50 protein-coding genes and 2 pseudogenes (1 of these 52 running past the window's edge) are annotated in these 56,096 nt (G+C 64.0%); 28 read left to right on the forward strand and 24 right to left on the reverse strand.

Features of this window, described 5'->3' with window-relative positions:
- Positions 1–213, reverse strand: the 5' portion of a protein-coding gene (locus I6F20_RS19660) for a methyltransferase domain-containing protein (RefSeq protein WP_225127476.1). The gene continues 558 nt to the left of window position 1, outside the view; 213 of the gene's 771 nt are visible here — the first part of the coding sequence; its start codon is at positions 211–213; its stop codon lies off the left edge, out of view.
- 162 nt (positions 214–375) lie between these two features.
- Here I6F20_RS19660 and I6F20_RS19665 point away from each other — a divergent pair.
- A pseudogene (locus I6F20_RS19665) lies at positions 376–534 on the forward strand (SDR family NAD(P)-dependent oxidoreductase); the annotation flags it as partial.
- A 274-nt stretch (positions 535–808) separates the two neighbouring features.
- Here the strand turns inward: I6F20_RS19665 and I6F20_RS19670 are convergent.
- The 4 genes from I6F20_RS19670 to I6F20_RS19685 all read right to left on the reverse strand — a co-directional run bounded on the left by I6F20_RS19670 (position 809) and on the right by I6F20_RS19685 (position 4,802).
- On the reverse strand, positions 809–1,426 hold the full coding sequence (locus I6F20_RS19670) for a DsrE family protein (RefSeq protein WP_225127477.1): 618 nt from the start codon (positions 1,424–1,426) through the stop codon (positions 809–811).
- 24 nt (positions 1,427–1,450) lie between these two features.
- Positions 1,451–2,080, reverse strand: coding sequence for a hypothetical protein (locus I6F20_RS19675; RefSeq protein ID WP_074447514.1), 630 nt, complete (start codon positions 2,078–2,080; stop codon positions 1,451–1,453).
- On the reverse strand, positions 2,077–3,120 hold the full coding sequence (locus I6F20_RS19680) for a TAXI family TRAP transporter solute-binding subunit (RefSeq protein ID WP_157783996.1): 1,044 nt from the start codon (positions 3,118–3,120) through the stop codon (positions 2,077–2,079). Before I6F20_RS19680 ends, I6F20_RS19675 begins: the two co-directional genes overlap by 4 nt.
- A 62-nt stretch (positions 3,121–3,182) precedes the next feature.
- Positions 3,183–4,802, reverse strand: coding sequence for a coiled-coil domain-containing protein (locus I6F20_RS19685; protein WP_225127478.1), 1,620 nt, complete (start codon positions 4,800–4,802; stop codon positions 3,183–3,185).
- A gap of 1,127 nt (positions 4,803–5,929) precedes the next feature.
- Between I6F20_RS19685 and I6F20_RS19690 the strand changes: the two genes are divergently transcribed.
- The 4 genes from I6F20_RS19690 (at position 5,930) to I6F20_RS19705 (ending at position 9,640) form a co-directional block, all read left to right on the forward strand.
- A complete protein-coding gene (locus I6F20_RS19690) occupies positions 5,930–6,547 on the forward strand; it encodes a hypothetical protein (protein ID WP_225127479.1) in 618 nt (205 codons plus the stop codon).
- 440 nt (positions 6,548–6,987) lie between these two features.
- Complete coding sequence (locus I6F20_RS19695) at positions 6,988–8,727, forward strand: SulP family inorganic anion transporter (RefSeq protein WP_225127480.1); 1,740 nt, start codon at positions 6,988–6,990, stop codon at positions 8,725–8,727.
- A gap of 191 nt (positions 8,728–8,918) precedes the next feature.
- A complete protein-coding gene (locus I6F20_RS19700) occupies positions 8,919–9,350 on the forward strand; it encodes a pyridoxamine 5'-phosphate oxidase family protein (RefSeq protein WP_109144574.1) in 432 nt (143 codons plus the stop codon).
- A gap of 14 nt (positions 9,351–9,364) precedes the next feature.
- Entirely contained in the window at positions 9,365–9,640 is a 276-nt protein-coding gene (locus tag I6F20_RS19705) for a hypothetical protein (RefSeq protein ID WP_225127481.1), read from the forward strand.
- A gap of 157 nt (positions 9,641–9,797) precedes the next feature.
- On the opposite strand, the gene cax is transcribed toward I6F20_RS19705, so the two are convergent.
- On the reverse strand, positions 9,798–10,901 hold the full coding sequence (gene cax, locus I6F20_RS19710; RefSeq protein ID WP_225127482.1) for a calcium/proton exchanger: 1,104 nt from the start codon (positions 10,899–10,901) through the stop codon (positions 9,798–9,800).
- Between the two features lie 423 nt (positions 10,902–11,324).
- Here cax and I6F20_RS19715 point away from each other — a divergent pair, with 423 nt between their 5' ends.
- Entirely contained in the window at positions 11,325–12,713 is a 1,389-nt protein-coding gene (locus tag I6F20_RS19715; RefSeq protein ID WP_036004335.1) for an MFS transporter, read from the forward strand.
- Positions 12,714–12,717: 4 nt separating this feature from the next.
- Here I6F20_RS19715 and I6F20_RS19720 read toward each other — a convergent pair whose 3' ends face one another.
- Positions 12,718–14,322, reverse strand: coding sequence for a B12-binding domain-containing radical SAM protein (locus I6F20_RS19720; RefSeq protein ID WP_225127483.1), 1,605 nt, complete (start codon positions 14,320–14,322; stop codon positions 12,718–12,720).
- 356 nt (positions 14,323–14,678) lie between these two features.
- Here I6F20_RS19720 and I6F20_RS19725 point away from each other — a divergent pair, with 356 nt between their 5' ends.
- Genes I6F20_RS19725 through soxA form a run of 7 tightly spaced genes read left to right on the forward strand, consistent with a single transcriptional unit; the run spans position 14,679 to position 20,661 of the window.
- Positions 14,679–15,128, forward strand: a complete 450-nt coding sequence (locus I6F20_RS19725) for a (2Fe-2S)-binding protein (protein WP_036004329.1) — start codon at positions 14,679–14,681, stop codon at positions 15,126–15,128.
- Positions 15,129–15,140: 12 nt separating this feature from the next.
- Positions 15,141–17,327 carry a xanthine dehydrogenase family protein molybdopterin-binding subunit gene (locus tag I6F20_RS19730; protein ID WP_225127484.1) on the forward strand — a complete coding sequence of 729 codons (2,187 nt, stop codon included), beginning with the start codon at positions 15,141–15,143 and terminating at the stop codon, positions 17,325–17,327.
- Positions 17,328–17,381: 54 nt separating this feature from the next.
- Positions 17,382–18,653, forward strand: a complete 1,272-nt coding sequence (locus I6F20_RS19735; RefSeq protein ID WP_225127485.1) for an NAD(P)/FAD-dependent oxidoreductase — start codon at positions 17,382–17,384, stop codon at positions 18,651–18,653.
- A complete protein-coding gene (gene soxX / locus I6F20_RS19740) occupies positions 18,646–19,092 on the forward strand; it encodes a sulfur oxidation c-type cytochrome SoxX (protein WP_036004323.1) in 447 nt (148 codons plus the stop codon). The genes I6F20_RS19735 and soxX overlap by 8 nt, the downstream gene beginning before the upstream one ends.
- A gap of 5 nt (positions 19,093–19,097) precedes the next feature.
- Entirely contained in the window at positions 19,098–19,565 is a 468-nt protein-coding gene (locus I6F20_RS19745) for a SoxY-related AACIE arm protein (protein WP_225127487.1), read from the forward strand.
- A complete protein-coding gene (gene soxZ / locus I6F20_RS19750; protein ID WP_036004317.1) occupies positions 19,565–19,882 on the forward strand; it encodes a thiosulfate oxidation carrier complex protein SoxZ in 318 nt (105 codons plus the stop codon). The genes I6F20_RS19745 and soxZ overlap by 1 nt, the downstream gene beginning before the upstream one ends.
- Positions 19,879–20,661 (forward strand): sulfur oxidation c-type cytochrome SoxA, encoded by a 783-nt coding sequence (gene soxA / locus I6F20_RS19755; RefSeq protein WP_036004313.1) that lies wholly within the window; start codon positions 19,879–19,881, stop codon positions 20,659–20,661. The genes soxZ and soxA overlap by 4 nt, the downstream gene beginning before the upstream one ends.
- Positions 20,662–20,714: 53 nt before the next feature.
- Here the strand turns inward: soxA and I6F20_RS19760 are convergent, their stop codons facing one another.
- The 3 genes from I6F20_RS19760 to I6F20_RS19770 all read right to left on the reverse strand — a co-directional run bounded on the left by I6F20_RS19760 (position 20,715) and on the right by I6F20_RS19770 (position 24,370).
- Positions 20,715–22,382, reverse strand: a complete 1,668-nt coding sequence (locus tag I6F20_RS19760; RefSeq protein WP_225127489.1) for a regulator — start codon at positions 22,380–22,382, stop codon at positions 20,715–20,717.
- A 9-nt stretch (positions 22,383–22,391) separates the two neighbouring features.
- Complete coding sequence (locus tag I6F20_RS19765; RefSeq protein ID WP_225127490.1) at positions 22,392–23,090, reverse strand: cysteine hydrolase family protein; 699 nt, start codon at positions 23,088–23,090, stop codon at positions 22,392–22,394.
- A gap of 326 nt (positions 23,091–23,416) precedes the next feature.
- Positions 23,417–24,370, reverse strand: coding sequence for a hypothetical protein (locus tag I6F20_RS19770; RefSeq protein WP_057026814.1), 954 nt, complete (start codon positions 24,368–24,370; stop codon positions 23,417–23,419).
- A 163-nt stretch (positions 24,371–24,533) separates the two neighbouring features.
- On the opposite strand from I6F20_RS19770, the gene I6F20_RS19775 reads away from it, so the two are divergent.
- Positions 24,534–28,010: an indolepyruvate ferredoxin oxidoreductase family protein gene (locus I6F20_RS19775; RefSeq protein ID WP_225127493.1), complete on the forward strand. Its 3,477-nt coding sequence runs from the start codon at positions 24,534–24,536 to the stop codon at positions 28,008–28,010.
- A gap of 56 nt (positions 28,011–28,066) precedes the next feature.
- Here the strand turns inward: I6F20_RS19775 and I6F20_RS19780 are convergent, their stop codons facing one another.
- The 3 genes from I6F20_RS19780 to I6F20_RS19790 all read right to left on the reverse strand — a co-directional run bounded on the left by I6F20_RS19780 (position 28,067) and on the right by I6F20_RS19790 (position 31,233).
- Entirely contained in the window at positions 28,067–29,086 is a 1,020-nt protein-coding gene (locus I6F20_RS19780; protein ID WP_036037885.1) for a S1C family serine protease, read from the reverse strand.
- Positions 29,087–29,177: 91 nt separating this feature from the next.
- Positions 29,178–29,627, reverse strand: coding sequence for a gluconate 2-dehydrogenase subunit 3 family protein (locus I6F20_RS19785; RefSeq protein ID WP_036037887.1), 450 nt, complete (start codon positions 29,625–29,627; stop codon positions 29,178–29,180).
- Positions 29,628–29,634: 7 nt separating this feature from the next.
- A complete protein-coding gene (locus I6F20_RS19790) occupies positions 29,635–31,233 on the reverse strand; it encodes a GMC family oxidoreductase (protein WP_036037888.1) in 1,599 nt (532 codons plus the stop codon).
- 201 nt (positions 31,234–31,434) lie between these two features.
- Here I6F20_RS19790 and I6F20_RS19795 point away from each other — a divergent pair, with 201 nt between their 5' ends.
- A complete protein-coding gene (locus I6F20_RS19795; protein ID WP_109144585.1) occupies positions 31,435–32,223 on the forward strand; it encodes a thermonuclease family protein in 789 nt (262 codons plus the stop codon).
- Between the two features lie 221 nt (positions 32,224–32,444).
- On the opposite strand, the gene cyoD is transcribed toward I6F20_RS19795, so the two are convergent.
- Genes cyoD through I6F20_RS19815 form a run of 4 tightly spaced genes read right to left on the reverse strand, consistent with a single transcriptional unit; the run spans position 32,445 to position 36,292 of the window.
- On the reverse strand, positions 32,445–32,831 hold the full coding sequence (gene cyoD, locus I6F20_RS19800; RefSeq protein ID WP_036026014.1) for a cytochrome o ubiquinol oxidase subunit IV: 387 nt from the start codon (positions 32,829–32,831) through the stop codon (positions 32,445–32,447).
- Positions 32,828–33,469, reverse strand: coding sequence for a cytochrome (ubi)quinol oxidase subunit III (locus tag I6F20_RS19805; protein WP_036026017.1), 642 nt, complete (start codon positions 33,467–33,469; stop codon positions 32,828–32,830). Before I6F20_RS19805 ends, cyoD begins: the two co-directional genes overlap by 4 nt.
- Positions 33,469–35,469, reverse strand: coding sequence for a cytochrome o ubiquinol oxidase subunit I (gene cyoB, locus I6F20_RS19810; protein WP_225127606.1), 2,001 nt, complete (start codon positions 35,467–35,469; stop codon positions 33,469–33,471). Before cyoB ends, I6F20_RS19805 begins: the two co-directional genes overlap by 1 nt.
- Entirely contained in the window at positions 35,459–36,292 is an 834-nt protein-coding gene (locus I6F20_RS19815; protein WP_225127494.1) for a cytochrome ubiquinol oxidase subunit II family protein, read from the reverse strand. The genes cyoB and I6F20_RS19815 overlap by 11 nt, the downstream gene beginning before the upstream one ends.
- A gap of 243 nt (positions 36,293–36,535) precedes the next feature.
- Between I6F20_RS19815 and I6F20_RS19820 the strand changes: the two genes are divergently transcribed.
- Positions 36,536–37,336, forward strand: coding sequence for an SDR family NAD(P)-dependent oxidoreductase (locus I6F20_RS19820; protein WP_036037896.1), 801 nt, complete (start codon positions 36,536–36,538; stop codon positions 37,334–37,336).
- A gap of 157 nt (positions 37,337–37,493) precedes the next feature.
- Here I6F20_RS19820 and I6F20_RS19825 read toward each other — a convergent pair whose 3' ends face one another.
- Positions 37,494–38,807 (reverse strand): PQQ-dependent sugar dehydrogenase, encoded by a 1,314-nt coding sequence (locus I6F20_RS19825; protein WP_518513062.1) that lies wholly within the window; start codon positions 38,805–38,807, stop codon positions 37,494–37,496.
- Positions 38,808–39,070: 263 nt separating this feature from the next.
- On the opposite strand from I6F20_RS19825, the gene I6F20_RS19830 reads away from it, so the two are divergent.
- The 3 genes from I6F20_RS19830 (at position 39,071) to I6F20_RS19840 (ending at position 41,614) form a co-directional block, all read left to right on the forward strand.
- Positions 39,071–40,261: a urate hydroxylase PuuD gene (locus I6F20_RS19830; RefSeq protein WP_036004266.1), complete on the forward strand. Its 1,191-nt coding sequence runs from the start codon at positions 39,071–39,073 to the stop codon at positions 40,259–40,261.
- A 143-nt stretch (positions 40,262–40,404) separates the two neighbouring features.
- Positions 40,405–41,262 (forward strand): VOC family protein, encoded by an 858-nt coding sequence (locus I6F20_RS19835; protein WP_225127495.1) that lies wholly within the window; start codon positions 40,405–40,407, stop codon positions 41,260–41,262.
- 76 nt (positions 41,263–41,338) lie between these two features.
- A complete protein-coding gene (locus tag I6F20_RS19840; protein WP_036004252.1) occupies positions 41,339–41,614 on the forward strand; it encodes a hypothetical protein in 276 nt (91 codons plus the stop codon).
- Here I6F20_RS19840 and I6F20_RS19845 read toward each other — a convergent pair.
- Positions 41,611–42,648: a L,D-transpeptidase family protein gene (locus tag I6F20_RS19845; protein WP_225127496.1), complete on the reverse strand. Its 1,038-nt coding sequence runs from the start codon at positions 42,646–42,648 to the stop codon at positions 41,611–41,613. The two genes, I6F20_RS19840 and I6F20_RS19845, sit on opposite strands and share 4 nt — an antisense overlap.
- A gap of 177 nt (positions 42,649–42,825) precedes the next feature.
- Between I6F20_RS19845 and I6F20_RS19850 the strand changes: the two genes are divergently transcribed.
- Positions 42,826–43,788 carry a lytic transglycosylase domain-containing protein gene (locus tag I6F20_RS19850; RefSeq protein ID WP_074447519.1) on the forward strand — a complete coding sequence of 321 codons (963 nt, stop codon included), beginning with the start codon at positions 42,826–42,828 and terminating at the stop codon, positions 43,786–43,788.
- Positions 43,789–43,831: 43 nt separating this feature from the next.
- On the opposite strand, the gene I6F20_RS19855 is transcribed toward I6F20_RS19850, so the two are convergent.
- Positions 43,832–44,896 (reverse strand): DUF1236 domain-containing protein, encoded by a 1,065-nt coding sequence (locus tag I6F20_RS19855; RefSeq protein ID WP_225127497.1) that lies wholly within the window; start codon positions 44,894–44,896, stop codon positions 43,832–43,834.
- A 108-nt stretch (positions 44,897–45,004) separates the two neighbouring features.
- Here I6F20_RS19855 and I6F20_RS19860 point away from each other — a divergent pair, with 108 nt between their 5' ends.
- Positions 45,005–45,463, forward strand: a complete 459-nt coding sequence (locus tag I6F20_RS19860; protein WP_225127498.1) for an NUDIX hydrolase — start codon at positions 45,005–45,007, stop codon at positions 45,461–45,463.
- A gap of 11 nt (positions 45,464–45,474) precedes the next feature.
- Here the strand turns inward: I6F20_RS19860 and I6F20_RS19865 are convergent, their stop codons facing one another.
- Positions 45,475–46,458, reverse strand: a complete 984-nt coding sequence (locus I6F20_RS19865) for a Bug family tripartite tricarboxylate transporter substrate binding protein (protein WP_225127499.1) — start codon at positions 46,456–46,458, stop codon at positions 45,475–45,477.
- A 429-nt stretch (positions 46,459–46,887) separates the two neighbouring features.
- Here I6F20_RS19865 and I6F20_RS19870 point away from each other — a divergent pair, with 429 nt between their 5' ends.
- Both I6F20_RS19870 and I6F20_RS37965 read left to right on the forward strand, forming a co-directional pair.
- A complete protein-coding gene (locus I6F20_RS19870) occupies positions 46,888–47,532 on the forward strand; it encodes a hypothetical protein (protein WP_225112709.1) in 645 nt (214 codons plus the stop codon).
- A 29-nt stretch (positions 47,533–47,561) separates the two neighbouring features.
- The gene (locus I6F20_RS37965) at positions 47,562–47,798 is read left to right on the forward strand and encodes an HGGxSTG domain-containing protein (RefSeq protein ID WP_275945393.1); all 237 of its coding nucleotides are present in this window, start codon (positions 47,562–47,564) and stop codon (positions 47,796–47,798) included.
- Between the two features lie 113 nt (positions 47,799–47,911).
- Here the strand turns inward: I6F20_RS37965 and I6F20_RS19875 are convergent, their stop codons facing one another.
- The 3 genes from I6F20_RS19875 to I6F20_RS19885 form a co-directional block, all read right to left on the reverse strand.
- On the reverse strand, positions 47,912–48,094 hold the full coding sequence (locus tag I6F20_RS19875) for a hypothetical protein (RefSeq protein ID WP_225127500.1): 183 nt from the start codon (positions 48,092–48,094) through the stop codon (positions 47,912–47,914).
- Positions 48,095–48,265: 171 nt separating this feature from the next.
- A complete protein-coding gene (locus I6F20_RS19880; protein WP_225112710.1) occupies positions 48,266–48,490 on the reverse strand; it encodes a hypothetical protein in 225 nt (74 codons plus the stop codon).
- A 142-nt stretch (positions 48,491–48,632) separates the two neighbouring features.
- Positions 48,633–50,063, reverse strand: a complete 1,431-nt coding sequence (locus I6F20_RS19885; protein WP_225127501.1) for an ABC transporter substrate-binding protein — start codon at positions 50,061–50,063, stop codon at positions 48,633–48,635.
- 287 nt (positions 50,064–50,350) lie between these two features.
- On the opposite strand from I6F20_RS19885, the gene I6F20_RS19890 reads away from it, so the two are divergent.
- From I6F20_RS19890 to I6F20_RS19905, 5 genes and pseudogenes are all read left to right on the forward strand, one after another.
- The gene (locus I6F20_RS19890; protein WP_225127503.1) at positions 50,351–50,509 is read left to right on the forward strand and encodes a hypothetical protein; all 159 of its coding nucleotides are present in this window, start codon (positions 50,351–50,353) and stop codon (positions 50,507–50,509) included.
- A 141-nt stretch (positions 50,510–50,650) separates the two neighbouring features.
- Positions 50,651–51,910: a tyrosine--tRNA ligase gene (gene tyrS / locus I6F20_RS19895; protein WP_225127504.1), complete on the forward strand. Its 1,260-nt coding sequence runs from the start codon at positions 50,651–50,653 to the stop codon at positions 51,908–51,910.
- Positions 51,911–52,222: 312 nt separating this feature from the next.
- Complete coding sequence (locus I6F20_RS19900) at positions 52,223–53,401, forward strand: calcium-binding protein (protein ID WP_225112714.1); 1,179 nt, start codon at positions 52,223–52,225, stop codon at positions 53,399–53,401.
- A gap of 1,146 nt (positions 53,402–54,547) precedes the next feature.
- A pseudogene (locus I6F20_RS38380) lies at positions 54,548–54,758 on the forward strand (hypothetical protein); the annotation flags it as partial.
- An 88-nt stretch (positions 54,759–54,846) separates the two neighbouring features.
- Positions 54,847–56,085 carry an MFS transporter gene (locus I6F20_RS19905; protein ID WP_225127506.1) on the forward strand — a complete coding sequence of 413 codons (1,239 nt, stop codon included), beginning with the start codon at positions 54,847–54,849 and terminating at the stop codon, positions 56,083–56,085.
- Positions 56,086–56,096: the final 11 nt, after the last annotated feature.

A 56,096-nucleotide genomic window follows, 5' to 3' on the forward strand; every position in this document is an offset into this window, starting at 1 on the left:
GCGTCCTGCCGCGACCATCTCCGCCGAGCCCTCGACCCCGGTCACGCGTGCCTCCGGCCAGCGCTCCGTGATCAATTTGGTGACGTTGCCGGCGCCGGCGCCGAGATCGGCGATCGCGCGTGGGGCAAAATCGGGAATCCGCATCAACAGGTCGACGGCGGGCCGGAGCCGATGGCCGGAGAACTTCAGATATTGCTGCGGATCCCAGACCATCCTTCGACGCCTTTGTTCTTCGTATTTCCCTCGCCAAGGCTCTTGTCCTTCGGCAAGCCTCTTGGTTACCACTGCTCGTCCCGGTCGGGCAATTCGCAAGCCCGCGGGACAGAGCGGCAAACGAACAACAAAAAGCAGGCAGGACCAAGGGAGCGTGCGACCATGGACCTCGGGCTCAAATCGAAAACCGCTGTCATCACCGGCGCGAGCATCGGCATCGGCCGCGCCATCGCCAGGGGCCTCGCCGCCGAAGGCGTGCGCGTCATCGGCGTGGCGCGCCGTACCGATCTCCTCGCCGAGCTGGTGAAGGAGATTGCTACAAGGCAAGTGCACTCCCTCTCCCGCTTGTGAGAGAGGGCTGGGGAATGTTTCCGCAATGGGATAGCCCCGAGAGGAGAAAGCCCTGACCCGCGCCGGAGCCTGTCGTCGGGCGCGCCGTGGGCGCGAGCCGGTGGCGTGACCTCTCCCGCATCCGCCTTCGCCAAGGCTTCGGCTGACAAGAGCGGGAGAGGTTGCACCGAGCCCGTGGCAATCGATTCAACCTAAAGCCATTCCGCTCTAACTGCGCATCCGACAGCCTCATTGTCGCCGGACCTCACGGTTTGACGTAGCTCCAGCCCTGTTCCTGCAGCTCCATGACGCGGACGACACCCGATTTGACCACCGTCGCCTGCGGAATCAGATTGATGTCCTTGTTCTCCGCCTTCCGCATATTTTCCTGGGTGTTGCCGCAGGCTTTGAAGGAGATTTCGGGATTGCTCATCGCGAGCACCTCGATGCGTGGCTTTACCGGCGAGGTATCATCGCGCAGCATATGAAGACCGGGACCAAAGGTGACAATCTCGATTGAGACTGGTTCACCGAGATCGCGGTAATATTGCGCGACATTGGTGGCATTGTTGAGCGTGAGGCTCATCATCGCAGGTTCGTTGGAATTGACCTGCAATATCAGCTGGTGCGGCTTTTTGACGATCTCGGGTTTTGTCGCCTGAGCCATCGCCGCCCGTGTCGCAGCGGTTTGCTTGCTCGTGTGAGTCTGCCCCGGCTTGCTCACGTGCATCCGTCTAGTCGGTTGCTTCGGATCGCGTGCTTGATTCTTCTCGCTCATCTGCGGGATCAACTGGTTGTCCTGTTGCGCCTGCGCGCTTGGTTCGACCAGAAGCACCATCGCCAGGCCGCCGATGATTGCTATCGTCAACTTCGGATTGATCATCTCGTGTCTCCCGTTCCTTGACCATCACCTTCCCGGTCTGGCGACGCTATGTGGCCATTTGCATGCAGCCGCCATTCTCTTGCGCACGTTCTCGAATCCGCTGAGCAGGAACTGTCCGTCTTGCACCTGACCAGTGCGGGCGAAAAGGCGCACGACGATGTGACCCTCGTCGGGTAGCGCGTTCAGCAACTTTACGACGTCGCCCCCGAAAGCGACGCCGGAGCCGAATGACGGCGACGCCGCCGCGAGTTGCATCGGCGTGTCCGCATTCAGCCGAAAGGAGATGACGTATTCGTTGGCGCTCCGTGACAGCGCCGGTCCGGCGACCGTGACTTCCGTTCGGCCTTTGCGGCAGTGGATTGCGAGTTGCATCGTGGCTCCATCCGAGCCGCCAACCGAAAAGGTGGTGGCGGTGACGACGGGTGAATAGTCGACCGGCGAGGTGGTCTCGCTGATCAGCCAGCCGCCGTCTGACGCCCGCCGCCCGGGCGGCGGAATCTTACGTGACAGTTCTTGCAGGCATTCCAGCCGGCCCCGCCCTTCCATCGCCGAACAAGCCCGAAGTGATTCGACGGCATCGCCCGTGTCTTGCGCGTAAGCGATTCCGCAGGCTACGTTCAAGGCGACGGCGAACGGAGGAACGGCACTCTTCATGGCCTCGCCTGTACGCTGCGTGCCTTGCGATCCAGCCATTCCTGCGCAGCCGGGAAGCGGGTGAGCCCGGGGACGGACGCCGCGAGATTGATGGACTGCCATTTCGGATCGAAGCCTGGTGCCTGCAGGCGGTCAATCCGCGAGAACAGGTACTCGACGAGGCGCGCCACGCGTTGATAGCGGTTTGAGCGTGGCGGCCAGTTGAATGCAACGAGAGCCGTCGGCACGGCAAGAGTCGCAACCCGCTCACCCTGTTTGATCAGATTGGGATACTCGTTGGCGTTCAAGGTCGCCGGCAGATAATAGTCCTCGAACTTCCTGTCGTAATGGACCGGCAGGAACTTGAATCCAGCTTCCCAGCGGCCTCGCACGAAGGCGTCCACGGGCTTCGACGTGATGAACACGACGGCCGACATCTCCCCCTTGCGCATCTGTTCCAGGGCAAGCTGATGCGGAATGAACGTCTTGTCGACGTCGATGCCGAGGCGGCTGAAGATCAGCGGACCGGAATAGGCGGCTGCGGTGCCCTGAGTATTGAAGTTCACCTTCTTGCCGGCAAGGTCCTGCAGGCTCGTGATCTCCGGCCGCACGAAGATGTGCAACTCGGACGGAAACAGATTGAGCAGATAAGTGATGCGGCTTTGGATCTGCGGAACCTGAAGCTTGTACTCCTCGAGCGCGTCGGAATTGATGATCGCGGTATCGACACCACGCAGATAGAGCAGCGCATTCAGATTGTCGGTGGCGCCCCGGGTGACGATCGGCAGGAGATGCAGCTCTGCTCCGTCGTCGACGACACGGGCCATTTCTGCCGCGAGGCGGATCGGCGCGCCCTCGAGCAGGCCGCCGGCGAGCCCGACGGTCCAGGCGTTCATCCGGCCCTTTTCGCTCTCCTGAGGGAGCGGCCGTCGGAGCATTTGTGCATCGGCCTTGGCGGATCTTGCGGTTTGTGCTTCCAGGCAAGTCGTTTGAAGCAGCACGGCAATCGGCACCAGCGCGGCGAGCACGAGCGACGAGAGCGACCTTGGCAGCTTGTTCATGTCGTTCCTTTCCGGATTGCCCACCCTCACCACTCTTCCCGGCATGAATGCAAAGCCCACTCTCAGTGATGCAATGCATCCAGTCGTTCCTTGGCTCCGCGAATGCCGCTCCTCTGTGCCTTCGCGTAGAGCTCGCGCGCCTTGGCCGCCTCGCCGCGCGTTCCATAGGCACCCCAAGCCGACAGAACCGCCGGATCATATGTCTCCGCGAGCATGAAGGTCGCCTGCGCACTGTTCTTCTCAGCCGCAAGCTCGAGCACAATCCGCGCTGCACCGATATTGCCCTGATCGAGCAACGCTCTGGCACGCGGGATCAATCGGGCCTCCACCTCGTCCTGGCCTGGATTCGTCGGCGGCTCCGTTGCGGTCACGTTCGGCGCCGTCGACAAGGTCGGGCCGCCGTTTCTTTGCGCCGCCGGGGCGTGCTGATCGATAAGGCGCGATACCGAGGCGATCTCGCTCTCCCTGGCTTCAGTCCTGCTCCGCTCCCGCTCCAGCGACTGTCGCAGTTCGGCGATCTCCCGGTTCGCTGCCTGTCTCTGCTGCGAGGCTGCATCGTTCGCCTCGCGCAGATGCCCGTTCAGCGATTCGATGACGCCGCGCGTTTGCGCAAGCTTGCTCTCCAGCGCGGCAGCATGAGCCTGGGCCTCTTCGAGGGCACGGCGTTGTTGCTCGGCGTTCGCCGTTGCCGACCGCACGGCGTCCTCTTGTTGCGCGAGGGCTGCGTTCCTTTCGCGCTCCTGCTGCAAGGACTGCCGCAATTCCGCGATCTCCCCGCCCACCGCCTCGCTTTGCTCCGCCGTCGCACCGTCGGCCGTAGCCGATCCGCCAGTCATGCCGGCAAGCTCGCTCGCGAGGGCGGCGGCGCGTGACTGCGCCTCGTAGCGTTCTTGCTCAGCGCTTGCCGCTATCGCCTGCGCGGCGCTCACTCGCTTCGCCAGGACGGCGCTCTTTTCCCGCTCCTGCTGCAGGGACTGCCGCAGTTCAGCGATCTCCCACGCCGCCGCATCCCTCTGCTGTGCGGCCACCTCGTCCGCCTCGCGCGCCTGCGCGATACGAGCCTCTACTTCGCGGCGGGTTCCGGCAAGTTCGTCCGCGAAGGCGGCGCTGCGGGCTCGCTCAATTTGAAGAGACTGCCGCAGCTCCTCCGTGGCAGTTTCCGCTGCATGCGTGCGCTGGACCGCCTCTTCGAGCTCCCTGCGCGCGCCGGCCAGTTCACCGGAGAGCGCGTCACTGCGCCCGTCGGCGTCGAGCCGTGGTGGCGGGCCCGCCGCGCTTGCGGAGACCGCCTGAATCGGGGCCTCGGACATTTCGCTCTGAAGGAGTGCTGGCGATCCGGTCGCGAAGTGAGGCCGCTGGTCGAGGCCGGCGGCGCTCCCGCCGTCGATTCGAGTTGTTTCGGCAGTCGGTTGTGCGTTGAACGGGTCGAAAGCACCGAGCAGGGTCACCCCAGCGAAGATAAGGGCGACCAGAACGACAGCTGCAATGAGCGAACTACCCGTCTCCTCCGGATCGATATCCTCGGTCTCACCCCACCAATGGGTCCGTGAAGAGCGGAGCGCTGAGCCGTCCTTTGCGCCCCATCTGCCCGTCTCGGGCGACCCGTGACCGAGCTCCTCCGCCGCATCTTCTATTCGGGTGCTTTCTCGGTCCCTGGGTGCAGTATCGATTGATTGGCGCATGCATCACGCCTCTCTCAAGAGCAACTCCAATGGAGCGATCGCCCAGCCTGTTCGCATGGTTTCGGCACCCGATCAGAACACGCGTAGATAATGTGTTGCGGCGCGGCGACACGCCCAAATTAAATATAGCAATTAACTCAAATACATATAATTTTGACCATATTCAAAAGTCAAATTAAATATGCTCGTCGGATGCCGTTAAACACCTCATACATCGCATGGAATATAGGGCTGGCGCCCCGAATCTGCGTATCTGACCATGTTCTCGTCGCGTCTAGGCATGGAGGAATGACCATGCGCATTGCATTGCCGTATTTGGGAATTGGCGTCTGTTTGTCTGTTGCCAGCTGGTTGGTGCTCGGGCTTGTGCTCTAGCAGCGGTTTTCCGTAAGAACTCGGAATCGAACTGGGGTGGTCGCGCAAAATCACCGATCCAACGGCGCTTTGATCTTTGGCATGTTCCGATCGCGGTCGGCGATGTCCCTGCCGCGCGTGTCAATCAAATTTCATGAACCTTTGCTATGGTCATCAACACCCATAGGTTTAAGTCCATTCTGTTTCTTGGCCCAGCTGTTCATTTCCTGACAGTCATAGTTTAGGGCGCGTCATGAGTACTCGTGGTCAGTGCGACCGTATTGCGATTCTGCGTCAACGTGTTTTGTCGCTCAGCTCTCAACTGACGGAGCTTCAGAACCTTCGTACCCGCCTGGAAAAGGCTGAGGAACGACGAATGCGCAAACGTTCAAAAGTTACTGGTAGCTTGGCGATGCGACGCCGATCTTGGCAGTAGGCGAGTCGACAGCCCAAGCCCGCGTTGGGAGCGCCTCAAATTTCGAGGATCGTAACTCCCGGATGCGGGTCCTTCACTTGCCTCATCGCGCCCATGCCCGTTACACACCCAGGCGTGTCCCTTCAGTTGTTCTCGTGCCACCACAGCTGGCTCGAGATCGCCGAAACGGCCCGGCTTGACCGCATGAGTGCGTGCGCTCGTAGTGTTTTGGGCCTCGCGGGTGCGATACATCACGGGAGCGGTGATCCCGGTGGATGGGGGGCTTGCGGCGGTATCAGTTCTAGGAATTCATGCGATGCGTTCGACATTGAAGAGCGTGAGGGTTGGGGTCGGCCTCTTGATGCTCGTTGCCGCAGTTCACTTGACCTCCGCCGCGTTTGGCGAGGACAAGCAGAGCGCCGGCAGTCGAGATGACGCCGCTGCGTTCGATCCCATTCGGTTTGGAGGCAGAACGGATTTCCAGGTCTCAGCCCTCGCCGAAGTCCCGCGGCAGGTGGCGCGCGCGGCACAACGCGAAAACTGCGACGTCGAAAAAGGCATGAAACAGATTCCGCTTCGCTTCTTGGTCGAGAGAGAGCGCCGTCTCGTCCTCGTTTATTGTCAGTGGATCTTGGGAAGTCATCTCGTCTTCGACCTCAGGGACGCGCGCCACCCGAAGCTCGTCGTGTTTCCATTCCTCGCACAGAACACCGGGTTCGGCACCACGCCGCGGCCGGGCCTCATCACCTGGCGAAAGGAGGCCGGTGAGTTCGAGGCTGAGACCGGAACAGACATGTGTCCGAGCTCTCGCCTTCGTCACGTCTACCGCCTTGGAAGGACCGAAGGCTTTACCAGTGGCACCAGCAGCTTCGTGCTCGTCCGCGTGGATGTCACGGCGCGCGGCTGTGGGGGTGACCAGCCGTGGTCGACGGTGTGGCAAGCACCGAACTGGCCGGAGTCGATGATCGTGCGGTGAGGACGAACGTGAGGGATGGCCAGGTTATCGCACATGACTTGGCCGGTGCGCACGCCTCGTCCTTCGAGACGGCGCTTACGCGCCTCCTCAGGATGAGGCTAATCGGCGTCAGTGTCTTCCGAGACTGCAGCCACACACGCCCTGCTCAGGAGCCCGCCTGAGCGGGCGTCGCGAAGGATGGCACAGAAAAGGCTCTCGGCCCTTCGGTGGATGGCGGGTTGCGGTATCAGGTCTAGGAGCGAAGGCTCTCGTCTCAAGGATTGCTGCGCCGCGGAATAGTCGGGGTTACGGCAACGTTGATTTGCGTCAAGCGAGTGGTCGAGTCGTTGCGAGATCGTCGCGCGCTATCGGCGAGCCGACACGTGACTGCAGATATCCGTGTTGATCGTCTGTTGACCGGCGATCGCTTTGCATGGCGACCGGCCTTTGGAGTGCGCGCGGTGAACGTTTGGACGCGTTGGGTGCCCGGGATCGATACGCTTCGGTACTACGAAGCGGCCTGGCTTCGGCATGATGTCTTCGCAGGTCTCGTGCTGGCGACCATGCTTGTCCCGGTCGGAATTGCCTATGCCGTGGCGTCCGGTCTGCCGGGCATCCACGGCCTCTACGCGACCATCGTCCCGCTTCTGGCCTACGCGATGTTCGGTCCGAGCCGCATCATCGTGCTCGGACCGGACTCGGCGCTGGCAGCTGTCATCCTCGGCGTCATCGTCCCCCTGTCCGGCGGCGATCCGGTCCGCGCCGCAATGCTTGCCGCCATGATGGCGCTCGTTTCGGGAACGGTGCTCATTGTGGCCGGCATCGCACGGTTAGGGTTCGTGACGGAGCTGCTGTCCAAGCCGATACGGTACGGCTACATGAACGGGATCGCGCTGACCGTTTTGATCAGCCAGTTGCCAAAGCTGCTCGGCTTCTCGATCGAAAGCGAAGGACCGCTGAGAGACCTATGGGCGATCGCCGTTGGGATCGGTGATGGCAAGATCAATTGGGCCGCATTCGCAGTCGGATTTGGTACGTTGATCGTCATACTGCTGCTCAAGGACAGCAAGCGACTGCCGGGAATCCTGATTGCCGTCGTCGGAGCGACCCTTGTCGTCTCACTCCTTGATCTGGGAACTGGTTATGGTGTGAAAGTCTTGGGGCCACTTCCACAAGGTCTGCCGGCCTTCTCCATTCCCAGGATCGGCTATGGCGATCTGATCCCCGTGCTGGCCGGCGGCTGCGCCATCGCTCTGGTCTCGTTCGCCGATACCAGCGTGTTGTCGCGAACCTATGCTGCTCGTCTGGGCGACAAGGTCGATCCGAACCAAGAGATGGTGGGCCTCGGCGCGGCCAATTTGGCGACCGGCTTTTTCCAAGGCTTCCCGATCAGCAGCAGTTCCTCGCGCACGCCCGTTGCCGAAGCCGCCGGCGCCCGCACCCAGCTCACATGTGTCGTCGGCGCGTTTGCGATCGCGTTCCTTCTGTTGGCTGCGCCAAACCTGTTGCAGCACCTGCCGAATGCCGCATTGGCCGCCGTGGTGATCGCAGCCGCAATCGGCCTGATCGAGATCAGTGATCTCAAACGAATCTACCGGATCCAGCGCTGGGAATTCTGGTTGACCGTGCTGTGCTTCGTGGGCGTAGCCGTGCTCGGCGCAATTCCCGGAATCGGCCTCGCCATCGCGGTCGCCATTGCCGAGTTTCTGTGGGACGGCTGGCGTCCGCACTCCGCAATTCTCGGGCGGGCGCAGGGCGTCAAGGGCTATCACGACATCACGAGATATCCCGATGCCCGCCTGATACCCGGACTGGTGCTGTTCCGCTGGGACGCGCCGCTGTTCTTCGCCAATGCCGAGTTCTTCAAGGAACGTATTCTGGCCGCGGTCGAGCAATCGCCGACACCCGTGCGCTGGCTGGTCGTCGCCGCCGAACCGGTCACGAGCGTCGACGTCACCGCCTGCGACACAATTGCCGAACTGGACGAGGCGCTCCACGTCAGGAGCATCGAACTTTGCTTTGCCGAGCTGAAGGATCCCGTGAAGGACAAGCTGAAGCGGTTCGGGTTGTATGCGCAGGTCGGCGAAGCCCAGTTCTTTCCGACCATCGGCTCGGCCGTCTCGAGCTACCTCCACATCAACAATGTCGAATGGGAGGACTGGGAGGATCAGGTCGAGGTCGGTCGTCACGTCGGGTCTTGACGAGCCGGCCAGCGCGACAACCAGCGCAGGGCCGCACCTGCGGCCATTTTCGGCGAGCATGGCGGCCAACCGCCAGACCGACGCCGGCAATAAGCGAGTCATTGCTGAACCGCGGGCGCGCACTTCGTGCCCGGCTTCGGGGAACATGGGCCCAATCCAATCGTTGCCTCCGCTCCACTGGAGGAAAGTTCATGCCCAAGAAATCGCTCGCCGAAATCTCAAAGGAAATGGCCGGCATCGACATCGCCATTCTCTCGACGCACACCGAGAACGGCGAGATTGCCAACCGTCCGATGAGCAACAACGGCGACGTCGCCTACGACGGCACCTCGTACTACTTCACCTACGAACAGGCGCGAACGGTGTCGGACATCCAACGAAATCCCAAGGTAGCGCTCGGATTCTCATCGGAGGCGGGCCTATTCTCGAAGGGAATCTACCTCGCGGTCGAAGGGACTGCCGAGCTGATCCGCGACAAGGCCGCCTTCCAACAGCATTGGACCAGCGACCTCGACAAGTGGTTCGAAAACGGAATCGATACGCCGGGCATCGTCCTGATCAAGGTCAAAGCCAAGCGCATCACTTATTGGACGGGCCGCGAAGAGGGTGAGGTCGTGATCTGACTGAGGCGGTGATCGTGCGCCGATTCCTCGATTGGTTCTTCAGGAGCCGCGAAACCGGTGCCATCACCATCGCGCAATGGCCCAACCTCATTCTATGGATCGTGATCGTCGCGGGCCTTCTGCTTTGGATCTGGCCTTCCGCGGGAAGAGCCAGCGTCGCCCTGACAATCGTCTTTAAAAGCGGACTAGTGATTTGGGGCGCCGATGAGATTATCCGCGGCGTGAATCCCTGGCGGCGCTGCCTCGGCGCTGCGGTCGTCGTCTACGAGCTCAGCACGTTTGTGCCGTAAGGTGGGTTCGACGAAGCACGCCTAACCTTCGCGGTTTGCTGATCCCTGCGCATCGCGCCGCCATGCACCCGAGCTGACGCCGACGATCGCGGCCTGGAGCCGACATTTTCTCGTACGACCAATAGCCTGCCGGAGCGAGATCGAGGGGCACCGAACTTCACCCCTGCCCCGCCGGCGGGACCACGTACAGCGTCAGCGCGAACACGGAATAGATGAAGATCAGCAGGGCGCCGACGAACCAGGCCGAGCGCCCGCTGGCCGTGATGAAGGCCGACGTCACCGTCGCGATCATCATCATGGTGACCGCGCCCGGCCAGAACTGCAGGTCCATCGGCTTCGGCCCCACGACATAGCTGAGCAGCACCAAAGCGGGTGCGACGAACAACGCGATCTGCGAGGCGCTGCCGAGCGCAATGCTGACGGCCATGTCGAGCCGGTCCTTGCGTGCCGCGGCGAAGGCCACCGCGAATTCCGCGGCGGCGCCGACCAGCGAGACGACGATGAAGCCGACGAAGGCCGGGCTCATTCCGAAGGTTTCCGCCGCCTTCTGCACCGATTCCACGAAGATCTCGCTGACCAGCGCGACCAGCACGGTGACGACCAGCAGCGTGCCGACGGCCGTTCCGATCGGCCAGTGCGCCTCCTTGTCGTCGTCGCCGTGACCGGCGCTTGCGAACAATTCCTTGTGCGTTCGAAGCGAGAACAACAGGCCGAGCCCGTAAGCTGTGATGAGCAGGACCGAAATGCCGAGGCTGAGCTTGTTGAGGATGCCCCCGCCCTGCGGCAGGTGGTCGAGATCGGCGACCGCCGAAGGCGCAAGCAGCGCGACGGTCGCCATCAGCAACAGGCCGGACGAGAGCCGCGCACCGGCGCGGTTATATTCCTGCACATGATAGCGCAGGCCGCCCAGCAACAGGCAGGCGCCCAGCATGAACACCGCGTTGGTGACGATCGCGCCCGCGATCGAGGCCTTCACCAGCATGTACTGGCCGGCGCGCAGCGCCGTGATGGCGATGATCAGCTCGGTCAGATTGCCGAGCGTTGCATTGAGCAATCCGCCCACGGCATCGCCAGTCTTGGCGGCGACCGCCTCGGTGGCGTGGCTGAGCAGCGCCGCCAGCGGAACGATGGCCAGCACCGCGAGCACGAACAGCAGCGTGTGGGAATGCGGCGCCACCGCCTCGGCCACCAGCACGATGGGCACGAAGGCCAGCATCCAGAGCAAAGGGGTATTCCGGATTTCCCTGAGCAGAATCTGCATGTAGCCGCCCTTCCATCGATGCGCTGATGGAAAGTTCGGGCGGCCGCGCAGGTCGAGTGTTGATCTGTCTCAACGTCGGCGTGGTGGAGGCGGCGCGCGCAGGACGCGCATGCGGCCTGCTCCCGGCCGATCGCCGGCACGCTGGCATCCTGCCAGTGTTTTGCCCGACGGGTCAACTTGATTGCGGCTGCGACCGCCGTTTTCGACACGGCAGGAAAATGCCTTGTCGATCAAAGGGCCTCCTACTGTGCATGGGGTTGTTTTTCGACTCTTTTCATTTGGCCCTGCGCTCGCAGCGCAGCCGCATCGCCTGACCTTCGCGCATACACAGCATGCAAGCTTGCGCCTGTGGAAGCCGGCGCCTCCGTAGTACATGCCGAACGTCCCCCATGGCTACGCCGCCGGAGCAGCGCGCCAACAAAAATGACGATCACGTTACCTGCCGCCGCGCGCGAGCCCGACAATCCCACCGCCGACGGTCTTCCGTCGACGCAGCGGCGCTGGGCGGTTGCCGCGATCTTCACTGCGCTCGCGATGGCCTCGCTCGACACTGCCATTGCCAACATCGCCCTGCCCGCCATCGCCGCCGACCTGCACGTCACGCCGGAGCAGTCGGTCTGGGTCGTCAACGTCTACCAGATCGCGCTGGTGGCGACGCTCTTGCCGCTGGGAGCGCTCGGCGAGATCGTCGGGCACCAGCGCATCTATCTCGGGGGACTGATCCTGTTCACCATTGCCTCGCTGTTCTGCGCGGTGGCATGGTCGCTCGACAGCCTGTTGCTGGCGCGCACGCTGCAAGGGCTGGGCGCGAGCGGCATCATGAGCGTCAACACGGCGCTGGTGCGCTTCGTCTATCCCGGCCGCATGCTCGGCCGCGGCTTCGGTCACAACGCGCTCGTGGTCGCGACCGCCTTCACCTTCGGGCCCTCGATCGCCTCCGCCATCCTCGCCTTCGGCCCGTGGCCGTGGCTGTTCGCCGTCAACATCCCCTTCGGCCTCATCGCCATCGGCATCGGCTTTGCCATGCTGCCGAAGACCCCGCGCGCTGATCACGGCTTCGACTTGCTCGGCGCGATCCTGGCCACCGCCTGCCTCGGCCTGTTCATCACCGGCATCGGCAGCGCCGCGCACAATCTGTCGCCATTCGTGGTCGGCATCGAGCTGGTCACAGCCCTCGTGCTCGGCGTGATCCTGACCCGCCGCCACGCCGATCATCCCGCGCCGATGCTGCCGATCGACCTGTTCGCCAGGCCGATGTTCGCGCTGTCGGCGGCGACGGCGGTGTGCTCCTTCGCCGTCCAGGGCCTCGCCTTCGTCTCGCTGCCGTTCTATTTCGAGGATGTGCTCGGCCGCTCGCAGGTCGAGACCGGCTTCTTCATGACGCCCTGGCCGCTGGTGGTCGGCATCATGGCGCCGATCGCAGGCCGCCTCTCCGACCGCCATGCCGTCGGCCTGCTCGGCGGCATCGGGCTCGTGCTGCTCGGTCTCGGCATGGCGCTGCTGGCGACGCTGCCGCCCAATCCCGCCATTGCCGACATCATCTGGCGGATGGTGATCTGCGGCATGGGCTTCGGCTTCTTCCAGGCGCCGAACATGAAGGCGGTGATGGCAAGCGCGCCGCCGCACCGCAGCGGCAGCGCCTCCGGCATCGTCGCGACCGCGCGCCTAACTGGGCAGACCACTGGCGCGGCGCTCGCCGCCGCCTGCTTCGCACTCGCTGGCCACGAGGGCGCGACGCTGGCGCTGGCGCTCGGCGCGGGCTTTGCCGCGCTCGGCAGCGTGATGAGCTTCCTGCGGCTCGCCGTGAAGTAAGGCCTCAGGCCGCCGTCACGCCGACAGCCACAGGAGAGACGGCCTCGTTGTCCAGCGCGGCCAGGCGCTGGTCGATCGCCGCGATGACCTTGCGCGAGTACGGTCCGAGATGCGCATAGGCCGCGATCATCTGCACGGCGATGCGCGCCGATGACGTGTCGCGCTTGGCGCAGTTCATGAAGGTCTGCCAGAGCGGCCCCCGCGCCTCAGGAAGCGCGGACACCACCTTGTGCACGGTCTCCATGGCTCCGAGCTTGGAGCGGATATCGCCTTCGGCAAGCTCGGAACGCTGCCTCGACCGGTCGAGCAGCGTCATCAGGCGGTCGACACGTGCTGCATAGGCCGCCGGGCTGTAGATGTGTTCCAGCACCCGCTTGTAGTCCGTCAGGATGTCGCGCAACGGGCGGACCGGATCGAAATTGATGCCCGCCGTGCACTGATCGGCGCCAATCGTCGGCGCCACGTCGTGCCCGGAATGCAGCCGGCCTTCGCGCTCCAGCCGGCGCGTGAGCTGCGTGTTGGGCAAGGCATAGAGCAGGCCGACCATGGCGACGGGGATTGCCGCCTCCTCGATGAAGTCGATCATCGCCTCCGCCATCGAGACCTTCTCGTTGTCGAAGCCAACGATGAAGCCCGCGGTGACGAGCATGCCGGCGGCGTAGATCTTGTGGATGCTCTCGGCGATGTTGCGCCGCGTGTTCTGCTTCTTGCGCATCGCGACCAGCGTCGCCGGGTCCGGACTTTCGATGCCGACGAAGATGCCGAAGAAATTGGCCGCACCCATCAGCTCCAACAGCTCCGGGTCGTCGGCGAGATTGACCGAGGCTTCCGTGGAGAATTCGAACGGATAGCCGTGCGTGCGCTGCCATTCGGCGAGCTTCGGCAGGAACTGCCGTAGCGACTTCTTGTTGCCGATGAAATTGTCGTCGACGAAGTCGAGATGGCCGCGATAGCCCATCTTGTAGAGCGTCTCGAGCTCGACGAACATCTGCTCGATCGTCTTGGTCCGCGGCACGCGCCCGTAGAGCTCGATGATGTCGCAGAACTCGCAGGTGAAGGGACAGCCGCGCGAATATTGCACACCGAGATAGAGATAGTCCTCGAACTTGAGCAGGTCGAAACGCGGCACCGGCGTCTTGGTGACGTCGGCCTGGAACTTCGGTGCGGTGAAGAGGCCGGATCGCGCGCCGCTCTCCCAGGCCGCGATGAATTCGTTCATGACGCTCTCGGCCTCGCCGAGCACCCGGAAATCGGCCCGTTCATAGATATGGGGGCTCGAGGTGGGGTCGGGTCCGCCGACCACGACCGGCTTGCCGGCAGCGCGGCAGAACTCGATCAGACGCAAGGTGTCGGCCTGCTGGGGCAACATTCCGCCGGTGAACACGACGTCGGCCCAGGCGAGATCCTCCTCCCCGAACGGCGCGGTGTTGCAATCGATCAGCCGGACGGTCCAGCTCTCGGGCAGCATCGCGGCGACGGTGATCAGGCCCAGGGGGGCGGCCGGGCGCTTGACGCCCAGCACTTTGCAGGATTCGCCGAAGGTCCAGAAGGACTCTGCCGAGAACAGCGGGTAGAGCATCAGTACGTTGCAGGGACTCGGCACGTTCATGGAACTCCTTTTGCGTCGGCGCAGTGTACCAAAGCGCCCGCGACTTGCACCCCGGCAATAGGGACAAACTGTCGCCGCAGCGCAAGCCGCGCGGGGCCCTGGAACCGGCATTCACAGCCGGACGTCGCCTCAAGCCGCGGATTGGCGCCCTCGGAACAAGGCCTCAACCCGAATCGATTGCGAAGGGATGAGCCAAAACGGCGTCCCGGTCCATACCCAGAGCGGGGGCCATGCGCCCTGGTCGCGCTCGGTTTGTTGATTTGAACCTCGGACTGTTGATTTGAACCGTTCCAGTTTGCCGCACACATTGCGCCCCTGAGTTCAATCGGTGGATTGGGCCAATCAGGGGACTTGCGATGGCAAACCTAACAATCAACGGAAAACCCTTCACGCTCGACGTCGAGCCGGATACGCCGCTGCTTTGGGCGATCCGCGAGAATGCCGGCCTGACCGGCACCAAATACGGTTGCGGCATTGCACAATGCGGTGCCTGCACGGTTCACCTCGACGGCGTTGCGATGCGCTCCTGCGGCATCTCGGTCAGCGAGGCCGAGGGCAAGCAGATCACCACCATCGAGGGGCTCGCCTCGGGCAATACGCTGCACAAGGTGCAGGAGGCCTGGATCGCCCAGGACGTGCCGCAATGCGGCTATTGCCAGAGCGGCATGATCATGGCGGTGGCCGCGCTCTTGAACGAGAAGCCGAAGCCGACCGACGCCGACATCGACGAGGCCATCACGAATATCTGCCGCTGCGGCACCTTCCAGCAGGTGCGCGAGGCGATCCACACGATCGCGAGCGCGTAAGGAAATCCCCACATGAACAAGCATATATCGCCGCGGCTCAACCGCCGCGCCTTCGTCATCGGCACCGCTGCGGTCGGTGCCGGCCTTGCCATCGGCCTCGACCTGCCCTTCGGCGGCCCCGCCGTGGTCCGCGCCGCCGACGGCTCGCCGGAGATCGGCGCCTGGGTCGTGGTCAGGCCCGACGACACCGTGGTGATCCGCATCGCCCGCTCGGAGATGGGCCAGGGCTCGCTGACCGGCCTCGCCCAGCTCGTTGCCGAGGAGCTCGAATGCGACTGGACCAAGGTCACGACCGAATATCCGACGCCCGGCCAGAGCGTCGCGCGCAAGCGCGTCTGGGGCGATTTCTCGACTGGCGGCAGCCGCGGCATCCGCTCCTCGCAGGACTATGTCCGCAAGGGCGGCGCCACCGCGCGCGTGATGCTGATCCAGGCCGCAGCCGACGCCTGGAAGGTGCCGGCCTCCGAATGCAGGGCCCAGAACAGCGTCATCACCCATACGCCCTCGGGCCGGACCACGACCTATGGCAAGGTCGCCGAAGCTGCGGCGAAGCTGACGCCGCCGGCGGACGTCAAGCTGAAGGATCCGAAGGACTGGAAGCTGATCGGCAAGGGCGTCAATCGGCTCGACACCGCCGACAAGACCACCGGCGCGATGATCTACGGCGTCGACGTCAAGCTGCCGGGCATGCTGAACGCCGCGATCAAGGACTGCCCGGTGTTCGGCGGCAAGCTGAAGAGCTTTGACGAAGCCAAGATCGCCAACATGAAAGGCGTCAAGAAGGTGGTCAAGGTGGGCGATACCGCGGTCGCGGTCGTTGCCGACACCTGGTGGCACGCCAAGACCGCGCTGGAGGCGCTGCCGATCGTCTGGGACGAAGGCGACAACGCCAAGGTCTCCAGCGAGTCGATTGCGAAGTGGCTGGCCGAGGGCCTCGACAATGCGCAGCCGGCCTATGTCGGCAACAAGAACGGCGACGCGAAGGCCGCGATTGCCGGTGCCGCCAAGAAGGTCGAGGCCGTCTACTCCTATCCCTACCAGAACCACGCCACCATGGAGCCGATGAATGCCACCGCGCTCTACACGGCGGACAAATGCGAGGTCTGGTGCGGCACGCAGAACGGCGAGGCGGCGTTTGCGGCGGTGCTGGAAGCGTCCGGCCTGCCGCCCGAGAAGTGCGACGTGCACAAGGTGATGCTTGGCGGCGGCTTCGGCCGGCGCGGCCAGACCGATTATGTGCGCCAAGCCGTCACGATCGCCAAGCAGATGCCGGGCACGCCGGTCAAGCTGCTGTGGTCGCGCGAAGAGGACATGGCGCACGGCCGGTATCACCCGATCACCCAGTGCAAGATGACCGGCGCGTTCGATGCCAACAACAACCTGATCGCGCTGCACTACCGCCTGTCCGGGCAATCGATCTTGTTCTCGCTCCGCCCCGAAGCGCTGCAGAACGGGATGGATCCCGCCGCATTCCAGGGCGTCGCCCAATCCGGCGAAGCCGCATTCGGCTATTCGGTGCCGAACCTTCTGGTCGAGCATGCGATGCGCAACCCGCACGTCCCGCCCGGCTTCTGGCGCGGCGTCAACGTCAACCACAACGCAATCTACATGGAATGCTTCATGGACGAGCTCGCCCATGCCGCAGGCCAGGACCCCCTCGAATTCCGCCGCAAGCTGATGGGCAACCACCCCAAGCACCTCGCGGTGCTCAATGCGGTGGCCGAGAAGATCGGCTGGACCACGCCGGCGCCGCGCGGCGTCTATCGCGGCATCGCCCAGGTCATGGGCTATGGCAGCTATGTCGCCGGCGCCGCCGAGATCTCGGTGACCGAGGGCAGCAAGATCAAGGTGCATCGCATCGTCGCCTCCACCGATCCCGGCTACGTCGTCAATCCGGCGCAGGTGGAACGGCAGGTCGCCGGCTCCTTCGTCTATGGCCTCTCCGCGCTGTTCTACGGCGGCTGCACGGTGAAGGACGGCAAGATCGAGCAGACCAACTTCGACACCTACAATTCGATGCGCATCAACGAGATGCCGAAAGTGGAGACGGTGATGGTGCCGAGCGGCGGGTTCTGGGGCGGCGTCGGCGAGCCGACCATCGGCGTGGCGGCGCCGGCCGTGCTGAATGCGTACTTCGCCGCGACCGGCAAGCGCATTCGCCATGTGCCGCTGCGCGACCAGAACATCACGTTCGCCTGACACACGCCGCGGCGGCCACTCAGGCCGCCGCGGCACACTTTTCGGACAAGACACATGAATGCGCCGGTGACGCGGCGGAATGCCGTCCTCGGCATCGCCGTCGCCGCCACATCGCTCGCCGCACCTTCGATCCTGCGCGCGCAATCGGCGGGCCGCGTCGTCGTGGTCGGCGGCGGCTTTGGCGGCGCGGCTTGCGCCCGTGCGCTCGCGCGCGCCGATGCTAAATTGCAGGTCACCCTGATCGAGCCGAACCAGACTTACATCTCCTGTCCCTTCAGCAACGAGGTGATCGCGGGCCTGCGCGAGATCGAGGCGCAGCAGTTCGCCTATGACAAGCTTGCCGCCGGGGGCATCAGCATCGTCACACAGGCTGCGACGAACATCGACACGCAAACACGTCGTGTGACGACGGGCGATGGCACCACGTTCGGCTATGACCGCCTCGTGCTCTCGCCCGGCATCGACTTCCATTTCGAAGCCCTGCCCGGCTACGACGACGCCGCATCGGAGACGATGCCGCACGGCTGGAAGGCCGGCGCGCAAACGCTTTTGCTGCGCCGGCAATTGGAAGCGATGGCGGACGGCGGCACGATCGCCATTGCAATCCCGGCCAATCCTTCCCGGTGCCCGCCAGCGCCCTACGAGCGCGCGAGCCTGATCGCGCATTACCTGAAGTCGAGAAAGCCGCGGTCGAAAGTTCTGATCCTCGATGCCAAGGACGCGTTCTCTCAGCAGCGGCTGTTCGAGAAAGCGTGGAAGGAGCTCTATGGCGACATGATCGAGCGCGTCGCACTGTCGCAAGGCGGCCGCGTCACCTCGGTCGATCCGACGATGCGAACCATCGTCACGGAGTTCGGCAACTACACCCCTGACGTCGCCAACGTCATCCCGCCGCAGCGCGCGGGGCGCATCGCCGCCATCGCGGGCGCTGCGGACGCGACGGGCTGGTGCCCGATCGATCCCGTCACGTTCGAGTCGAAACTCGTTTCGAACGTCCACGTCATCGGCGATGCCTGCCTCGGCGGGGGCATTCCCAAATCAGCATCCGCTGCGAGCGCGCAAGGCAAGGCCTGTGCTGGAGCGATCGTGAATCTCTTTGCAGGCCGCGCGCCGGAGACGCCACGCCTGACAGGCGTCTGTTACAACGTCGTCGCGCCCGGTTACGGCTTTTCGTTGGCCGGCAATTACGAGCCCAGGGGCGACATCTTCGCCGAGGTCGAGGGCGGCACCACCAGCCCGGTCGACGCGCCGAGCGAATTGCGCGCCCGCGAGGCGGACGAGGCCGAGCGCTGGTTTGAAACCATCACGGCGGATACCTTTGGCTAGAGCACCGATCCATATCGCAGCGCTGATCTCTGCCAGCCTCGCCTGCAGCGCGAGCGCGGACGAGCTCGTGCCCTACACAATCGTCGGCGACGGCATTCCCGCCTCGCTCACCGGCTCGCCCAGCGATGCCACGCGTGGGCGCGCGCTGGTGCTCGCACGCACGACGACCTGCATCCTCTGCCATTCCGGCCCATTTCCGGAAACGCGGTTCCAGGGCGACCTCGCGCCTGATCTTGCCGGTGCCGGGAACCGGTGGTCCGCGAGCCAGTTGCGGCTTCGACTGGTCGATGCCTCGCGCTTCAATCCGGACACCATCATGCCGTCCTATTATCGCAACGACGGCCTCGTCCGCGTCGGACGCAACTTCGCCGGCAAGCCGATCCTGTCGGCTGCGGAGATCGAGGACATCGTGGCTTTTCTTGCAACGCTTCGGGACTAGGTTTCATGCCAACCACGCGACGACAATTCTTGAACCTCGCCGGAGGCGTGACAGTCGCCGGCACGGTCCCGATCGTGACGCTGCGGCCGCTTCAAGCGACGCCGGCGATGCTCAACGCTGCGATCCGTAACCTCGTCGGCGAAGCCCAGCTTCGCAACGGCAGGATCAGGCTCGACGTTCCGCCGCTGGTCGAGAACGGCAATACGGTGCCGATGACGGTCAGCGTTGCAAGCCCGATGACGGCGGACGACCACGTCAAGAGCATCCACGTCTTCAACGAGAAGAACCCGCAGCCGAACATCGGCAATTTCTATCTTGGTCCTTCCTCCGGCCGCGCCCAGGTCTCGACCCGGATCCGGCTCGCCGACACCCAGAAGGTGGTCGCGATCGCGCGCCTGTCCGACGACACGTTCTGGCAGGTTGCCGCCGATGTCGTCGTGACGCTGGCGGCCTGCACCGAGGAGATGAACTGATGGCCGCCCTCATCAACGTTCCCTCGAAAGCAAAACGCGGCGAGATCATCGAGATCCGCACGCTGACCTCGCACATCATGGAAACAGGATTCCGCCATACCGCGGACGGCAAGCTCGTGCCGCGCGACATCATCACGAGCTTCATCTGCCGCTACAACGGCGCCGAAATCTTTCGTGCCGACCTGTTTCCGGCGATCGCGGCGAACCCATATTTGTCGTTCTTCACGGTGGCCAAGGAGAGCGGCAAGTTCGAGTTCGAGTGGATTGGCGACAACGGCTATTCGTCCACCGCATCCGCATCGATCAGGGTCGAATGATCGCTTGGCGCGCGATAGCGGCGGCGGCGATATTCCTCGTCACGGGCCCAGCCCTGCTCGCCGCAGAGATCCCGCCCGATGCGCGCCGCTCCGGCTATGCCTTCATGGGCCCGGACACCCGGGCGATGCAGGACGACGACACCGCCAATCCCGGCATGCTGTTCGTGCTCGACGGCGAGCAGCTGTGGAAGAAGAAGACCGGCAGCGCCGACAGGGCATGCGCCGATTGTCATGGCGATGCGCGCACCAGCATGAAGGGCGTCGCGGCGCGTTATCCTGCCTTCGACAAGGCCCTCGGCCGTCCCGTCACGCTCGACCAGCGCATCAATCTCTGCCGAGCCAATCATCAGCAGGCGACGCCGCTACCTTACGAGACCCGCGACCTGCTCGCATTGTCCGCCTTCGTCGCCCACCAGTCGCGTGGCAATCCGATCACGGCCGGCGACGATCCGCAACTCAAGCCGTTTGTCGACCAGGGCCGCGACCTCTTCATGCAGCGCGAAGGCCAGCTCAACCTTGCCTGCACCAACTGCCATGACGACAATTTCGACAAGCGCCTCGCGGGCGCTCCGATCACGCAAGGACAGCCGACCGGCTATCCGCTGTATCGACTGGAATGGCAGACGCTGGGCTCGCTGGAGCGACGGCTGCGCAGCTGCATGAGCGGTGTCCGCGCCCAGGCCTATGATTACGGCTCGCCCGAGCTGGTCGCGCTCGAGCTCTATCTGATGTCGCGCGCGCGCGGCCTGCCGATGGAAACGCCGGCGGTGCGGCCCTGAAACAGCAACGGCCGGACCATCCGCCCGGCCGTTCCGCAACAATGAAGCCGGGCCTACTCCGCCGGTGCGGCCGACATCTCCGGATGCGCGGCATAGTGTTCGCTGGCGCCGAGCTTGCTGGCCGCGAACAGGCCGGCGGCCATCACGGCGTAGGCCAGCGCGACCGCGGGGGTCACGCCAAAGCCGCCGCCGATGCCGACGGCCTCGCCATGCATGAAGCCGAAATAGGTCAGGATCGCCCCGACCAGCGCAAAGGCGGAGGCCTTCTCGAAATCGCGCTCGATGATGAAGACACCGATAGCGCCGAGGATGAGGCCGCCGAGGATGGAGCCGCCGCCCATCACCTCGAGGCCGTGATAGAACACGCCTTGCTGCGGCAGCGCGGCAATCGCAGCCGTTTTGACTGCGTCGGCCTTGTCCGCCGCCATCCCGCCGACGGTTGCTGCCGCAGTCATGGTCGAGGCCAGCATCGTATCGATCTGCAGCTTGGCCCACGCCGCAAGGTGCGGGGTCAGTGCCAGCACGATCGCGGGTGCATGCTTGACCGGCGTGGTCTGGAACGCCTGCGCACCGATCAGCATGCCGATATAGAGCAGGATGGGCGAGATCGCGACGACGGGCACCAGCGCCAGCAGCACCGAGATGATGCCGAACCAGGACAGCACCACCACCATGATGCCGGTCGCAGCCGAATAGCCGATTCGGCCGCCCATGGCCTTCCAGCCGGGATGGCCGATATAGACCGCGTTGATGAAAGGATTGCCCATCAGGCAGCCGATCAGGCTGACGACGCCGTCGGCGGTGAGCACGCGCGTGGTCGGATAGTCGTCGCCGGCCGCTTCCGCGCTCTCGACATTGTCCATGGCCTCGACGAGGTCGTAGATGCCGAACGGAATGGCCGTGACCAGGATGATGCCGAGGAATTCGAAGCCGGAGAAGACGTAGCCAAACGCCGGGATCGGCACCGAGAAGCCGAAATTGGCGAAGGCCGCACCGACGCCCGCGATGCTCAGGCCGCCGAGGCCGAGCCCGAACAGGTTCGAGCCCCAGGCGATGATCATGCCGGCCGCGATTGCGACGAGGCCCGCGGGAATGCCGCGCCAATACTTCACGCCGCCGAACCAGCTCACCAGGATGATGGCGAAGCAGACGAGACCGATCTGCGGCGTCATGTACATCTCTAACGCTGGCCGCATCGAGATGAAGGTGACGGAGACCCCTGCGAGCGTGCCGAGCAGCGCCGCGCGCGGCGTGATCTTGCGGATGAACGGCGCGATGAAGCCGCCGATCATCAGAATGAAGCTCTGGAAGAACACCCAGACCAGGCCCGCCGACCAGCCCTTGAGCGGATCGCCGGTCTTGAGCGTGATCGGCAGCATGATCACGAAGGTCACGATGAACATGTGCGGCACGCTGACGCCCGACGGCAGCGCGCAGACGTCGTTGCGGCCGGTCTTCTGGGCGAGGCGGTAGGCGAGATAGGCGTAGTAGAAAGTGGAGAGACACATCATCAGCCCCAGCGCGGGCAGGATGCGGCCGAACACGAGGCTATCGGGCATCTTCAGCACGAAGCGCAACAGGCCCGTGAGCACCAGCATGTTGACGAGGATGTTGGTGCCGAAGCCGAACAACGCGTTCCAGTCGCCCGATGTCCATAGCGCCGGCTTGAAGTCGGACTTGTTCAGATCAGAACTGCCGGCCGCCCCCGTCAATGTGCTCATGATATACCCCTATGTGGTCGAAACCTTCATTGCCTCCAGAACTGCGACTGAATCCGCGACCCAGCCGAAGATGCCGCCCTGGGCCTTGATCATCTTCAGGCCCATCTCGTGAAACTCGGGGAAGTAGGACGCGCAGCCGTCGGCGATGACGACGCAGCGATAGCCGCGGTCGTTGGCCTCGCGCACCGTGGTGTTGACGCACACTTCCGTGGTGACGCCGCACACGAGCAAATTCTCGATGCCGTACTTCTCCAAGACCTCGCCGAGCTCGGTCGCGTAGAACGCCCCCTTGCCGGGCTTGTCGATGACGATTTCGCTGTCGAGCGGATAGAGCTCGGGAATGATGTCGTGGCCGGCCTCGCCGCGAATGAGGATGCGGCCCATCGGACCAGGATCGCCGATGCGAAGGCTCGGCGCGCCGCGCTCGACCTTGGCCGGCGGCGCATCGGAGAGATCGGGCAGATGCCCCTCCCGCGTGTGGATGACCAGCATGCCGGTGTCGCGCGCGGCCGTCAGCACCGCGCCGATCGGCTTCACCGCGCGCGCGAGCTGGCTGACGTCGTTGCCCAGCGTCTCGCCGAAGCCGCCGGGCTCCATGAAGTCGCGCTGCATGTCGATGATGAGGAGCGCGGTGGCGGGCCAGTCGAGCGCGATCGGCTCGGGCTCGGCGCTGACGACGCCCTTGGTCGGCTTGGCTGAGTTCAACATGACGGCCCCGCGAGAACTCTCCTGGCCGGGAGTTCTGCAAGCGCCGTGCCATTGTGTACAATTGCGGTTGAGCGCGGGTAGCGAGGAATTTGTCGTCTGGTCAGAAGGTTACGCCGGCGATCGGCGTCTGCTCATTCCCTGTGCGATGGCTTCGCGCCGTGCATCTGCTTAAAGGATGAGCGGCCTCCGCTCGTCATTCCGGGGCGACGCGAAGCGTCGAGCCCGGAATCCATCGGGCGGCAGTGCGCGAGGTGAGATGGATTCTCTGATGCGCAATTGCGCATCATAGCTCGCGCTGCGCGCGCCCCGGAATGACGGGAGTGGGACTACCGCCCTGCCCCATACAACTGCCGATGCTCTTCCTCATACGGGGCGTAGGACTCCTTCAGCGTCGCCATGTTCAGCAGCATGGCCGCCACCATCGTGCCCGCCTTGTCGAACACGCGCGTCTTGACCCAGGCGCTTTCGGTGCGGCGGCTGCCGGACAGCGCGACCACTTCGCGCTCGACCTCGTATTCCTCGCCCTCGAAAAGTGGACCCTTCAGGAGGCGGATCTCCTGGTCGGCGAACAGGCCGACGGCCGGGCCCTTGGCCGGCAGCGGATCGTCCTTGGAGCGGTACTGGAACAGCACGCTCAGCATCTCCATCGGGATGATGGGCTTGCCCCACGGATTATCCGCGCCCGAATAGTACGGCGAGCTTTCGGTGATGACGGCGAGCTTCTGCCTCAGCGAGAACGGATAGAGGTCGCCCATGTTCTGGTCGAACGCCATGCGCACCGACTGCCGCTTGCTGGTCTGCGCCACCTTCACATCGCGCAAGATCACGGGATCAGTGAGCGGCTTGAGCTCGCCAAGGCGCGCCTCGAGCGCCGTTGCAACCGGCAAATCGCCGACTGATGCCGTGCCGCGCAGCACCTCAGTGCCGTCGCGCTTGACCATCTGGATCTGGCACTGGCGGGTGCCGGGCAATGGCTTCGCCAGGATCGCCTGCACCTCTTCGCCCTCATAGCAGACGCTGCGGTAATGTGCTGAAAGGCAGCCTATCTCGAACCAAGCCTGCCCCCACAGCCGCTCGCCGAGCGGAGCGAACTGGCTGAAATGCGTCGGGCCCTCGATCGTGCCGCCCTTGAAGCCGAGCTTCTGCGCGGTGGCGTCGTCATGGATCGAGGCGTGCGCGTCATAGGTCTGCGCCTGCAGCATCTGGCGTGGCTGACGCCACGGCCCGATCAGGGCCTCGGCCGTCTCCGTGATCTCGGTGTCGAATGCGTTTGCAGTCATGGCGCTCTCCGCGTGCAAGCCATGACTAGCAGGAGCGCCACGGATGCGGCCAGCGATATTGACTTCGCTGGCCCATCCTTTTGACTGTCACAATTCGCATCGCGCAGCCGCGATTCCTCCCGCAGCGCAAACCTCCCGCCGAACGAAAGACGAGGACTTCCGAATGACGCTGTTGCAGGTCGAGCTGGACGACAAATACCGGCTCGAATCGAAGCGGATCTTCCTGTCCGGCACGCAGGCCCTGGTCCGCCTGCCCATGTTGCAGCGCGAACGCGACCGGCTTCAGGGCCTCAACACCGGCGGCTTCATCTCGGGCTATCGTGGCTCTCCGCTCGGTATGTACGACCATGCGTTGTGGCGGGCGAAGGCGCACCTTCAGCACCACGACATCGCCTTCGTGCCCGGCCTCAACGAGGATCTAGCGGCGACCGCGGTCTGGGGCAGCCAACAGGTCGGCCTGTTTCCCGGAGCCAAGGTCGATGGCGTGTTCGGAATCTGGTACGGCAAGGGCCCGGGCGTCGACCGCTCGGTCGATGCGCTCAAGCACGCCAATGCCGCCGGCACCTCGCGCAACGGCGGCGTGCTGGCGCTCGCTGGCGACGACCACGGCTGCCAGTCCTCGACGCTGGCGCATCAGAGCGAGCAGGTGTTCGCGGCGGCGCTGATTCCCGTGATCAATCCTGCCACGCTCCAGGACTATCTCGACCTCGGCCTCTACGGTTTTGCACTGTCGCGCTTCTCGGGCTGCTGGGTCGGCTTCAAGGCGATCAGCGAGACCGTGGAGAGCTCCGCGTCGATCTATAGCGACCCTGAACGCATCCAGATCGTGGTGCCCGACGATTTCGAGATGCCGCCCGGCGGCCTCAACATCCGCTGGCCCGATCCGCCGCTCGAGGCTGAGAAGCGCCTGTTCGGCCCCAAGATGGCCGCGGTGCAGGCCTTCGCCCGCGCCAACCAGCTCGACCGCATGGTGCTCGATTCCAAGCCTGCGCGGCTCGGCATCGTCGCGACTGGAAAAGCCTATCTCGACCTGCGCCAGGCGCTCGTTGATCTCGGCATCACCGACAAGGACGCGCAGGACCTGGGCCTTCGCATCTACAAGGTTGCCTTGACCTGGCCGCTGGAGGAAAGCGGCGCGAAACGTTTCGCTGAAGGTCTTCAGGACGTGCTGGTGGTCGAGGAGAAGCGCGGCTTCATCGAAGACCAGCTGATGCGGATCCTCTACAACGTCGATGCCTCAAAGCGCCCGACCGTCACCGGCAAGCGCGATGAGCGCGGCGCACCGCTGTTGCCGAGCGAGGGCGAGCTGACGCCGACCATCGTCGCTGGCGCGCTGGTGGCGCGCTTGCGCAAGCTCGGCCATCACAGTCCCGTGCTGGAGCAGCGCCTCGCCAGGCTCGAGGCCTTCGACAACCCGGTGACGACCAGCACGCCGATCAAGCTCGCGCGCACGCCGTTCTTCTGCTCGGGCTGCCCGCACAACACCTCGACGCGGGTGCCCGAGGGCAGCCGCGCCATGGCCGGCATCGGCTGCCACGGCATGGCGCTGAGCATGCCGACCCGCCGCACGGATCTGATCTCGCATATGGGCGCCGAGGGCGTGAACTGGATCGGCCAGTCGCCCTTCACGAACGAGAATCACATCTTCCAGAATCTCGGCGACGGCACCTACACGCATTCCGGCCTGCTCGCCCTTCGTGCGGCTTCGGCCGCCGGCATCAACATCACCTACAAGATCCTCTACAACGACGCCGTGGCGATGACCGGCGGCCAGCCCGCCGAAGGCGCCTTCAACGTCGCGCAGATCGCCCATCAAGTCTGGGCCGAAGGCGTCAAGCGGCTTGCGATCGTCTCCGACGATCCCACAAAGTATCCGCAAGGCGGATACTTCCCGCAAGGCGCGACCATCCACCACCGCCGCGAGCTCGATGCCGTGCAGCGCGAGCTGCGCGATATCAAGGGCCTAACGGTCATCATCTACGACCAGACCTGCGCCGCCGAGAAGCGCCGCCGCCGTAAGCGCGGGCTCTATCCCGATCCCGCCAAGCGCGCCTTCATCAACGAGCTCGTTTGCGAAGGTTGCGGCGATTGCTCGCAGGCCTCGAACTGCGTCTCGGTGCAGCCGCTGGAGACCGAATTCGGCCGCAAGCGCCAGATCGACCAGTCGAACTGCAACAAGGACTTTTCCTGCGTCGAGGGCTTTTGCCCGAGCTTCGTCACCGTCCATGGCGGCTCGCTGAAGCGGATGAAGACCTCGGCTGTGGATTCCGGCCAGCTGTTCGCGGATCTGCCGCTGCCGCCGGCGCGTGAGCTGGACGGGCCCTACAACATCCTCGTCACCGGCATCGGCGGCACCGGCGTCATCACCATCGGTGCCCTGCTCGGCATGGCTGCCCATGTCGACGGCCGCGGCTGCTCGGCGCTCGACTTCACCGGCCTGTCGCAGAAGAACGGCGCGGTGATGAGCCATGTCCGCATCGCCCCAAAGCCGGAGGACATCTCCGCCGTCCGCATCACCACGGGCGGCGCCGACGTCATCCTCGGCTGCGACATGATCGTTTCCGCGGGCTCGACGGCGCTGAGCCGCGCCGAGCGCGGTGTGACCAAGGCCTACATCAACGCTGATCTGCAGCCGACCGCGAGCTTCGTGCAAAACCCCGATCTCGATTTCGAGATGGGCGCGATGCAGACCGTGCTCCGCGACGCTATCGGCGACAACAACCTCGACATCATCGACGCGACAGGCATTGCCGCGGCACTGATGGGCGATTCCATCGCGACCAACCCCTTCATGCTCGGCTTTGCGTTCCAGAAGGGCGCGATCCCGCTGTCGCTGGAAGCCCTGCTTCGCGCCATCGAGATCAACGGCGCCGCGATCGAGATGAACAAGCTCGCCTTCACCTGGGGCCGGCTCGCTGCCCACGACATGTCGCGCGTGCGCAGCGTGCTCCAGTTCAAGGCAAGAGCGTCCGCGCCTGCGAAATCGCTCGACGATATCATCGCGACGCGCGCCGAATTCCTGACCTTCTATCAGGACAAGGCCTATGCCGACCGCTACCTCGCAGCCGTCGCGAAGGTGCGCAAGGCGGAGAGCGCGGCTTTGCCCGGGTCAACCGAGCTCACCGAAGCGGTCGCAAAGAACCTGTTCAAGCTGATGTCCTACAAGGACGAATATGAGGTCGCCCGGCTCTACACCGACGGCAGCTTCGCCAAGAAAGTGTCTGAGAAGTTCGACGGCGATTTCACGCTGAAGTACCATTTGGCGCCGCCGATCTTCGCCAAGCGCGACAAGACGACCGGACATCTGCAGAAGCAGGAGTTCGGCAGCTGGATGATCCACGCCTTCCACGTGCTCGCCAGGCTCAAGTTCCTGCGCGGCAGCGTGTTCGATCCGTTCGGCCGCACCGAGGAGCGCCGGACTGAGCGGAAATTGATCGCGGATTATCTGGCGATGATCGACCAGCGGATCACAGGGCTGAAGCCGGATCAAATCCCGCTGCTGGCAAGGCTTGCGCGCGTGCCGGAGACCATCCGCGGCTTCGGCTACGTCAAGGAGGCCAACATCAGGCTGGCGGCGGCCGAGACGGCGCGGCTGGAAGCGGAGCTGGAGAACAGCCGCTTTGCCGCCGCGGCGGAGTAGAGGCTAGGCGCCAGCCCCTCTCCGCGTCAGCCACACACTCGCTGTCATCGCCCGGTTCAGCGCGCCGGCTTGCGCTCGATCGGGTCGATATCGATCGCCCGGAGGCGACCGAGGCGCAGCACGTCCATGGGTAGCCGGCGGCCGATCCGGTCGCGGTCGAGCACGCGGATCAGATCGTCGACGCCGTTGATCTCGACGCCGTCGAGCCTGATCACGACGTCGCCGGGCAACAGGCCTGCCTTCGCCGCTGGTCCATCCGGCTCGATCTGCATCAGAAGCGCGCCCATCTTGTTCTCGACGCCGGCCAGCACCGCGTGCCGCCGCGGGACCGGCGCGGTCTGCCCGGCGACACCGATATAGGCGCGGCGGACATAGCCGTGGCGGATGATCTCCGACAGCACGAATTGCGCGGTGTTGCTGGCGACCGCAAAACAGATTCCTTGCGCGCCATTGATGATCGCGGTGTTGATGCCGATCACCTCGGCATGCGACGACACCAGCGGCCCGCCGGAATTGCCGGGATTGAGGGCGGCATCGGTCTGGATCACGTCCTCGATGGTGCGCCCGCTCACCGAGCGGATCGAGCGGCCGAGCGCCGAGACCACGCCGGCCGTCACGGTCGATTCGAAGCCGAGCGGATTGCCGATCGCGATCACGAGCTGGCCGCGCCGCAGGCTCTTGGAATTGCCGAGCGCGGCATAGGGCAAGTGCCGCACGCCATTGGCACGCAGCAGCGCCAGATCCGTATCGGGATCAACGCCGAGCACCTGGGCGTCGCCGACATGGCCTTCGACGTCGCGCAGCCGGATCTCCTTCGACGTGCCGACCACATGACTGTTGGTGAGCACGAGCCCATCCGGCGAGATCACGATGCCGGAGCCGAGCCCGCCGCGCTCGCGACCGTTCGACACCTTGGGGCCGGTCTCGACGCGCACGACCGCGGGCCCGACCCGGTCGGTCACGTCGATCACGGCATTGGAATAGGCGTCCAGCAGCGCCCGGTCATCGGCCGGGCCAGGCGCCGTCGTTCGCGGTGACGGTGCGTCATCGGCGATATCTGATGTGAAGTCCAACATGGCAAGAGTCCTCGAAGGCTCACACAGATGGTGGCCTGTTCCCGTCGCCGCAAGGGCCCGCCTGGAGCGCAGCGCCGGGCTGCCCAGATGGCTAGGGCGGGCGCCTCAGCGAGCCACCTCTCGCCTTGACCGGATCGAGCAGCGACCAGTCCCCCTCTGGGAGCACATGGCCCTTGGGGAATGGCGCGCGCAACTCGAGCCCCAGCGAGCCCAGCACGCGGTCGTCGCGGTAATAGCATTGCAGCACGACACGGACGAGCGTTGCCGCGGCGGCACCGCCGCTCTTCCGAAACTCGTGCACCACCGCATCGCGTCTGGCGACATCGAGCTCGGCAAGCGGGCCCCCGGCGAGCCGCGCCAAATGATCCAGCGCCGCCGCCACCAATTTGGTATCGCGACCGAGCGTCGCCAGCATGTCGGCCTGGATCGCGGGATCATCGGCGCCCGGCACCTTGTACTCGTCACTGGCCGGGATGATCATCGCGGCGACAGCGCGGAGGTCGTCGCGCTGCCTGCGTGTCAGTTGGTTGTCTGCGGACATCACACCCTCAATCGAACAGATTGGCGAGGCGCTGCTTCATCTGGTCGGCGATGTAGAGCGCGAGGGCCTGGATGGTGGAGGTCGGGTTCACGCCGCCCGAGGTGACGAAGATGCTGCCGTCGACGATGAAGAGGTTCTTCACGTCGTGCGCGCGGCCCCATTCGTTGACGACGGAACGCTCGGGGTCGGTGCCCATGCGCGCGGTGCCGAGCAGGTGCCAGCCGCCCCAGGGGATCGGCGAGTTGACGCAGATGTCGCTCGCGCCGGCAGTCTCGAGGAACTCGCGGCCGCGCGCCAGCGCGTGCTCCATCATCTTCCGGCTGTTCTCGCTGATGGTGTAGTCGACCTTCGGCGCGGGAATGCCGTGACTGTCCTTCAGCACCGGATCGAGCGTGACACGATTGTGCTCCTCCGGCAGATCCTCACAAATCGCGGAGAAACCTAAGCGATGGCCGTTGAGCTTGCGGAACACGCGGTGGTGATCCTCGCCCCACGGCAAGATGCCCTTCTGCTCGCTGACTACGGCCTCGAACACCGGCCCGGCCCCGCGCACGAACTGCACGCCATAGCCGCGCACGAAGCCGCGCGACAGGTCGGTGTCGTACCATTGCTTGCTCCACAGACAGGTCGGCGGCGCGCGGTTAGAGTCGGTCGGCTCCTTCACATAGCCGTAGATCTGCGCATAGGGATGGAACATCAGGTTCTTGCCGACGAGGCCCGACGAATTGGCGAGCCCGTTGGGGAAGCGGCCCGATGCCGAGTTGAGCAGCAGCCGCGGCGTGCCGACGCCGTTGCAGGCGATGACGACGACATGCGCGGGCTGAAACTGCTCGATGCCGTCTTTGTCGTAATAGACCACGCCCGAGGCCATGCCGTTCTCATCGGTGGTGATCTCGCGCACCCGGCAATGCGTGCGCAGCTCGACGCCGGCACGGATCGCATGCGGCCAATAGGTGATGTCGGTGGAGGATTTTGCGCCTTGCGCGCAGGCCGGCGTGCAATGGCCGAGATTAATGCAGCGCGCCCGGCCCTCGTAGTCCATCGTCGCGACCGTGGTGTCCGACGGCCACCAGTGCCAGCCGAGCTTGTTCATGGCCTTGGCGATGATGGCGCCGGACAGGCCCATCGGCTGCTGCGGCATCGGCGGATGCGTCAGCGGCGACAGCGGATCGCCTGACAGGCCCGACGTGCCCATCATGCGGTCGTTCTCTTCGAAGAACGGAGTCAATGCCTCGTAGTCGATCGGCCAGTCGTCGGCGACGCCGTCGAGCGTCTTCACCTTGAAATCGGAGGGATGCAGCCGCGGCCAGTGCGCGGTGTACATCACCGTCGAGCCGCCGACCGCGTTGTAGTTCACGACCTTGATCGGAGAGTTGTCGTCGTTGATCGGGTAGTCCTCGGGCCGGCCGCGCACGTTCGGGCTCGAAGACCATTCGCCGTAGAACTTGGCCTCCCAGTCGCGGCCCGTGCTGGGATATTCCGCCGGGTTCATCCAGCCGCCCTGCTCCAGGCAGAGGATGTGCATCTTGGTCTCGGCCAGCGACCACGCCACCGCCGCGCCCGAAGCGCCGGCGCCGATGATCAGGACATCCACCGGGTCTTTCATCGCAACCTTGTCCTCCCCCTCGCCGCTTACCGGGCGATTCGGCCTTGCGCGGTCAGCGAGGCCGGCGAAACGATACGGGCAGAGCGCCGGCGGAGTAAAGCGGCGGGGCCGGAATGTCGCACTTCGCGAGGCGCAGACCATTGGTCTCGCCACATCCGGATGCTAGGAACGGGGCGCACGAGCCATCGATAGCGAGACCGTATGTCCTTCCAGAAAATCTTTGCAGCCGCCCGCGCTTTTGCGCTCGTTTCGTTTCTCGCCTTGTCCGGATTTCTGGCCTTGTCCGGACCAGTTTCCGCGCTGACCGGCGCCGCGACGGCCCGTGACGGCAACTCGGTCCAGCTCGGCGACGTCACCTACCGGCTCGACGGCGTCGACGCGCCGGAGCTCGACCAGGTCTGCATCGACAATAAAGCCGATGCCTGGACCTGCGGCATCGAGGCCCGCGACCAGCTCGCGAAGCTCATCAACAAACGAACGGTGCGCTGCGACGATGTCGGGCCCGAGAAGAGCTTTGGCAAGCGGCACCGCGCCATCTGCACGGCCGAAGGCGACAAGGCCAGCCTGAACGAGCAGCTGATCAAGCTCGGCTTTGCCCTCGCACGCGAGCCGATGAAGGCCAACGTCAAGCCGGCAGCCACCGAGGCGAAGACGACGGCGGCGGGGATCTGGAAGGGCTGTTTTGTTGCACCGCAAGATTTCCGCAGCGGCAAGAAGGACGGCGCGCTGCTGGGCACCGCCTGCCGCCCGGACCGCGACAAGGAAATCCGCGCCGTGCTGTTTCCGGAGGAGCTGACCATGCCCCCCAACTGCAGCATCAAGGGCAAGCTCGCGGTGCGCGCCCGCGTCACCGGCAATATCGGCATCTACCATCTGCGCGGATGTCCGAGCTATCCCGCGACCACGACACCGGATCGCTGGTTCTGCTCGGAGGACGACGCCCAGGCGGCCGGCTTCCGCAAGGCCTACAATTGCCGCCGGCCAAGGTGAGCAAGCTCCCTCACGCACCCGTCAGTGGTAATCCGAGACCGTATTGATCCGGAATTGAACTTGGTCGGCGGTTGCTGCATTTGTATGCCAACGCAAGCGCCCTTGCGCGAGCGTTTCCTTGGCAGCAATCCGGCTCCGGCCGATTGTCTTTGCTTGGGCGTTTCCTCCCTAGACTTGGGCCGCTTGTCACAAGCAAGCGGCTCTTTCTTTTTGCGCGGCTGTCACTGCATCCGCATGATCTGGTCCATCGGCGGCATGTTGGCGTTGAGATTCGCCATGATCCAGACCGTGCCGCCGACCACCAGGAACACCACCAGCAGCCCGAAGGCGAGCGCCAGCACGTTGTTGGTGTTATCGGGGCCGGTGGTGATGTGCAGGAAGAACACCAGATGCACGCCCATCTGTGCGATCGCGAGCACGATCAGCGCGACGGGAATCGAGGGCTGCCAGACCAGGTCCGTGCCGGCGATGAAGAACGACGTCGCCGTGAGCAGCAGCGCGAGCACGAGCCCGACGACGTAACCGAGGATCCTCGCGCCGACGCTATGCTCTTCTTCCTCGCCCGGCGCGAGGTCGCGTTTGACCATCCCATGCGTCTGCTCACTCATGGCGCGCTCCCGAGCAGGTAAACGACGGAGAACACTGCGACCCAGACGATGTCGAGCGCGTGCCAGAACAGCGCAAAGCACGTCATCCGGCGCAAGATGTCTGCGCGAAAGCCCTTGGCGAACACCTGGGCCATCATGGTGAGAAGCCACAGCACGCCGGCGGAGACGTGAAGGCCATGGCAGCCGACCAGCGAGAAGAACGCGGTCAGGAACGCACTGCGTGACGGGCCATAGCCGCGCGCGATGAGGTCGGCAAATTCGCGAAACTCGAGAACGAGGAATATCAGCCCGAGCACGCAGGTCACGGTCATGCTAAGATAAAACCAGAACCGGTTGCGCACGTCGGCGGCGATGCTGGCCATGCCGCAGGTGAAGCTCGACAACAGCAGGCAGACCGTCTCGATCGCCACGTTCCTCTGCTCGAAGATCTCCGCGCCCTTGGGGCCGCCGGCGGTCTGGCCTGACAGCACCGCATAGGCCGCGAAGAAGCAGGAGAACATCACGATGTCGGAGAGCAGGAAGATCCAGAAGCCGTAGGCGGTCACGATCCGCTTCGGCGCGGGGCCGGGATGCTCGATGACGAGGCCGATATGATGGGGATCGGCGTGCGCGTGGCCTGCGGTCGCGGTCATCGCCATCAGACTGCTCCCGCCATGCTGACGAGGTTGCGCCGTTCCTCGATGTTGCTGCGGTCGATGCGGGCGACCTCCTCGGCCGGGATGACGTATTCGTCATGGTCGCGCCAGGCGAACACGACGAAGGTCGCCCAAGCGCCCAAGCCGCCCAGGATCACCATCCACCAGATGTGCCAGATCAGCGCGAATCCCATGATGGTGGCGAAGAAGGCACAGACGAATCCGGTCGGGGAATTCCGGGGCATCTCGATATCCTGATAATCCGGCGTCTCATGCGCGAGCGATTGCTGCTTCGCGCGCGCCTTCATGTCCCAATAGGCGTCCTCGCCGCGCACATCGGGATTGAAGGCGAAGTTGAACACCGGCGGCGGCGACGAGGTTGCCCATTCCAGCGAGCGCCCGTCCCAGGGATCGCCGGTGCGATCGCGCAACGCCTCGCGATTGCGGATGCTGACGACGAGCTGCACGATCTGGCAGATCACCCCGATCGTCAGCACCGCCACACCGACCGCCGCAACGATCATCCAGGGCCGCCAGGCCGCGACGTCGTAGTGCTGCATCCGCCGCGTCATGCCCAGCATGCCGGCAATGTAGAGCGGCATGAAGGTGATGAAGAATCCGACGAAGGTGAACCAGAATGCAGCCTTGCCCCAGCGTTCGTCGAGACGGAACCCGAACGCCTTCGGGAACCAGTACTCGAAGCCGGCAAAAACGCCGAACAGCACGCCGCCGATGATCACGTTGTGGAAGTGCGCCACCAGGAACATGCTGTTGTGGAGGATGAAGTCGGCCGGCGGCACCGCGAGCAGCACGCCGGTCAGTCCGCCGATGAGGAACGTCACCATGAAGCCGACCGACCACAACATCGGTGTCGCAAAACGGATGCGGCCGCCATACATTGTGAACAGCCAATTGTAGATCTTCACGCCGGTCGGTATCGCAATGATCATGCTGGCGATGCCGAAGATGGCATTGACGTTGGGACCTGCGCCCATCGTGAAGAAGTGGTGCAGCCAGACCATGAAGGAGACGACACAGATCGCCATGGTCGCGAGCACCATGGAGCGGTAGCCGAACAGCGCCTTGCCGGAGAAGGTCGAGACCACCTCGGAGAAGATGCCGAAGGCGGGCAGCACCAGGATGTAGACCTCGGGATGGCCCCAGGCCCAGATCAGGTTCATGAACATCATGACGTTGCCGCCGGCCTCGTTGGTGAAGAAGTGGAAGCCGAGATAGCGGTCGAGCAGCAGCATCGCCAGCGTCGCGGTAAGGATCGGGAACGCCGCGACGATGAGGAGGTTCGAGGCCAGCGTGGTCCAGCAGAACATCGGCATGCGCAGGTAGTTCATCCCCTTGGTGCGCAGCTTCAGCACGGTGGTGACGAGATTGATGCCGGCCACCAGCGTGCCGACGCCGGAAATCTGCAGCGACCAGGCGTAATAGTCGACGCCGACGCCGGGCGAATAGGACAGTTGCGACAGCGGCGGAAAGGCGAGCCAGCCGGTGCGCGCGAATTCGCCGACCACGAGCGAGATATTGACCAAGAGCGCACCCGTCGCCGTCAGCCAGAAGCCGACCGAATTGAGCGTCGGGAAGGCGACGTCGCGCACGCCGAGCTGGAGCGGTACGATGAGGTTCATAAGCCCGATCACGAACGGCATCGCCACGAAGAAGATCATGATGGTGCCGTGCGCGGAGAAGATCTGGTTGTAGTGCTCCGGCGGCAGATAGCCCTGCGACTGATACGCCACAGCCTGCTGGATCCGCATCATGATGGCGTCGCTGCCGCCGCGCAGCAGCATGACCGAGGCGAGCAGGATGTACATGACACCGATGCGCTTGTGGTCGACGCTGGTGATCCATTCGCGCCAGAGATAGGGCAGATGTCCCTTCACCACGACCCAGCCCAGCACGCCGAGGATCGCGACAAGCACCACCGCGCCGGCGACGAGCGGAATCGGCTGGTCGAGCGGGATGGCCGACCAATCGAGCTTACCGAGCATCATGGCCTCCACTGTGCGACCGGCCTGCTTCGGACGCGAGGGCCGGCCCGGGCCCCGGCGGAATGTGCTGGGTCGCGATCAAATCGAACAGGCGCGGATCGTCGAGGCGGTAGACCGGCCTGCCCTTCTCAATGCCCTGCTGCATCAGCTTCTTGTAGCTGTCCTCGTTCAGCACCGCGTCCGTCTTCGCCGTATGCGCCACCCAGTCCGGGAAGGCGAGCGGCGAGATCACGTTGACGTCGAACATCATGTCCGGGAAACCGTCGCCGGAGAAATGCGCGGACAGGCCCTGAAGCTTGCCTTCGTTGTCGGCGCGCAGGTTCAGCTTCGTCACCATGCCGTTCATGGTGTAGATCATGCTGCCGAGCTGCGGGATGAAGAACGTGTTCATCACGCTCGATGACGTCAGCTGGAAATTCAGCTCGGCGCCGGCCGGCACCGTCAGCGTGTTGACGGTGGCGATGCGCTGGTCCGGATAGATGAACAGCCATTTCCAGTCGAGCGAGACCGCCTGGATCCGCACTGGGCTGCCGGTGCCCGGCACGGGCGCGGCGGGATCGAGCTGGTGCGAGCCGATCCAGGCGACGCCGCCGAGCAGGATCACGGTGAGCGCCGGAATAGACCACACCACCATCTCGACGCGGCCGGAATAGACGAACTCCGGCTGGTAGCGCGCCCTCGGATTCGAGGCGCGAAACCAGAACGCGAAAGCCAGAATCGCGAAAATGGTCGGCACCACGATCACGAGCATGATGAAGACCGAATCGACCAAAATAGTTCTATTGGCCGCAGCCACGGGCCCTTGCGGATCGAGCAGATTCATCGGCAAGCCACTGGTGGTTGGGAAGCCCCGGGACTGAGCCTAGCGCGGGAAAGGCTCCGCGACAAACGCTGCGAGGCCGGAACGGTTCCTGGACCGCAACGGCCAGCCATGCGCGATGGACCGGCCGCCACATGCAATTCCGTGCGATGTCAATGACATGAACGCGGAAAGCGCGCTCTTCTCTCCCAGGAGCGCGATTGCTAGTCTGCACGAAAATAATGACAAGGACGGGAGTGAACCGAGATGCGCTTGAAGGACAAGGTCGCGATCGTCGTCGGAGCCGGGCAAAGCCCCGGCGAAGGCATGGGCAACGGCCGCGCCACCGCGCTCACCTTCGCGCGCGAGGGCGCCAAGGTCTTGTGTGTCGACCACCATCTGGAATCGGCGCAGGAGACGGTCACGATGATCACCGCGAAAGGCGGCACGGCGGCGGCCTTCAAGGCGGACGTGACCAAGGCTGCGGATATCAAGGCGATGGTTGCGGACGCGCAATCGCGCTGGGAGCGTATCGACGTGCTGCACAACAATGTCGGCGTCAGCCTCGCCGGTGGCGATGCCGAGCTGCTGCAAATAACCGAGGAGGCGTTCGATCGCGTCGTCGCGATCAATCTGAAGAGCTGCATTCTCGCGGCGAAGGAAGTGATCCCGATCATGCGCGCGCAGAGAAGCGGCGCCATTATCAACATCTCGTCGATGGCCGCGATCACCACCTATCCTTACGTCGCCTACAAGGCGACGAAGTCGGCGATGATCGCCTTCACCGAACAGCTCGCCTACCAGAACGCCGAATACGGCATCCGCGCCAACGTCATCCTGCCCGGCCTGATGAACACGCCGATGGCCGTCGACACCCGCGCCCGCGAATGGCACAAGACCCGCGCCGAGGTCGAAGCCGAACGCGACAGCAAGGTGCCGCTGCGCAGAAAGATGGGTACGGGCTGGGACGTCGCCAACGCCGCGCTGTTCCTGGCGAGCGACGAGGCGAATTTCATCACGGGCGTGACGCTGCCGGTGGATGGCGGTGCGAGCGTGAGGCGAGGATGAGGTGCTCTTCTTCCTTCTCCCCTTGTGGGAGTAGGTGGCGCAAAGCGCCGGATGAGGGGTTCTCTCTACACCTGAGACTGCTCGTGACGATAGATACCCCTCACCCGGCTTCGCGTTCGCGAAGCCACCCTCTCCCACAAGGGGAGAGGGTGCAGCGTCACCGCGGCGCGCTTGTCACCCGCCAGATCGTGCCGTTGCCATCTTCCGAGATCAGCAGCGATCCATCCTTCGCCACCGCCACTCCCACCGGCCTGCCCCACACTTCCGTATCGTTCACGACGAACCCCGTCACGAAATCCTCGTACTCGCCGGTCGGCTTGCCGTCCTTCATGCGGATGCGGATCACCTTGTAGCCGGTGCGTTTCGACCTATTCCAGGAGCCGTGCTGGGCGGCGAAGGCGTCGCCCTGGTATTCGGGCGGAAACTGCGCGCCCTGGTAGAAGGTCATGCCGAGTGAGGCCGAGTGCGGCTGGATCAGCACATCGGGCACCGTCACCTTGTCCTTGAGATCCGGCCGCGCGCCGGCATGGCGCGGGTCTTCATTGCCACCGATATAGAACCACGGCCAGCCGTAGAACGCGCCTTCCTTCACGCTCGTGACGTAATCGGGCACGAGGTCGTCGCCGAGACCGTCGCGCTCATTGGTCGAGCACCAGGGCAGACCGGTCTGCGGCTGGATCGCGAGGCCGACGCAGTTGCGGATACCGGTGGCATGGATCTTTCGCTCCTTGCCGTCAGGGTTGAAGGCCAGCACCGCGCCGCGCTCGAGCTCGCTGGCCCATGTGGCGCCGAGCGGCTGCGTCTTCGCCCACGCCTCCATCCCGCCGGGCGGCGTGCCCATGCCTTCGGCGACGTTGCTGAGCGAACCCACCGACACCAGCATACGCTTGTTGTCGGGCGTGAAGACGATATCGCGGGTGGAATGGCCCCCATCTGGCAGGCTTGCGACAACCGTCTCCGCTTTGCCGCGCGCCTTCACATCGCCGGCCTTGTAGGGAAAGCGAACGACGCTGTCGGTGTTGGCGACATAGACCCATTGCGGATTGTCGCCGTTCGGAAAGAAAGCGATGCCGAACGGCTGCCGCAGGCCGCTGGCGAAGATCTCGTTGGTCGCGACCTTGCCGCCCTCGCCCGCGCGCAGCACCCGAACGGTGCCGGCGCGTGTTTCCGCGACGAACACATCGCCATTCGGCGCCGCGCGGATGATGCGCGGCGCACGCACGCCTTCGGCGAACAGCTCGATCTTGAAGCCGGCCGGCACCTGGAGCTGGGCTTCCGGCGGACGCGGCACCACGCGCGACGAGCTCGCAACCGATCGCGTGGCGCCGGGCCTGACCAGATCCTGCGGCCGGATCAGCCTGACCGTGCCGGGCTTGTCGGCGCGCCAATCGCCATAGGCGTCCTTGCCCTGCAACACGGGCTCGGCGTGTGCGCCGGCCGCCGCAGCAGCAGCCAGCAGCGCTGCGAGCATCGCCACGAACGTTATCCTGTCGCTCAATTCGTCGTCCTCCGCCTTGGGCGTGTCGTGCGTCAACGCCGATCACCCGCAAAAGGTCTCTCGGCGAGTTTGGCGCCTGCCGAATCCCACGTCAGTTCATGCCCGCACGATGTGCATCAGCCGCAGTCCATCATACTGGAAAATGCGGTTGAACGGTGCGACACATTGTGAGGGCGGCGATCGCCGGTTACGGTCATGGAGGCTGCGGCATCCAGGTCGCGCCGGATGAGGAGATCATGTGGGGATCCGTCATATCGGAATGGGCGAGCCTGCTGCTGCGCTGGCTGCACGTGGTGGCCGCAATCGCCTGGATCGGCAGTTCCTTCTATTTCATCGCCCTCGACCTCAGCCTGAAGCCGAAGGCCGACCTGCCGGGCGGCGTGCAGGGCGAGGCCTGGCAGGTCCATGGCGGCGGCTTCTACCGGATCATGAAATACCTGGTCGCGCCCAGCCAGATGCCGGACGAGCTGACCTGGTTCAAATGGGAGGCCTACACCACCTGGCTGTCCGGCTTCGCGCTGATGGTGGTGGTGTATTATCTCGAGGCCGACTTGTTCCTGGTCGACAAGTCGATCCTCGACCTCACATCATTCCAGGCCGGACTGTTCAGCTTCTGCAGCCTGGCGCTGGCGTGGCTGCTCTATGAGGCCGCCTGCCGCACCGGGCTCGCCCAGCGCGAACTGCCTTTCGCCATCGGCGGCTATCTGTTCCTGGTCGCACTCACTTACGCCTTCACCCATGTGCTGAGCGGACGCGGCGCCTTCAACCAGATCGGCGCGATCATCGGCACCATCATGGTGGCCAACGTCTTCACGCTGATCATCCCGAACCAGAAGAAGATCGTGGCCAGCCTGATCGCCGGACAGGCGCCTGACCCCAAGCTCGGCAAGGCCAGCAAGGAACGCTCGGTCCACAACAATTACCTGACGCTTCCCGTCGTCGTGCTGATGATCAGCAACCACTATCCCCTGCTCTACGCCACGCGCTTCAACTGGATCATCGTCGCGATCGTCCTGGCGCTCGGGCCGGTGATCCGCCACTTCTTCAACGAGCGTCATGCCGGGCGCAAATCGCCCTGGTGGGTGTGGGGCGTGGCCGCGGCCGGCGTGATTGCGATCCTCCTCCTCTCCGCCGCCGGACCGCGCGAGGTGAAGACGGGCGCATTGTCGGCGCCGGTCACGGCCGCCAATGTCGAGGAGATCGTGATGTCCCGCTGCAGCATGTGCCACGCGGCCGAGCCGGTCTGGGCCGGCATCGTCACCGCACCGAAGGGCATTGTGCTCGACACGCCCGAGCACATCCATCGCAACATTCGCCTGATCGGGCGGGTTGCAGCCTGGTCCAATTCCATGCCGCCCGGCAACATCACCGAGATGACCGGCGAGGAGCGCGCCGTCCTCGCGGCTTACCTCGAGCAGGCGCGCTGAAGCGCGTCGGAGGATGCATCGCGCGGAATGAAATTCCGCATCTCTCGCCGAATTGAAAATGACTTGACGGCCCATCCGGCGTAGACATGGCCGACAGCCGCCGGCGCGGCGCAAAATCAGCTTGCAATCGGGGAATAGCAACAGTGGCCCTCAAGAACGTCATCGGTATCGACCACGCCGTCGTCATGGTGAAGGACCTCGACAAGGCCGCCGAGAACTACAGACAACTCGGCTTCACGGTCTCGCCGCGCGGCACCCACAGCGCGCATATGGGCACCGGCAATTACACCATCATGTTCGACCCCGACTACATGGAGCTGCTCGGCGTGCTCGTGGCAACCGAGCACAATGCGCCGGCCCGCGCCTTCGTCGAGCGCCATGGCGAGGGCATCGAGCGCATCGCTTTCACCGCAGTCGATAGCACCGCCGGCGCCGAGGAGATCCGTGCACGGGGCCTGGAGCCGATCGGCCCGACCGATTTCGAACGCCCCGTCACGCTGCCAGACGGCACGATCTCGGCGGCGAAATTCCGCACCTTCATGTGGCCGACGGCTGAAGCGCCGGGCGGCGTGCGCATCTTCGCCTGCCAGCACAAGACCCGCGAGACTGTGTGGATCCCCGAGCTGATGACCCACGCCAATGCGGCCAAGCGGATCAAGCAGACGCTGATCGCAACGCCGGAGCCCGCCAAGGAGGCCGCGCATCTCGCCCGCCTGATCGACCGCGAGGCGAAGACCGACGCGGACGGCGCCGTCATCGTGCCCTCCGGCGGCGATCGCGCCGACTTCGTCTACCTGACGCTGGACCAACTCGCCAAGCGCTATCCCGGCGTGTCGCTGAATGGCCTCTCAGAGCGCGGTGGCGCCGCGCTGGTGCTGGTCAGCGGCGATCTCGCGGCGACCGAGAAGGCGCTGGGGCCAGCCGCGGTGCGGAGCGGAGCTGCGATCTGCGTGCCGCCGGCCAAGGCCAACGGCACCCTGCTCGCCTTCATTGCCGGCTGATTTGAGCCAATTCTTTAACGGGCGTTTACCCGGCGGCTGTAGACTTCCCGGCCATCAAGCCACCGGGGCCAAACGCATGTTCAAAGAGGGATCGCCGATCGCCTATGACGCGCCGGCCGAGCTGAAGAAATGGCCGTCGCTGAAGGGCGAGCGGCAGAAGGATCGCGGGCCGCCCTATCTCGTCTACAACGGCACGCTCGCCGAATGCGTCCGCGAGCTCATGGGCAAGCCGATCAAGGGCATCTCGCTCTACGACATCATGACGACGCCGCAGGCCGCCTTCGATCAAAACGTGCTGTCGCCCGGCGACGCCGCGGAGATCGCGATGCGGAAGGATTTTCCGAAGGACTAGTTCGCGGCACGCTTCGCAGCGGGCGTGCCCTGCCGCTTCGATGAGGATTCCGTCGGCGCATCGAGGAAGACGACGGGCATGCCGCGCTTCACGTTCTCGCCGAGCACACGCGCGTCCCAATTGGTGAGCCGAACGCAGCCGTGCGACGCCGACTTGCTGACCTTGTCGGGCTCTGCCGTTCCGTGGATGCCGTAGCCCTGCGCCGACAGGCCGATCCAGTATGCGCCCACCGGATTGTTCGGACCCGGCTTAATGTCGAACGGTCTCTTGGACTTGACGCTCTTGAACTTGTAGTCGGGATTGTAGCGGTAGGTCGGCAGCTCGTGGCTGGCGGTGACCTTCAGCGTTCCGGTTGGCGTCGGGCGATCCGGACTGCCGACTGACGCCGGATAGAACGCCAGCAGAGCGCCGCTTGCGTCGAACGCTTTCAAGGTCCCGTTGGTCTTATCGACTTCGAGCCGGGCAATGCGCGGCAGCTCGCGCCGCGCCGGAACGTTTGTGACGACGATCGTCTCTCCGGCCTTGTCGAAGGTCTTGCCCGGATTGAGCGCCTTGAGCAGATCCGCGCTCATGTGGAATTTCTCGGCAAGTCCTTCGAGCGGGCTGGTGTAGCTCAGCGCGTCCAGCGACTTCATGTCATCGAGCTTGGCCGGCAGCTTCTTTAAGAACGGTCCCTTCACGTCGGCGTCGGTGATCTTGTAGTCGACGAGAATCGGGCCCTCGCTCGCCGCGGTCAGCTTGTCCCAGAGCTCCGGCGCCACAACCTTGTCGGATGCGATGCCGTTCTGCTCCGCGAACGCCTTGAGCGCCTTCTGCGCGTTCTCGCCGAACTTGCCGTCGATCTCGCCGGGCGAAAATTGCGCGCGATCGAGCAGCACCTGAAGCTTCACCACGGCTGCATTCAGCTTGTCGGTGGCCGGCGGCTTCGCAGGACGCGCAGCCTCGTTCACCGCAGCCCGATCGAGATTGCCTGCGAGCGCCGGGCCGGCGAGCCACAGCGACATCACCGCGCCTAGTATCCATCGCATCGTCATCGCGCATCCCATTCGCAAACAGCCCGCAAAGCCGCGGAGAGTTTCTCTTCGGGAACACCGTAGTAACACCGAAGGAACCGACGAGATCGCAGCTTTGCCGCAATCGGACGGTTAAGAACTTCCTATCGCCGGCGCATCGCTGGCCGTTCATCCCACAGTTCGAGGTTCTCCCAGCAAATGCGATTTGTCGTCGCGGCTTGCGCCGCGTTTCTGCTTCTGATGTGCGATCTCGATCCATCGGCATCCCGCCAAGCATCACGTTTCGACACCACTGTTCTCAAGAACAATCATGCCTCGTCACTTGTTCCGGTGGTCGAGCTCTTCGTCGCCAGCGTGCAAGCGATCGAGCTTGCCAACGCGCACGCGGCTTACGAGCAGGTGATCGAGCCACCGCGCGCGGTCGAGCCGTTGGTGCAGGCGGAGCCCTCGCCAACCGAACGATTTTGTCACGCGCTGCGCGAGGCCGCCGAATCCAGCGGCATTCCGGTGCCGTTCTTCGCGCGCCTGATCTGGCAGGAGAGCCGCTTCAAGTCCAACGAGGTCAGCCATGCTGGCGCGCAGGGCGTCGCGCAGTTCATGCCGGGGACGGCCGCCGAGGTCGGGCTCGACGATCCCTTCGATCCGATGAAGGCGCTGCCGGCGTCGGCAAAATTCCTGCGCAAGCTGCGCGACGATTTCGGCAATCTCGGCCTTGCTGCCGCGGCCTACAATGCCGGTCCCGGCCGCATCCAGAAATGGCTTGCCAGGCAGAGCGAGCTGCCGCGCGAAACGCGTGACTATGTCCGGATCATCACCGGCACCAAGGCCGAAGACTGGACCGAACGGTCGGAGGCACTCGCGATCCGCATCGACCTGCCGCGCGAAGCGCCATGCGAAGGCATCGGCAGTCTTTCGAAGGCCAAGGACGTCGCCTGGGTTCCGGTGAACCTGACGCCTTCGGTTGCGAACATCATTCGCAAGGCGGAGCAAGTCGCGGCGCGCGTGACGACGAAGGGCGCCCGCAAGCGGCTCGCCACACTGTTGCGGAAGAATGTCACGGCTCCCGGCAAGGCCCGCAGCATGATCGCGGCACGCGCGGCCGGAAAGAGCGCGAAGGCTCGCGCCGTTCGTCTCGCATCGCGCGAACGGACGTCAGGCTAACGATCGGAGCCGCTCGCTTGCGGCGGCTCCGACCTAAATCGACCTAGTCGATCTCCTCGATCACCCGCCGCTCGCGCGGCTCGATGACATAGGTCCGGGTGTCGCGGTGGATGTAGCGATATTCACGCAAGCCCGGCGCATCGCGATAGACCGTGGTCGGGAATTCCTCGACCTCGACGCTCTCGGGAAGACGGTCACCGACGCGGATCTCACTACGCGCTGTGCTGCCGGTGGTCCGCACTTCCTTGCGCCCCTCGGTACGGGTTTTCGCATGCTTGCGGATCACCTCGCGATCGCGATCCGAGAACTTGCTGGCGCTACGCTCGCGCGGGGTCGTCGTTGTCGCCGTGGACTGGCCTGAGTATGGCAGCACCGTCACGATCTTGTAGGTCGCCGGATCGACCACGACGATCTGATCTTTCACCAGCGCAAAGCTGTAGCCGCGATATTGCGGCACGATCTCGACGACGTCGGGCGGCAGCGTCGAGAGGTGCACGTCGCGCGGCACCACCGTGCCGACGTTCAGCGCGAAATTGACGTTGGTCAGCGGCCGCACGTTGAGGTGCGAGATCGACGCGCTGATCTTGGTCTCCTGCTGCTTGTTGAGGTTGACGTCGGTCTGGGCGGCCGCCTGGTTGCTCGTCGGCGCAGACGGTGCCTGCTGGGCCTGGTTGGTTCCAGATGCGGCCGGTGCCTGCTGGGCTTGATTGCTGGCCGGCGGCGGATTGGACCGGTCCTGCGCCTGGTTGGTGTTCGCAGCTGGCGGGTTGGCACTCTGCTGCGTTGCAGGCTGGTTACCGGCTGCATTGGAATTCGCCGTCCCGCTCTGCGACTGCGCAGTCGAGCCCGTATCGGCGGTGCCGGAGCCGGACGATGGTGGATTGGCCTGCGTGGTCTGGGCCGGCGTTCCCGACGACGGGGATTGCTGCGGTTGCGATGTGGTCTGCTGCTTGTCGGTCGCGCTCGACGGCGAGGTCGTGGATGGCGCGGTGGAGTTCGACTGGGACTGCGGCGTCTGCTGAGACGGCGGATTCGTGCTGGGCGATTGCGCATACGCGGCGCTCGCCAGCACCACCCCCAATGCGGTGGTTGCCAACAGGCGGATCATGGTTCACTCCCTTTCATCAAATGAACATTGGCTACTAACCTGCGCTAGGACGCGCAGTTCCACTTTTTCCCGAGGGAAGGCCGCGGCTCTTTTTCTGCGGAACCTGCAATGCCATCGAAGAGTGCCGGGATCATCGCCTATCGCAAGCGTGGGAACATCGAGGTGCTCCTGGTCCATCCCGGAGGGCCGTTCTGGCGCAACAAGGATCTCGGCGCATGGTCGATCCCGAAGGGTGAATACATGGACGGAGACGACGCGGAGATCGCGGCGCGACGTGAGTTCGCCGAGGAGCTGGGACTGGAGCTTTCCCTGCCGCTGACCCCGCTCGGCCAGGTCAGGCAGCGCGGGGGCAAGCTCGTCACCGCGTTCGCGGCCGAGCTCGATCTCGACGTGCGCAGCATTCGCAGCAACACGTTCGAGATGGAATGGCCGCCGCGCAGCGGCAAGCGGCAGGCCTTTCCGGAAGTCGACCGCGCCGAATGGTTCACGCTCGACGCGGCGCAGGAGAAGATCAATGCAGGACAGCGTCCGCTGCTCGACCGGCTTAAGCTGCTGATCGGCAGATAGCGCGTCGCGCCCTATTCCGCCTTGATGTTCGCGGCCGCAACCACCTCCGCGAGCTCCTTGGTCTCCTTGGCGATCTTCGCGGCGTAGTCGGCCGGGCTGAGCACGCTGACGACGCCTTGCGCGCCGAGCTTCTCCTCGGCCGAGGGATCCTTGGCGGCGGCGACGATCTCCCGATGCAGGGTTTCCAGGATCGGCGCGGGCGTTGCCTTCGGCATGAAGAAGCCGACCCAGAACGAGATGTCGAATCCGGGATAGCCGGCTTCCGCCACGGTCGGCACGTCGGGCAGCGCCGGCAGCCGCTCGGCCGAGGATACCGCCAGCGCGCGCAGCTTGCCGGCCTTGACCAGCGGCACGGCGGAGAGCGGATCGAACACTGCCAGCACCTCCTGCGCGAGAATGCCGACCTCGGCGGCCGAGCCGCCGCGATAGGGCACATGGATCAGCTTGATGCCGGCCTTCTGGCTGAGCAGCTCCATGGCGAGATGGGCGAGATTGCCGTTGCCGCCCGAGCCGTAGGCGAGCGCGCCGGGCGCGGCCTTCGCCGCAGCGACGAGATCGGCCACCGACTTGACGTTCGCCGTCTTGGGATTCTCGGGATTGACGACGAGGACGAGCGGCGCCGAGACCACTGTGGTGAGCGGCGCAAAATCGACTTGCGGATCGTAGCGGATGTCCTTGAACAGCGTCTTGTTCAGCGTGATCGTCGACGAGTTGCAGGCGAGCATGGCGTAGCCGTCCGCATCGGCGCGCGCGACGCCTTCGGCCGCGATCATGCCGTTGGCGCCGGCGCGGTTCTCGACGACGAAGGGCTGGCCGAGCTTGTTGCTGAGCCGATCGCCAATGATGCGCGCGACGACGTCGACCGGGCCGCCCGCACTGAAGCCGACCATGATCTTGACCGGCCGCGACGGATATTTCTGCGCGAGAGCCTCTGTCGCCGGCGCCAAGGCGCATAGAGCTGCGATGACTGCCAGCAGGCGGGCGGTTCGTTGCATTCGTTCTCTCCCAGACCTCTTGGCGCCGCTTGTGCATGCTTGTTGGTGCGACGCCGTAGAAGTCATGAATAGCGGCCGTGCCGGATTTCGCAATCGCGTTTGAGCGCCGGCATTCCGCCGCACGGCACGTGTGTGCCGCTTCCAAAACAAAAGTGCGAAAACAACCCCATGCACAGTAGACCGCCCCTTTCAGAACAAAGGCTTGCGCAGGGCCGAGGAAATTTTTCGGATTTACGAAATAAATTCTGTCGCGTCGGGCAAAACAGTGCCATAATGCCATCATCGCAACGGTCGCGAGCGTCACGGCCTGCCGGCCCGGACCCGTGCCGACGCGGTTGCGCCTAAACCCTTCATCGACATTCCGAAATCCGCATTCGCGCGCAGCGGCGAACGGCCGTTCGCGCTTGCGCGCTCAAAGGACACATGCCCATGACGACAGCTCTCGAACGCCACATCCCCTCGCCGCTCGCGGCATCCGATCGCAGCGTCCCCGCCGCGACCCCGCGCGTAAAACTCTACAAGCGGCGCATTGCGATCAGCCATCCCGACCCACAGGCCGGCGAGCGGCTGCTGGCCGAGGCGCTCGGCGCCGCCGACCGCGACGCGATGCACGGCATATTGAGGCAATTGGTCAAGGCCAGCGTGGTCGGGCAGAAGCCGGATGAGGCCAATCTCGCCTTCATGATCTCGACCATCAGGAGCATCGCGCCGAAGGATTCCATCGAGGCCTTGCTGGTCTCCCAGATGGTGTCGGTGCACATGGCGGCGATGCGCTGTGCCTGCCGTCTCGCCTGCACCGACGATCTGACGCAGCAGGAGGGCATCGCCCGCGCCTTGACCCGGCTCTCCCGCACCTTCGCCGCCCAGGTCGAAGCGCTGAACCGCCACCGCAACAGCGACGAGCGCGCGATCACGGTGCAGAATTTGTCAGTGCAGGACGGCGGACGGGCGATCGTGGGCAACGTCACGCAGCATGCCAGCATGATCATTGCGGAGGCTGGCGCAATGGAGACGACTTCGAATGCAGAAACGGGCGCAGGCCGCGAGGTCCATACGAGTGGCGCCTGCGTATGACCGGCGATCACATCCGTCATACCGATGCAATGCAGTCGAGCCCGCGCTGCGGGGCGCAGACGCGCCGCGGTCTCGCGTGCCGCGCGCCAGCCGTGCACGGCAAGCGCCGCTGCCGCATGCATGGCGGCGCGCCAAGATCGGGCGCTCCGAAGGGCAACCGGAATGCATATCAACATGGAATGTGCACACCGGACGCCCGCGCCGAGCGACACCGGATGAAGGCCTTGCTGGAGGACGCTTGGAAGCTGCTGATCGAGTTGAAATAGATTGCGGCCCAGGAGCGACGCGGATGACGCCATTCCGGCGCGAGACATGACCTCAAGAAAACGAAGCTCTGATGGAGCCTTAAGCCAGAAAGCTCGGTGCCGCAGCCATAGAACTAGGGCCGTGTATTTGCCGGAGCCACAGGGACAATCTGCAGCCCAGCTGCGTTCAGCGCTTCAGTGATTTGCTTGGCCAGCAGCTTGGCTTCCTCAGTGCCGATTTGAGCGTCGGGAGCGTCCTTGAAGAACGCGCAAGCCGTCGTCGCGATGATGGTATGGACCTGGTGCGGATCAACCATTTGGTGCACGCGAGATTACTTCACCGGGCTTGGTGGTGCGTCAGGCTGCAGGGCCGCCGCGCTCACCGCAAGCCAAAGAACGAAAGAATGGCCGCGATCACAACGACGAGTCCTATGAGGTAGATCAGACCGTTCATCGCAATTCTCCCTTTTCGACGTGATGGCTTTGATTCATTCGACGGCCGTCGCCGCGTCCCTGGCATTGCACTGCCGAGCAGCCAGTTTTTCGAGCTCCACTTCCTTCTCGATGGCCGCCAGAGAGTTGCCAATCTTGTCGACGATCCTGACCAGATCGGCATTGGAGATGCGAAGCCGCCTGCGGACCGACTTGACCTGCTCGGCGCTCGCAAGATCGAGCGTTGTGCGAATGGGCCGTGGTGGTCTCGAGGACAGCATGATCGGGTCTCCTTAACCGAGGTAAGAGAGACGATGTCCTTTTGTTCCTATGTCGGTGGGCGGAAGCTTTCGATGGCGAAGGCGAGTATGCCGAGGCGACTAGTGCAACCGCCGCGCGCACACCGGAGGCACCTACGACACTTCATCCCCGCGGCGTACCACCGTGGCTCGCTACCGCGCCCCGAACCGTTTCGAGATTGGACCGTTGCAATGCGGCTCGTCTCTCGGCAATGGCATTGCTCAGGAGGTCGAGCACCAGTCCGAAGGCCGCAAGCTCCTCTTGCTCGATCGCGCCGTCGTCGTAGCATTCGAGCGTCTCGGCGATGATGGTATCGGCCTCGCGCCGCAATGCCACGAGCTCCTGATTGGATTCCGCGGTCCTCGCGCTGGAAATCATGGCCAGGATTCTGTTGCGGTGGCTGGTGTTGTCGTCCCTTTCGTCGCGGTTCAAGTAGCGGCGCAGCCACGCGGCGGCGGATCCGATTCCGGAGAGAAGCAGGAGTCCGAACCAGAAATAGTCGCCATACCGGTCGAGAAACGTGCGTTCGTTGCCGTCGATGACGGCCGCCGCGCCCTGGTGGACCTGCAGCTCGCCGTCCTTCTCGGGGTCGGGTTTGGTGATGTGCGCAGCGCCAGGGACCTGCCTCGCGATCGCCTGACGAACGACAAACAGCTGACGGAAAAACGCGGCGATCGTTGCTTCGGGCAGGCTCTTTCTCGCCACGATCAGATGGCTGACACTGACAGTTTCAACCTTCTCGCCTGGCCAGGCTGGATTCGCATTGAAGACGCTGGGCGGAATCTCCTCTGATTCATACCGGGGATGCCTGATGGCGATCGCTTCCGATGCATCGATGGCGAGAAACTTCGGCTCGCCGCGCGCTCGCGCCGTCGCGGCAACGGCGTCGGAGGTGATCTTGCTGTCGAGGGGCCCGACCGCCATGAAGGCATCGAGGGTGAGATCGCGCGCGAGCTCATCGATTTGGTCGGTGCCGAATTGTGCCACGGCGACCTTGTCGGGCTGCACTCCAGAGGCGCTCAGGATGACGCGCAGCAGCGCGGGATTCACCGGCGTCCGCCCGATCACGCCGACACGGCGCCCCGAGAGATCGGCGACCTCGTTGATCTTCGGCGACGGCTTTCTTTTCAAACCCTTGCCCGCAAGTCCGGAAGGTGCCCAGAGCACGACGAAGTTCTTGCGTACGAGCGCGACGGTCTGCGCCTCGGCCGGCATGTCCAGGTCTCCGCGGCCGACGGCAAGATCGGCCTTCCCTGACCCGAGCAGGGCGAGAGCTTCCATCGCTCCGTCGGCCTTGATCGGACGCAGCCTGACGGTTCGGCTTTCGCTGGCGAACGCATCGGTCATCGCCTGAATGACTTTGCAGTCGTCGCTGCCAGGCGGCCCGACGGCGATCCGGAGAACCTCCGGCCGCAAGGCGTAATAGAGCGCACCCGCCGCGACGCCGAAGACGAGAAATCCAACGGCGAGAATCAACAGAAGGAAATTGCTCCGTCGCCGCTCTCGGCGGGCCGCGTCGCTGGTCGTCTGACTTGTACTCTCGGACGAGGACATTGCCGTTGCCACCGCATGTCGTGGCGCTTCCTGGTGAGCAGGATACCACGTGTTCCCGAGATAAAGTCTTTGCGCTCGTTCCGGTTCACGACGGCTGCGATAAGCCCGCCGAGGCAGCGGCCGTCACGCACGCGGCAGCGCATCCGATCACCGGCCTCCTGCCTGGTCATTCACCCTATGATACGGAGAAGCCATATTCCGGCATGAGGGGGTCCCGCTGCCGCCCTTGGCGCCCGCCCCCCTCGATCATGTAACCCAACCCAAGACCTTCTCGGGACGGGACGCTCATGACCACCGCCGACAACGCGGGCACCGCCACCCGCGCGCTGATCTTCGCGCTGGTCGCGCTCGCCTGCGGCCACATGCTGTCGACCTTGCTGCGCACCATCGCACGCGGGATAAAACAGTTGCATTTGCAACGATGCTGCTTTAAAGGCTCTGCATGATCGAGTTTGTGCAAATCGCAGCCAAGTATTACGCGACGTTTCCATAGGGAGCGGCGCGTTTCGATCATGTCTTGAAACAAGCCGCCGTCGGGCGGCTTTGTTATTCCGGAGACCTCCTGACGGCAATTCCAGGAGATTCCGATGAAAGATTTTGGGTTTTCAGTCGACCAATTCCAGCCCCGATCTCAGGCTCTGAGAACGCTGATCGAACGCGGCCACTTAAATCAAGCTACCAACTTAGCTGGCATCGACGCCGCGTTTGAAGCGGGCACCGTCACCGCTTATGTCGGGTTCGACGCGACGGCGGACAGCCTGCACGTTGGTCACCTTCTGCCGATCATGACGTTGCGCCGTCTTCAGCAGGCGGGCCATAGACCGATTGTTTTGATCGGCGGGGGTACCACCAGAATTGGTGATCCAAGCTTCCGTTCCGATGCTCGCCCCATGCTGACTGATGCGCAGATTGCCGCGAATATCGACGGCATCAGAACCGTGTTCGAACGCCTTTTGACTTTTGGCGACGGCCCAACCGACGCTGTGATGGTCAACAATGCCGATTGGTTGGACGGTGTCCACTGGATCGACATGCTTCGCGAGGTCGGGCGGCACTTCTCGATCAATCGGATGCTCTCGTTCGACAGCGTGAAATCGAGACTTGGGAAACAGGAGAATCTGACCTTCCTAGAGTTCAATTACATGATTCTTCAGGCGTTCGATTTTCTGGAGCTTTCCCGTCGATGCGATTGCGGCTTGCAAATGGGGGGAGCTGATCAATGGGGTAACATCGTGAGCGGAATCGACCTGATACGGCGATTGGACAGGAAGGAAGTGTTTGGGCTGACTGCTCCGCTGTTAACGACCGCTTCGGGAGCGAAGATGGGCAAAACCGCAGCAGGAGCCGTGTGGTTGAACGCGGACCGCTTGTCACCTTACGAATACTGGCAGTTCTGGCGAAACACAGAAGATGCTGACGTCGGTCGGTTTCTCAGACTGTTTACGGACCTTTCTACAGTCGAGATAGGGAAGCTCGAGAACGACGGATCTGAGATAAACTCCGTTAAAGAGCGGCTTGCAACTGAAGCCACGGCTCTCGTCCATGGTATCGACGCCGCGAAGCATGCAGCCGCTACCGCGCGGCAGGCGTTCGAAGGACACGGTGTGCCGGTCGGTGTGCCGACGTTGGAGTTGAATGGTGCAGAGCGCGACCGCGGAATACCCTTGCTGGAATTGCTGGTTCGTACGGGTTTGACCAGTTCCAAAGGCGAAGGGAGGAGGATGATCTTGGGGCGAGGTATCAAACTGAATGACACGGTCGTCGAGAACCCTGACCTAATAGTGCAACCGTCTTTATTGCCGGTCAAACTTTCGGTGGGCCGCAGGCGGCACGCGGTTGTGAGGTGAAGCCTGGTGGAGGTGGCGATGAATGCGCATGTCCCCTTTGGGTCAGAAGCGTCGGTCTGGCGTTCCACTGCAAACGTCCGCTCTAACACTGTAAAGCGACATCTAGCGGCAGCGCCTCAGGGGACGCCGCGGCTAACAGTTGCCGCCAAACCTCCAACCTCTGTTGGCAAGCCGCTGCCAGCGTGAGGGCGCGCGGCGGTCGCAATCAAGTCCAATTCCGAGCGCATCTCGGTCATCAACCCGACGTAGCTTTGACCGTTGAAGCGATCCTCACATCATCACGTCCTCTCCGCCTTTGAAATTGGAGTTGCCATGCGCCGTTTGCCCAACGACACGATCACGCTGACCCTCCCGCAAGTTAGCTTCGAAACTTTATTCGGCGACCCTGAGTTCCCGGCCAATGCGCGTGGCGGCAACGATAACATTACGATTAACATCGAGAGCATGACGTTCGTCAATCTGGTGGGCGATACGGCGACCCTGCTGGATCGATCCCACGGTGGCAACGACACACTCAGGGTGAACATCACGGGCTCGCTCAATACCGTCATCGTAGACGGCGATGCACAATCCATGTCAGGCCACGCTAAGGGCGGCAACGACACGGTGATCGGCGACAGCACGAGCTCGGTTCGCAGCGGCTTCACACTCTATGGCGACGCCGAGGGCGCCATGTCGGATCACGTGCAGGGCGGTAACGACATCGTCATCGGCGCGTTCGGTGGCCGATCATTGAACACACTGATCGGTGATGGAGCAACCATGTCCGGGCACGTCCATGGCGGCAATGACACGCTGATCGCTCTCCAGACCGGCCAGACCGGCTCGGCTCTTCTGTACGGCGATGCCTTCGGCCTGACCGATCATGCGCGCGGCGGGAACGACAATCTCACCTTCACAATCGGGGACGAAGCCCAAACCGGAGGCGGCAGATTATACGGCGACGGGGGCGGGCTGTCGGGTGGAGCCCGTGGCGGGAACGATACCCTCACCGTTGTCGATTTCCACGGCAATCTTCACTTCTATTCCTTCCTGCTGATTGGCGATGTCGATTCCATGTCCGGCAACGCGCAGGGGGGCAACGATGTCCTCACGGGCGGATCGTACGTCGACACGTTGATGGGCGATGCCCGAACCTACGATCCAGCGGCCCCAGGTTCGATCATAGGCGGCAAGGACATCCTGAACGGCAAAGGCGGCAATGACGAGATGTGGGGCGGACCGAACAGCGACATCTTCGCGTTCGACAAGGGCTCGGGACAAGATCTGATACATGACTTCAATCAAGGAAATGATATCGTCGGCAGCACGGCGGGCGAGCACGACCTGATCGACGTGCAGGACTACGGATTTGCGGATTGGACGGCGCTGAAGAGCTTGATCACCGACGATGGCTCCGGAAACGCTGTGATTCACCTTACCGCGAGCGATACGATAACGCTGCAGGGCGTCCGAACGGCGGACCTGCATGCGACGGACTTTATCGTGTAGGAGCATCGACACGCTTGGAGACGATCCCCTCATAGTTAAGCTTAGTTGCGGCTTCGAACACGCCAACTTTAGCTTGCGAGCATGCCATCTTCGGTGACGCCGGCCGTTAAGCGTGCCATCTGCTACTGACCACGCCGTTGCGATCACAACCGTAAACGTCCCATCGATCGTGCGATTGAGTTCTGGTAGAAATGTGGCCTTTTCACCCAGCGCTGCAATTCGCCGATAATCTCGTCGGCAGTTGATTGTATAACCGCATTTGCCCTCTCCACCCGTACCATGCGGCAGTGATGGGCCAACAGCGGAAGTCCGGATTCGCGCGCGGGGGGCGCCCCTGAGGGAAGCCTATCAAACCAAAAGGTAGGCCGCACCGGGTCAAGGCCATTGATGCCCGTTGCGGGTCAAGGTCGGTCCTGCCATCGCTCAAATTGGACGCAAGTACGTCTCCAATCGGGCCGGAAGCGGAAGTCTGAGTTGCGCCGGATCAGCTCTCGTTGCGACGTGGAAACAGTGTGCCGAAAAGCTCTCGGAGAGAATATCGGCGATAGTGGGCGCCGTATGAAAACCGCAGCCTTCGTTCCCGCTGCTTTGCGATTGCCATTCCGTGACGGAAATAGAGAGCGATTGTCGCGAGAATGGCGATAACGCCAATGATCCAGTGTCCGGACCAGAACAGCGCGATGCTAATGAGCCAAACGACGAAACCCGCAACCAGCCAAAGAAAGCAATAGCCAATGTACGAGGGATAATCCGGCATCTTGTTTATCGGCATAATCCTCCCCCTCGTCACCGTGACGAGTTGCAATGCCCACCAACTTAGCTCTAGCAGTCAAACTATATGCCCACGAAATGGGTAAATTTCCATACGTTGAGCCGCGAACCACCATACCATTTTTTCTGTCGCCGTAGCCGCCGCAGCACGTCCGCAGTGCGTCACGAGCGGCGAGGCGAGGTGACCACAACAGGTCCGCTTTCGGATGCAATGCGACCGGTTGAGCCTGCCATCCGGGCCATGATTCAAGCGACCAGTCGGAAGAGGCCGAAACCTGCGCTCCGAACTCACAGGCAATGAATGGCTTGCCATTCTGCCGATGCTGCCGAACAAGTCGCGCGGCATGCCACGATTGAATGAACGTCGTCCGGTCGAAAAGCGATCGCAGCGATCCGATCTGCTTTAGCCATTGTCGCGCTCGCAACCCCTTCGACGTGCTTCAAGCAGTGCCATCAGGTGGCGGCGCACTACTACAGGCTTGCAGGACACTACCGTGGGCTTCGTGCATCTATCCGCCTTGGGCCGGCCGGACGTTATGAGTCCGCGCCCTGGGCCAAAACGGCCCCCTCAATGAGCCACCAATGATCTCCGGCAACCTGATCAACCTCTCGAGGTTGGCACTTCGCCCTCAATCCTGTAACCCAACCCAAGACCTTCTCGGGACGGGACGCTCATGACCACCGCCGACAACGCGGGCACCGCCACCCGCGCGCTGATCTTCGCGCTGGTCGCGCTCGCCTGCGGCCACATGCTGTCGACCCTGCTGCGCACCATTCCGGCGGTGAGCCTCGACCTGATGGCGGCGGATTTCCACATCGAGCCGCAGGCGCTGGCGAGCCTCACGTCGGTCTACCACTTTGCCTTTGCAGCCTCGCAGATCCCGGTCGGCGCGGCGATGGACCGGTTCGGCGTGCGGCCGGTGTCGCTCGCCCTGCTGGCGGGAACCGTGTTCGGCGCGATGGCCTCGGGGTTTGCGACGGGGCCCGAGAGCTTCGCCGTCGGGCAACTGCTGCTCGGCGTCGCCACCTCGGGCATGCTGATGTGCCCGATGACGCTCGCAGCCAAGCAATTGTCGGCGGCGCGATTCGGATTGTGGTCGGGCGCCATCCTCTCGATCGGCAATATCGGCATGCTGCTGTCGGCGAGCCCGCTCGCTTTCGTGATCGATACTTACGGCTGGCGCGCCGGGTTCTGGATCTCCGCAATCGGCGGCATCCTCGTCGCGCTGGCGGTGTTCGTACTGGTGCCGCACCAGCCGGCCGAGCACAAGGACGAGTCCTCGCCGCTGTCGCAGATGATCGATGTGGTCAGGCTCGGCCTGTCACGGCCGCTGCGCGGCGTGATCGCGCTGGCGATGGTGTCGCTGGCGAGCACGCTGGTGCTGCGCGGCCTGTGGGGAGGACCCTGGCTGATGGAGATCAAGGGCCTGACGCGGATCGAGGCCGGCAACCAGCTCGGCGCGTTCACGCTGGCGATGATCGCAGGCCCGCTGCTCGTCGGCATGATCGACCGCAGGCTCGGCCGCCGCCGCGAGCTGGTCGCCGGCACGCATGCGATCGCGGCGCTACTGCTCGCGCTGATGGCGCTGGGAGCGCCGCACTTTGCCGTTGCATGGCTGTTCGGCGTGAACGTCATGCCGCCCTCCTACGATCTGGCATTGTTCGTGCTCATCGGGCTCTTCACCTCGGCGCAGCCGCTGCTGTTCGGCATGTCCAGGCAACTCGTCGATGCGCAGGTCGCCGGCAAGGCGCTTGCGGCCGTCAATCTCGCCTTCTTTCTCGGCACTGCGCTGATGCAATCCGTCACCGGCGCGGTGGCCGCACTCGCGGGGCTGCCGGCGGTGCTGCTGTTCATGGCGGCGGCACTGGCGGTCGGCGTGCTGATTTTCTTGATCTACACGCAGCGCGTCTGAGCCCCTTGCGA

Origin of the sequence: Bradyrhizobium sp. IC3123, from assembly GCF_020193625.1 — a bacterium.
Taxonomy (GTDB): Bacteria; Pseudomonadota; Alphaproteobacteria; order Rhizobiales; family Xanthobacteraceae; genus Bradyrhizobium; species Bradyrhizobium yuanmingense.

What these genes read in the sequence shown, in the direction of transcription:
- I6F20_RS19905 (WP_225127506.1), top strand. Translation starts at nt 54,847, where the DNA reads ATGACCACCGCCGACAACGCGGGCACCGCCACCCGCGCGCTGATCTTC.
- I6F20_RS19715 (WP_036004335.1), top strand. Translation starts at nt 11,325, where the DNA reads ATGACGATCACGTTACCTGCCGCCGCGCGCGAGCCCGACAATCCCACC.
- I6F20_RS19840 (WP_036004252.1), top strand. Translation starts at nt 41,339, where the DNA reads ATGTTCAAAGAGGGATCGCCGATCGCCTATGACGCGCCGGCCGAGCTG.
- cyoB (WP_225127606.1), bottom strand. Translation starts at nt 35,469, where the DNA reads ATGCTCGGTAAGCTCGATTGGTCGGCCATCCCGCTCGACCAGCCGATT.
- I6F20_RS19845 (WP_225127496.1), bottom strand. Translation starts at nt 42,648, where the DNA reads ATGACGATGCGATGGATACTAGGCGCGGTGATGTCGCTGTGGCTCGCC.
- I6F20_RS19900 (WP_225112714.1), top strand. Translation starts at nt 52,223, where the DNA reads ATGCGCCGTTTGCCCAACGACACGATCACGCTGACCCTCCCGCAAGTT.
- I6F20_RS19685 (WP_225127478.1), bottom strand. Translation starts at nt 4,802, where the DNA reads ATGCGCCAATCAATCGATACTGCACCCAGGGACCGAGAAAGCACCCGA.
- I6F20_RS19820 (WP_036037896.1), top strand. Translation starts at nt 36,536, where the DNA reads ATGCGCTTGAAGGACAAGGTCGCGATCGTCGTCGGAGCCGGGCAAAGC.
- I6F20_RS19805 (WP_036026017.1), bottom strand. Translation starts at nt 33,469, where the DNA reads ATGGCGATGACCGCGACCGCAGGCCACGCGCACGCCGATCCCCATCAT.
- I6F20_RS19775 (WP_225127493.1), top strand. Translation starts at nt 24,534, where the DNA reads ATGACGCTGTTGCAGGTCGAGCTGGACGACAAATACCGGCTCGAATCG.
- I6F20_RS19785 (WP_036037887.1), bottom strand. Translation starts at nt 29,627, where the DNA reads ATGTCCGCAGACAACCAACTGACACGCAGGCAGCGCGACGACCTCCGC.
- I6F20_RS19875 (WP_225127500.1), bottom strand. Translation starts at nt 48,094, where the DNA reads ATGGTTGATCCGCACCAGGTCCATACCATCATCGCGACGACGGCTTGC.
- tyrS (WP_225127504.1), top strand. Translation starts at nt 50,651, where the DNA reads ATGAAAGATTTTGGGTTTTCAGTCGACCAATTCCAGCCCCGATCTCAG.
- cax (WP_225127482.1), bottom strand. Translation starts at nt 10,901, where the DNA reads ATGCAGATTCTGCTCAGGGAAATCCGGAATACCCCTTTGCTCTGGATG.
- soxA (WP_036004313.1), top strand. Translation starts at nt 19,879, where the DNA reads ATGATCGCTTGGCGCGCGATAGCGGCGGCGGCGATATTCCTCGTCACG.
- I6F20_RS19855 (WP_225127497.1), bottom strand. Translation starts at nt 44,896, where the DNA reads ATGATCCGCCTGTTGGCAACCACCGCATTGGGGGTGGTGCTGGCGAGC.
- I6F20_RS19765 (WP_225127490.1), bottom strand. Translation starts at nt 23,090, where the DNA reads ATGTTGAACTCAGCCAAGCCGACCAAGGGCGTCGTCAGCGCCGAGCCC.
- I6F20_RS19825 (WP_518513062.1), bottom strand. Translation starts at nt 38,807, where the DNA reads ATGCTCGCAGCGCTGCTGGCTGCTGCTGCGGCGGCCGGCGCACACGCC.
- I6F20_RS19870 (WP_225112709.1), top strand. Translation starts at nt 46,888, where the DNA reads ATGACGACAGCTCTCGAACGCCACATCCCCTCGCCGCTCGCGGCATCC.
- cyoD (WP_036026014.1), bottom strand. Translation starts at nt 32,831, where the DNA reads ATGAGTGAGCAGACGCATGGGATGGTCAAACGCGACCTCGCGCCGGGC.
- I6F20_RS19860 (WP_225127498.1), top strand. Translation starts at nt 45,005, where the DNA reads ATGCCATCGAAGAGTGCCGGGATCATCGCCTATCGCAAGCGTGGGAAC.
- I6F20_RS19745 (WP_225127487.1), top strand. Translation starts at nt 19,098, where the DNA reads ATGCCAACCACGCGACGACAATTCTTGAACCTCGCCGGAGGCGTGACA.
- I6F20_RS19880 (WP_225112710.1), bottom strand. Translation starts at nt 48,490, where the DNA reads ATGCTGTCCTCGAGACCACCACGGCCCATTCGCACAACGCTCGATCTT.
- I6F20_RS19670 (WP_225127477.1), bottom strand. Translation starts at nt 1,426, where the DNA reads ATGATCAATCCGAAGTTGACGATAGCAATCATCGGCGGCCTGGCGATG.
- I6F20_RS37965 (WP_275945393.1), top strand. Translation starts at nt 47,562, where the DNA reads ATGCAGTCGAGCCCGCGCTGCGGGGCGCAGACGCGCCGCGGTCTCGCG.
- I6F20_RS19720 (WP_225127483.1), bottom strand. Translation starts at nt 14,322, where the DNA reads ATGAACGTGCCGAGTCCCTGCAACGTACTGATGCTCTACCCGCTGTTC.
- I6F20_RS19725 (WP_036004329.1), top strand. Translation starts at nt 14,679, where the DNA reads ATGGCAAACCTAACAATCAACGGAAAACCCTTCACGCTCGACGTCGAG.
- I6F20_RS19780 (WP_036037885.1), bottom strand. Translation starts at nt 29,086, where the DNA reads ATGTTGGACTTCACATCAGATATCGCCGATGACGCACCGTCACCGCGA.
- I6F20_RS19770 (WP_057026814.1), bottom strand. Translation starts at nt 24,370, where the DNA reads ATGACTGCAAACGCATTCGACACCGAGATCACGGAGACGGCCGAGGCC.
- I6F20_RS19850 (WP_074447519.1), top strand. Translation starts at nt 42,826, where the DNA reads ATGCGATTTGTCGTCGCGGCTTGCGCCGCGTTTCTGCTTCTGATGTGC.
- I6F20_RS19700 (WP_109144574.1), top strand. Translation starts at nt 8,919, where the DNA reads ATGCCCAAGAAATCGCTCGCCGAAATCTCAAAGGAAATGGCCGGCATC.
- I6F20_RS19885 (WP_225127501.1), bottom strand. Translation starts at nt 50,063, where the DNA reads ATGTCCTCGTCCGAGAGTACAAGTCAGACGACCAGCGACGCGGCCCGC.
- I6F20_RS19790 (WP_036037888.1), bottom strand. Translation starts at nt 31,233, where the DNA reads ATGAAAGACCCGGTGGATGTCCTGATCATCGGCGCCGGCGCTTCGGGC.
- soxZ (WP_036004317.1), top strand. Translation starts at nt 19,565, where the DNA reads ATGGCCGCCCTCATCAACGTTCCCTCGAAAGCAAAACGCGGCGAGATC.
- I6F20_RS19735 (WP_225127485.1), top strand. Translation starts at nt 17,382, where the DNA reads ATGAATGCGCCGGTGACGCGGCGGAATGCCGTCCTCGGCATCGCCGTC.
- I6F20_RS19680 (WP_157783996.1), bottom strand. Translation starts at nt 3,120, where the DNA reads ATGAACAAGCTGCCAAGGTCGCTCTCGTCGCTCGTGCTCGCCGCGCTG.
- I6F20_RS19675 (WP_074447514.1), bottom strand. Translation starts at nt 2,080, where the DNA reads ATGAAGAGTGCCGTTCCTCCGTTCGCCGTCGCCTTGAACGTAGCCTGC.
- I6F20_RS19865 (WP_225127499.1), bottom strand. Translation starts at nt 46,458, where the DNA reads ATGCAACGAACCGCCCGCCTGCTGGCAGTCATCGCAGCTCTATGCGCC.
- I6F20_RS19890 (WP_225127503.1), top strand. Translation starts at nt 50,351, where the DNA reads ATGACCACCGCCGACAACGCGGGCACCGCCACCCGCGCGCTGATCTTC.
- I6F20_RS19795 (WP_109144585.1), top strand. Translation starts at nt 31,435, where the DNA reads ATGTCCTTCCAGAAAATCTTTGCAGCCGCCCGCGCTTTTGCGCTCGTT.
- I6F20_RS19730 (WP_225127484.1), top strand. Translation starts at nt 15,141, where the DNA reads ATGAACAAGCATATATCGCCGCGGCTCAACCGCCGCGCCTTCGTCATC.
- I6F20_RS19815 (WP_225127494.1), bottom strand. Translation starts at nt 36,292, where the DNA reads ATGAATCTGCTCGATCCGCAAGGGCCCGTGGCTGCGGCCAATAGAACT.
- I6F20_RS19830 (WP_036004266.1), top strand. Translation starts at nt 39,071, where the DNA reads ATGTGGGGATCCGTCATATCGGAATGGGCGAGCCTGCTGCTGCGCTGG.
- I6F20_RS19760 (WP_225127489.1), bottom strand. Translation starts at nt 22,382, where the DNA reads ATGAGCACATTGACGGGGGCGGCCGGCAGTTCTGATCTGAACAAGTCC.